This is a genomic window from Nonomuraea marmarensis (assembly GCF_043197025.1).
Taxonomy (GTDB): Bacteria; Actinomycetota; Actinomycetes; order Streptosporangiales; family Streptosporangiaceae; genus Nonomuraea; species Nonomuraea marmarensis.
The window spans coordinates 1-49,687 of sequence record NZ_JBICRM010000034.1 but is presented as its reverse complement, the minus strand read 5'-3'; the positions used below and the strand labels follow the sequence as shown (position 1 = coordinate 49,687).

Genomic DNA, 49,687 nt, shown 5'->3' with positions numbered 1-49,687 from the left:
GCAGAAGATCTTGCTGCCGGTGACGGAGCAGCGGGCGAGCAGCTGGTCCCAGAACGCTTCAGGGATCAGCGTCGCCTCGTCGACGTACGCGCCCGCGCAGGTGAGACCCCGCAGACGGGATTCCGAGCGGACGTCGTTCGCGGAGATGATCTCGACACGGCGGCCGAGGATGTTCGCAGTCGGAGCGCCGCGCGTGTAGAAGATGCGCCGCGCCACCGGCCCGGTCAGCGACGGGTCCATGAGCGGCTCGAACACGTTACGGGCGATCGTGTCGCTCGTTTTGCCGACGACCACCAGGTGGCCGCCGCGCGGCGCCTGCGCCACGAAGATCAAGAACCGCAGCAGGGAGGCGATCGTTTTCCCGCTTCGTACGCTGCCCGTCCAGCAGTTGATCCGCGCCGTGGACTCCGCGATGCTGCGCTCCTGCGCAGGTGACAGCGTGACAACCGCCAGGCTCACTGGCTGTCCTCGCCGGCCTCGATGGCGTCGACGACCTCGACCGTCACCTCGTCCGGTGCGTTCCGGGCCTGCAGGCTCGCGAACAGGTTGCCGAGGAGCGACGCCACGTCGCTGTTCTCCGACCCGTTGCGGTTGATCAGGTCCAGGCCCAGCAGTGCGCAGCGGCGGGCGATCAGCTTCTCGGCCTGGTCGACGGCCTTCACATCGCCGCCAAGCGCCTTGGCCCAGACGCTCGCCATGAGCCGGTCCAGCCGGTCGATCTCGATCTGCAGCAGGTGCTCGGACGCGATGTGCTCGGCCTTGGCGGCCTTCTGCATCGAGCGGGTGATGTCCTTGATGACGGCGGCCGACGACGAGTAGCCGAGGTTTTCAGCGATGATCGTGGGGCTGATGCCCGCGATCCGCATCTGCACCGCCTTGGCGCGCCGTTCCGCGACGACGGTGGCCGACGCTCGCTTCTTGCTGGAAACCATGAGGGGACCCCCGTCCGAGGAACAACAGGTTGGAAGGAATGAGCGCGGGTCAGCTGTCGGTGCCGCGCCAGACGTGGAGGACGAGCTGACCGCCCTTCACCACCGGCCCGAGCCGCATGTCAGGGCCGACCAGGTGCGCAGCGTCGTCGTCCACCAGCACCCCGGCGTCGGTCATCGCGCCGTCGACCGCAGCCTTCGCGGACGGGTACCAGTTGCCCGGGTCACGCCTACGCCGGTCGGTTGGCCGCAGCTCCCCAACGACGTACACCCGCTCCAGCTGGGGCAGGCCGACCGCCTTGGACGCGGTGTGGCCAGCGCGGCGTAGCAGCTTCGTGAGCCGGGCCTTGACCATCGGGTGGAGCCGCTGATTGCTGTTCAGCAACTCCATGCCGGGCGGCAACTCGATCGTCCAGTGCGGGGGTGGGCGCTCGTCGAACCACATCGCGTCACCCCCCGTCTCGTTACTGGGCTGAGGCGAACGCCCCGATCACCGCCCACGAATGCCAGCGGAACAGCACTTCCGGGGCGTGCCAGCCCGCCTCTGTCATGGCCTGCATCGTCGTCTGCTGCGGGTACGGCCGTAGCACGCCGCGCAGCGCGCGGGCCTTCGCCCGGATCGCCGCGTCCGTGATGCCGCGCTCCGCCTTGTAGTCGTGCGCCACGTCGATGCCGATCTCCGCCCACCGGGAATCGATCGGGCGGATCTTCTCCGCGACGATCAGCGCGCCGCTCTCAGCCGAGCACGCCCGCGCGAGCCGTAGCGCGTCCACGCGTTCCGGCTGCGGCAGGAACTGCAGCGTGAACAGGCACAACGTCAGGTCCGCGTCCTCGTGCACCAGCGGCCCATCCTGGACGCGGGTCGCGCTCAGGATGATGTCGTGCTCGCCGCCGATCTCCTTCATCTCGATCGCGGCCTGGGTGAGCATCGCGGGCTGCTCGTCATACAGCGCGAACCGGATGCCCCGGTTCGGGTGCCGTTGCAGGATGCGCCGCGCCGACGCGCCCGTCGACGCGCCGAGGTCCGCGACCAGGCCGCCGGCCGGGACCAGCCAGTCGGTCGTCTCGGCGACGAGGTCCTGAATCACGTCGTAGTGCGGCACGCTGGCGCGTACGTGGTCGTCGAACACGTCGACCACGTCGGGCGTGAACTGCCAGCCGCCCGTGTCGAACTGCTCGGCGATGTCGGTGTCGTCGTTGCTCATGCTCTGCTCCTGACGACGCGCTGGTACTCGGCCCGGTAGAAGCGGGCCGGGTCCGGCAGCACGCTCGTGATCGCCGTCTTCAACCCGAGGCCGTCCTGGAACGCCACCTTCGGCCTACGCACCACGGACTCGGGCAGCAGCCCGGCATAGGCACGCTGGAGCACGGCCTTCGGGTGGGCTTTGCCGTCCGCCACGGCGTGCTGCTGCAGAGACAGCGCCAGGTCGACCACGTCCGGGTCGCAGAACGGCAACCGGCCCTCGACGCCGTACGCCATGAACGTCTTGTTCACCCTCGGGAAGTTCTTCCTCGCCTGAGCGGCCATCAGGTCGCGCCGGTAGATGTGCCAGTCGGTGTTCTTCAGGGCGTGGTAGGCGAACCCGTACGACGCCCACAGCTCGTCGGACCCCTCACCGGAGTAGGTGACCTTGAAGCCGTCCGAGCGGATCCGCTCGGCGAGCAGCAGACACGCCCAACCGATCTCCACCTGCGCCTTGTACGGCATCTCGATGACCTGGACCACGCGGGCCAGATCGTCCGCAGTCGGCGCCGGAATGTCGACCTCGACCAGCTTGATTCCGAGATGCTGGGCGACTTCGCGCGCGCACCGCAGGTCCCGCGACTTCGGGTCCATGCGGGCGGTGTAGGCGACCAGGCCAGGCACATGCTGGGCCAGTTCGTACGTGATGGCGGCCGAGTCGATCCCGCCGGACAGAAGCGCGCACACCGGCACGTCGGCGATGAGCCGCCGCTGCACGGCCTGCCCGAGCGTGGCCTTCAACCTGGTCGACGACTGCGCCAGGGTGTAGCCCGCCGGCGTGCACCGCTGGGTGTGGAACCTCGACCAGGAGGCGCGGCCACCGTGGATCGTCCCCCACTGCCCGGCCGGGACATCCGCGATCAGATGGGAAGCCATGGGGCGGCCCACCGCGGCGAACGCCTTCAGCTCCGACGCGGCCATGACCGGCTGCGCCAGATGCAGATGCAGCGGGATCTCGCCGTGCCGGTCCCGGGCGACGTGGAGCACGCCGGGGCGCCGCTCGTTCACCCACGCCACCGCGAACATGCCGTTCACCAGCGGCAGAGCCCGGTCAGGGCCGAGCACGGCGAGCGCGGCGGCCAGGACCTCCGTGTCGCCAGTCGTCTTCCACACGCGGCCCGGGTCGCGCTCCTCCACGGCCTGGCGCAGCTCAGCGGCGTTGTAAATCTCGCCGTTGTACGCGATCGTGACCGGCCCGTCCCGGAACGGCTGATCCGACCGGGAGTCGAGGTCCTGGACCGCGAGACGGGTGTGTCCGAGGTGCACGCCGGCCACCGTTGCCGTCCTGGCCGCGTCCGGCCCGCGATGCGTGAGCGCGGCCACGGCCGGGGCGAGGTCGAGTTTGCCGAGACCGGCGACGATGCCGCACATCAGATCCTCCCCGCGTCACGCAGGGGGACGAGCAGCTCGTCGCGGACGGTCGCGGCGATCCGCGCCATCATCACGGGCGGCACGGCCCGGCCGATGCGTTCCCACCGCCTGTAGTAGTTGCCGGTGAGCACGAAGTCGTCCGGGAAGCCGCCCATTCTGCGCAGCTCCGCCAGGGTCGGGTATCGCGGGTGGTCGGGGTGGGTGAGGGCCGCGGTGCCCGTCGTGCCTGCCCTGGCGACGATGGTCGGGGACGGCTGGTCGAAGCTCAGCCGCTTGAGACTCAGCCGCGTCGGGTGTCCCTGGCCTGGGCGGATCTCCCGCCACAGCCTTTCGACGGAGTAGCCGCGCAAGCTCAGCTGCTGCCCGGTCTCCGGGTCGGTCTGCAGGTCGTCGAACGCGCCGGGCAGATCGTGGACCGCGTCGCGCACCGTGTACCGGTACGGCAGCGGCGTCGGGTGGGCGGGATCCATGCCGAGGTCTTCGCGGACGCCGACGAAGATGAGTCGCCGCCTGGCCTGCGGCACGCCGAGCCACTGCGCGTCGAGCAGCTTCGCGCTGACCCGGTAGCCGGCCTTCCGCAGCGCGGCGAGGATCTCCTTGAAGTAGCCCTTCGCGGTGCCCTGCACCAGGCCCGCGACGTTCTCAGCGATGAACGTTCGCGGCTGCAGGTCGCCCAGGAGCCGGGTGAACTCGAAGAACAGGTCGTCGACCCGCTGCCGGGTGTCGCTGTACTGCTTGACGATGCCCCACCCGGCTTCTCGCTTGCCTGAGGTGGAGAACGCGGCGCATGGTGGGGAGCCGTCCATCAGGTCGATCTCACCCGCCTTGAGTCCGGTCGACTCAAGGACGTCGGCGGCGGTGACCTCGCGAATGTCGCGGGTGTCGAGCACGGTGTACGGGGCGGCGTTGGCCCGGTACGTCTCGGCGGCCGCGGGGATGAACTCGCTGGCCCACAGCATGCGGAACCCGGCCATGCGGTAGCCGAGCGACGAACCCCCGCAGCCGGAGAACGTCGAAATCCCGTTGAAGCCGTTCCACGGGACCGCCCGGACCTCGGCCATGCTCGGCACCCGGTATGGCGGCTTGGTCATCGGGGCTTACCACTCCACGTGTACGCGCAGCGCGGGCACTGGTAGTCGGTGCTGATGTCGTCGTCGAACGACTGGAAGTCCTCCGGCGACGGGCCATCCGCAGCGTCGTCGGCCCCGCCGTCGTCGCCGTACTCGTCGTGCACCCCTGCTGCGACGTGCGCGTCCACCGCGAGAGCTTCCTCGAGGTCGGCCAGCTCGTCCGAGGAGTAGCCCGTGGCCGCGAGCAGGTCCGCGTCCGCCTTCTGAATGTCGAGCAGGGACTGAGCCAGCACGTCTTCGTACCAGCCGCCCTTCTCACCGGTCCGGTTGTGAGCGATCAGGTACGCCTCGGCGTCCGCGTCGGACCGTGATGACCAGCCGCGGACGATCGGCGCGAGCCACGTGCCGTCCTCGGCCAGCTGCACACCCTCCGGAGGGCTCGCCCCTTCGGCGGCCATCGTCGTCAGGACCTCTTTGCGGCCGTGGCCGACGACGAGCCGGCCGGTGCGTTCGTCGATCTCCCCGGCGACGACGCAGCCGAACGTTTCGATCGAGGCGCGGATTCCGGCCAGGTCGTGGTCTTTGGCGTTCCTCGTCGCGGACGGGATGTCCGGCAGTGGCATGTACTCGATGTAGCGCTGCATCACCCCTCCGTCCTGGCCGCGGGGAAGGCGCGGACGATCGCGTGGAACAGGTGGTCCTTGACCCGCTCGGCGTCGGGCAGGTCGCCGTACGGCACCAGGCACGGGTGTGTCTTCGCTGCTTCGTCCTTGACCGGGCCGTACGTCCAGCCGCCCGCGCGCTTCACCTCGCACCACGACTCGTGGAGCTCCTGCGGCGTCGCACCGGACAGGGCGGCCTCGACGCCCTTAATCGCGGACTCCCGCTGCCAGGCGGGCGCGTCCGCCCAGTGCGGTGACGGCGCCGGGTCACCCGCCGCGATCTGCAGGACGCGGTTCGCCTCGTGGCACACGCGGGCGATCGTGGTCGCATACACCTTCATGCTGGGGTCCTCCGGGGCGTGGGGGTCGTCGTCGGGGAACTGCTCGATCACAGCCGCAGCCTCACGGAGAACTGCGGCGAGGAGGCTGCGGAACTCGGGGACGTCCAGGGCCAGGTTCGTCACGCCGGGGTCGCCGGTGGCCTCCGCCTTGAGCGGCAGGTCGAACGTGGCGAGGGTGGTCTCCTGGGCGCCGACGCGCAGGGCCAGGACGGCGGGGAGAGAGCTGATCGTGAGGGCCATCACGCGACGACCGGTTCGCAGGCGAGCAGCTGGCGGCCGCGCTTCTCGTACCAAGCGGTGAGCGCGCCGTCGACGACCTCGTGAATCTCGGCCGCCACGTCGTCGTAGCTCACGTCTTCGGGCAGGTGGTCGCTGTCGTTGATGGACGCGGTGAAGGACCAGCGGGTCATGGTGGCGCTCATCGGGTGTCGCCCCCCTCCGCGGCCTCCGGCTGGTAGCCGTACGCGGCGCGCTGCTCGCTCATCACCATGGCGGCCATCGCGCAGGCGAAGACGTCCCAGGAGTGCGTCTCCACGGCCAGGTCAGGCACCTGCACGGATGCCGACACCGTGCCGCCCTTGCACGGGCGGGTGACGATCGGTGTGGCGGACTCCCACTCGACCGACCAGTGGTATTTCGCGGCCCACTTGGCGCGCGGCCTGCCCAGCCGTACCCGCTTGAGCCTGAGCTGCACCTGGTGGCTGTCGCCCTCGGGCATCTTGATCCAACCCATGACGGGCCCGGCGGCGGCCTCGTGGCTGTACCGCTTGTGGCCGAAGACCTTCTCCACCAGGTCGAGGTTGACGCGGCCGTGCATCCACCACGGGTCGTCGCGTGACCAGGAGTTGCGGCGCGCCCACAGCTGCGTGCGGATCGCCCAGTCGTCGAACGACAGGCTGATCACCCGCGACTCGTAGCCCTCCGGGATCAGGCGGCGCTGCAACCAGGTGCCGAACCGTTCGGTGTGCAGGTAGAGGGCGCCCAGCGGGTTGATTCGCAGGTGCGCGGCCAGGGTGTGCTCGCTACCGGCGTTGCCGACCTTCACCTCGACGGAGAACCCGCCGAACGTCCGGCCGAGCAGTAGCTGCCCGCCGATCGTCCCGGTCGGCTTGTCCGGCCACGGGCCGGGCAGCCTGTGGCCGGCGCGGACGCGGGCCATGGCCTTCCGGATTTCCTCGGTGGTGAGGACGTACCGCTCCGGCTTGTCGATCTCGCCGTCGTAGCGTACGCCGATGGGCCATTCGTCTGGGTCGAGGTTGCCCTGCGGGTCGGGGCGGACTCCGCACCGGTCGCACGTCACCCAGCGCGCGGCGCGCAGGGTGGCCCCGATCGGGCCGTGCCCGTCGACGACCGGCTTGTGTCCGAAGAGACGGCACCACAGCATGAGCCGGGGCGCGTCGTTGAGCCAGAAGCTGCGGTCGGCCAGGCGGCCGGGCTGTCGGCGGCCTTCCTGCTCTGCGTTGTCGGAGGTGTGCCAGTACATGAGGGGGCCTCCAGGAGGCAGAGGGGTGGAGGACCCGACCCCGGCTCGTTTTCCGCGCCTCCCCCGTGCGGGCGCAGGGCCGTGCCGGGGCCGGGTGGTCATGGGGAAGGCCCCGTCCCATCTTGGGGATCGGGGCCTTCCGGCTTCTGCGCGTCTCAGAGCGCGACAGACAAGATCGACTCTGCGGGGATCTGGAGCCATGCGGGATGTCGCGAACGTTGGACACGCGCGGGCTCAGAGACGCGTACGAGCTAACATGCAAGCACTTTGGCATGCGTGTTCTACTCTGGCCCGCAGCATATGCACTGTTGTCAAGTCACCGCAAGCCGGACCCGCCGAAAAGCTGACGTCAGACGAGTACCGGCACGTCCTCCCCGCAAGTCACTCGGCCGCACCTGCGGCAGACTCCGGCTCGGCTACGGTTTCAGCGCGATCACCGGGCGTGAAATCTAGACTTGTTCTATGTTCGGACAACCCGAGGCTGCGCGAGATCCGTCCTTGGATCCAGTGGCAGCAGCTTCCTTCTGGAGAGCACTGGCAGTAAGCGTCAAGCAACCGCTTGGGAACCCCACCCTCGCGCTGCTCCATCACATGATGGCTGTCGATAAGCGCATGACGGCTGTCGACGAGTTCATTGATCTAGCCGACCCCCGAATGCCAATTGTTGATGGGCAACATCGGTGGGGGGTGCTATTTGACCTCTTCAACCGGCAACAACGCAGGAGCATCCATGGCGCCTGGAAGGCGCATGGCTCTCCGCGGCTGATTGACCTCGGGGGCCCGGGGGCGGGAAAGACTTTCGCCAGGCTAGCCGCGCACGATTCTTCGATTAGCCAGCCAACGCTCGAACGCCTCCACCCTGAGCATCTCCGCGTTGGCGTGCAGGCAGAGCGCCCGATAGGTGGCGTCCCCGGCGACGAAGGCACAGGTTCAGCTGACCATCACCTCGCAGGCCAGGCCGTTGAAGCGTTGCCTGGGGTCTACACACTCGCGCAGGAGGCCATTCGACGGTCGAGATCGGCCGAGTTTCACCGCCTCAGTGCTGATAGATCCGCCGAGCTCATGTTCTGGGCGATCGTGGCATGGGTCTTCAGACTACTGACTCTGGCTCGCGCACGACGCACTTCGGTAGTGACAACGTCCACGCTTCTGGCGCAGCGTTCACGCCGGCGCCGACGTCGACGCCGCTTCTCGGGCGTCGTGCTGTCGAACCCTCTTCCTCCCACGACGTCCGCTCGCCGCCCCAAGGGGGCGGCCGATGGACGCCTTCCTCGGGTTCCTCGTCGGGATGTTCGTCAACGAAGCGGGCGAACTCGCCCTCTGGGCATCGCGTAAGCTCGTTCTCCTTGCTGCCCTGGCTGTTCACCGTGACCCTGAACGCCGCCGTGGCTACACGGTCCAGCTGAACGAGACCCTAGCGCTCGTTCCGGGGAAAGCCACCTGCCTCCCCGCCGCCCTCCTCATCGTCGGGGTGGTCCTCGTCGGTGTCGCCTGGCGAAGCCGAACGAAGGCCAGGATCTTCACCTTCCTCTTCACCAAGTTGCGGATGCTTCGCCATGCCCTCGCTCGCCTCCGACGGGAGGTGATACGTCTCCGATTCCGGCGGCATCTTCGTCGGTGAGTGTGGCGGCCTGGCTTGGGACTGCATCGCACCACCATCGCCAGGCCACCGCTGGCCTTACCTGTGGTCAGCCCTTCTCACATCCCGATCCCCGCCGTAGCGTTGTCCGCCCACTGGTCGACGATCCGCAAATACTCGTGCAGCGCAGCCGAGTTCGGCGCCCATCCGCCCTGCACGGCGATCGTCTTGTAGTCGTGCCCGGCCTCCCGCGCCGCCGTGGCCAGGCCGGCGCGCATGCTGTGCCCGGTGACGCCCACCAGGCCCACCGCCTCGGCCGCGTCCGCGACGGCGATCCCGATGCCCTGCCCGGAGATCGGGCCCATCATCTTGTGCCGGTTGAAGCGCATGAACCCAGGCCCGTCCGGGTCGAGGTCCGCGGCCGCCGCCCACGCCAGCCAGGCGCGCTGCGCACACGTCCACTCGTTCTCACCCTTCTTGATCGCAGGCGATCGGGCGCCGGTCTTGCCGTACCGGCTGTGCACCAGCAGGCCCTTCTCCGTCACGACCACATCCCGCGCGAGGAGGTTCGCCAGCTCCGACCGACGCGCCGCCATGCCGAAGCCGACCGTGAGGATAGCCCGGTCCCGCAACCCCTTCAGCGTGTCCGGCAACGCCTTCGACATCATGCGGAGCTGCATCATCGTCAACGCGGGGGCCTTACCGCGGCCGCGCTGCTCGCCCTCCTCGGCCAGCATGCGGGCGAGGACGTCGATCGCTTTCTTCGCCTTCTTCGGCCCGTCCGGGTGCACGGCGACCCCGCGCTCACGCAGGCACACCGCCGCGCCGTACATGTTCCGCTGGATCGTCGCCGGTGCCGCACCTCCCTTGCCGCGCCAGATCACGAACCCGAGGAACGCGCCCGGCGTGCCGGCCTCCAGTGGGATGCCCACCTCGGCGACGTACCGTTCCCACACCGTCCAGTCGCTGGCGTAGCTTCGCAGCGTGTTCTCCGAGCGGGGCTCGAACTCGTCGGCCGCCTGGTCGAGCTCGGCGAGCCTTGCCCATCGCGCGGCATCCTCGGAGGGCACCAGCTCGCCGCCGCCGTAGAGCTCCAATTCGGTCATGCCGGCCTCTCCTCCTGGCCCTCGATGTCGTCCTCGGCGGGTGCTTCTGGGTCAATGCCGAGCGCCAGCATCCGGAAGCGCATCTTCTCGTCGCAGGTGGGCTCGCCCGACAGGTCGCCGAGGAACTTCGCCCGCTGGTCCAGCCCTGCGGCGCCTATCCTGGTCGCCCCTCAGCGCTGAGTGGAGGTCTGGCTCGCGTCACGCCGGTAGGCGTAGTGAATGAGCCCTTTGTTAAACTTGCCCACCTTGTCGTATAGCGCGCGAGCCGGGGCGTCTTCCAACGTGTTCCAGTAGAGGCCTGGGAAGCCATGCTCCTTGGCGTCCCGCGCCACCCACTCGATCACTGCCGTCGCGATACCCTGCCGCCGGACTTCCGCGTCCACGAACAAGTCCGCCAGATAGCATCTCCCGGCGTACCAGACACTGGCGTGGAACAGGTAGTGCGCGATGCCGACCATCTTGCCGTCCAGCTGGGCGGCAATTCCGCGTATCTGCTCGTCGTCGAGCAGGCGCCGCCAGGTCCGTTCATAGTCGTCGTCGCTGCGTTCAACCTCAAAGTAGGTGTCTTTACCACGGGCCAGCACTTCCCAGCAGCTGCGGTCGGATTCGGTCAGGAAGCTGATCTTCACCATGATGCAATCCCGTCGCTCATGCTAGCTCTTCCGCTTGCGTGCTCTTGAGTCGGTTGACGCCCGGCGTGGGTGCATCGGGCGGCGTCGAGGGCGCGTGACTACTCCGTTACATGGAGTCGCAATCAAGCTCCCTCGGAGATCATTCTAACTCATGATAAGTGACGTTATCGTGAGTTGAGCCTCGTGATCTGACTAACAATTTTCCTCGCGCACACCTCGTGCACACGGTCCAATATCCATATGACCGCATCTCCGAAGAAGCCCCACCTCCTCGACAGGATCCTGCTCCAGGCGCCAAACCTGGGCCGCAATCTGCACAGGTGGAGCGACACTTTCGACACCTGGATATGGAGACGCCCAAGGCGAGTCATCACATTCGCCATCGCCGTTGCTCTTGCAACAACAATCACGCCCGCTCTGATCTGGTCTTCCACCTCAGCGGCGCCCCCCACGCCCATGCTGATACTGGCGTCATTTGCCCTATTCGCCATCCCGCTAACAGTAAGTGCACTTCTCGCTACACGGAGCACCTTCGTGAGACAGCAGGTAGACCAGGCGCCGGACCCCGCAGCGGCCATACAACAACGCATCGAAGCCGTCAACAAGGCGTTCGCCGAGGCCAGCGACCTCATGACTGATCTCCAACGCGATCTGGCAGCTCAGCAAGCGGCGCGCAAGGCCTTGCTCGAACAAGCGAGAGACCAACAGGACTTACTTGAACTCAATCAGGAGCAGGCCGAGAAAATCCAACGCATCCTAGAACGAGGGAGCAGAAGATCGGAACGCACACAGCGGCACCGAGAGCGCTGGATCTTCCTCTGGGGCCTGCTGCTCTCCATCCCCATCGGGGTTGGAGTCAACTACCTCAGCCCGCTGATCTTCGGAACGTAGCTCATCACCGATGCCCAGAAGAGGCACATTATTGAGCAGGACGACGCGGGTCGAGGTACCACGTATCGTCGGCAGCCTGCCGCCACTGCTTAGAAAGCCTCACGAGATTCTTGAACGACTCCTCCATGGGAGGCCGCACCACTGGCCTCTCTCCCGACCGATCTACAACCACGTCGGGAGGCACACCCCACCCAAGTTTCCCCAGATGCCAGCCCCATTCTGCCGCCCTCTTCACCAACTCATCTACCTCCGCTGGTTCCAAAGACTCGGCATGCGGCAAGCGCTCCTCGACGCTCTCGCGGGCCTGCTCCACCTCCGCCAGCTCCACCGCCATCCCCGCAGCCTCCACACGCTTCGCCCGACCCATCGCCGCAGCCAAAGGACGGCGCAACACCCACACCGCCACCACCACAGCCACAGGCCAGGCGAGAGAACCCACGAGAGACGCCACCAGCTGGAAACCCGACATGCCAAGCCATCGCAGCAGCAAGACGCGGCGTTACCGTGGAACGGGCATGCCCGCTTGGCCGCGACGAAAAGCGCGCAAGCCACTCATGTTGTGCCAGGGCCGTGCTGGCCAACGCTCTCCTCGTACCAGACCTGATACAGGTACCGCTGCACCAGAGCGTCAAGATTCGCCGACCCGACGCCCATGAAGTGCATCCGGCGCTGAGCGTCAAGTAGGAGAGTCGAACGCTCGCGCGACGACAGGCCCTGCCCCTGCGTAGCGCGCTCGATCATTTGGGCGATCTCGCGCCGTTTCTGCCGTGCTTCATCAGCCTCCCGTTGCGTCGCCACGTCAACGGCCGTCTCAGCATCCTCGGGGGAAGGCTCCAACGCCTCCCGAGCGGCCACATTCAGCTCAGCGCCAAGAAAGTTGAGGCTGAGGTTCTGGAAGCGGAAATCGAGAAGCTTGGTCAGGGGCTCTTTGAACATCCGGACCAAGTAGTAGATCGCGAATACAACAACCGCCGGCCACACCAACGCCTCGACAAGCTTTACGACGGAATCCATGACCATCATGGTGTCACCCCAACTGGCCTGGAGTCCTGCCCTTCGCCGTAACGCGATCCACAGGGAAATCGTTACGCAGACTGCCCTTCCCCCGACACCCCGCGCGGCACCGACAGCCGCGGCCCAGGCCGCCCCCGGCGACCACGCATGGCGAGCTCCACCTCCAACAACTCCCGCACGCACACCAGGCCCCCGGCCTCCCCCCGCCGACGAGCCCGCGGCAACCCAGTCGAGGCGTCCACCACCAGACACCGCAGACGGCCAGCAGACACCCACCGGCCCACCGTCGACCGATCCACACCAGCCCTACGCGCAGCCACCCCGAAATCCACCCACACACCACCAACCATGCACCAGACACCAGACACCCAGACGCCAAGGCCCAAGGAGCAGGGAGCAGGGAGCAGTGCGGCAACCCGACGCACACCGCACCACCCCCCCGGGGGGCTGGCGGGGGGTGGGGGGCGCGCGCTGGCTTGGGGAACGGAAGAACCCCGCACGCTGGCTGCGTACGGGGTTCTGAGGCGCGCGTGTGGCTAGATGTCCCTGGTCAACGCGTCGCACAGCGCGTCAAGCTCGCGCCGGATGGTCGCATCGCTCTCGGCGATGATGGCGCGGAGCCGCTTGACCTCGCGACGGGCAGCACCCGCGTAAGGCGAGTTAGGCGTGGCGTTGCTGTTCCTGCGGGCCTCGCTGACGTCCTGCAACGCGTGCGCGGCGGCGTGCGCCTCCACGAGCGGCGCGGCGATGCCCTCGTGCCAGAAGATGACCGCGTTGTGCACGGCGTCGCAGTGGTCACCGTCGAAGTGCATCGTGGCCTTCCTGGGCTCCCCGCTGTAGGCGACCAGGCAGATCACCGGGACGTACAGCTCCGCCATGAGGAGGACGTACAGCTCCGCCGCCTCTTCAATCAGGCCGTTCGTGGGGGTCGTGTTGTACCGCATGAGGTCGCCTTTCCGGCTCTGGGTTGGTTGGGAGGGAAGCCGGGCCGCGCGGGTACGCGGCCCGGCTTGGTGCTACTTGCTAGCGGTGGCCTGCTGCTGGGCCTCGAAGGCGGCGAGCATCGCCGTCTGCGCGGTCACGTCCAGCCCGTGCGACTCGGCGACCTTGATGGCGGCCTTGAGGTCCTTGATGGTGTTGTCCATCAGCTCACCGGCCGCCTTCTTTTCCGCCGCCTTGCGGGCGGCGTCACGCTGGGCTTTGATGCGGTCCATGGCGTCGGGGATCACGGCGGTGATCCACTTGGTGAGGTCGGAGACGGTGACGCCAGCGGTCTGCGCGAGCGGGTGCTCCGCGTCCCTGACCGCGAGCAGGAACATGCCGTACTGGCGCAGGGTGGTGTACCGCTTGACGGCCTTGCCCGTGCCCTGCGTGTAGATGTACGAAGCCGGGTAGCCGTCGATCTCGGGAGCCTCAATCAGCTCCTCAGAGATGACCACGTCACCGGCCAGCTGCTCGTTCTGGTGCAGGGCCATGAGGGTGGCGATGCTGGGGCGCATCCCGCCGACGAAGGACCAGAAGGAGGCGGTGCCGCGCGCGGAGCCGCCCTTCGGGGTCTCGGCGCGGGTCAGCCACGCGTACACCGGCAGCAGCTGGGTGGCCTGCTCGGCGGTGAGCTTGACCTCGGCGGGGGTGGCGGTGGCGGTCGTGTTCTCAGACATGATCAGTCCTTCGGGTTGGTTGAGGTGTTCTTACGCGAGCTCTTTTGCTTGCGTGATTGGCCGTGGCCGGACTTCCGCTTGACCAGCCATACTGCCGTGCCCGCCGCGCCGACGGCGATGATGCCGAGGGCGCCGAGGGCAAGACCTGCCGGGCCGTCCATGGCCGCCGGGTCAGCGGTCAGGGTGACGGTGGGCACCGGGGGTGCGGGGACGCATGCAACGCCGGGGAGCGGCGGGGTTGCGCATGCGGCGACCGGCATCTTTACACTCGCGTCGGGCTCGACCGCCGTGCCCCCCGGGGGCGTGGGTACGGGCACCGCGGGAAGCGGGTTCGTCGTGACGAACACCGTGGACGGCGACGGGGTGACCGTGGTCACGGCCGGTTCGGGCGTGACGGTCCGAACGGACGGCTCGGGCGTCACGGTCTTGACCGACACCGAGGGTTCGGGCGTGACCGTCCGCACCGACGCCGCCGGGGTGGCGGTGACGGTGACGGGCGGCGGCGTGACGAACACAGTGGTCGTCACGGGCACGGGGTTAGGCGGCTCCGCCGTCACGGTGGGCGGCGGCGACACTGGCCCGAGGGCGTAACCCCAGGCCAGGGACGGGGCGAATGCCGCGCACATGAGCGCCGCGCCGCTCGCGGCCACCGCTCCCCTGCGCGCTTTCGAGTAGTTCATGAGATCATCATATAGGTCGTTCGGGATTCGTGACAACCCTTTGGAGGTGCCGAACCTCAGAGATTTTCCGAGTCTCCGACGTTGTGGCCTGGCCGAACGCCCTTTTGCGCCCTGCCTTGCTGCTGCCCTTGTGTCGCCTTTCCCCTTGTGTGGCGCTATGTGGCCCGTAGAGCGTCGTTGATCATGCTCCGTGTCTCTCAGGACGGATCCGACATGCTAGCGCTTCAGCTTGCGTCTGAGCGCGTTCTAGGGGGGTCCTGGTCGTGTTCTCGCGTGCTGCTTTCGTAGTGGCTGAAAACCATCAGCGACGAGTAGGAGGAGCCGGGGCCGTGTGTGGAGCTGCAGGTCTTGCAGTGGTCGAGGTCTCCGGCCTTGGTCCATCCGAAGGCGGCGGATGCGGTGCTGCGGGCGTCGTTGATGCTGGTGGGTTCGGTGATGCCGCACAGGTTTGCGCAGTGGTCGGTGTCGCAGGCGAGGACGATCATGCGAATGCTCATGTAGGTGATCACGTGTCGTCCTTGGTGTGGCGTCGGTCGATGATGCGTTGGGCGTGGGCTCGATGGGCGGCGTACTGCTCGGGGGTGAGCCGCTGCTGCTGGGATGCGATCTTGATGACGGCGTCTCGGACGCGGAGGCGGTCGCTGGGGTCGTCCCTCGCGGCGAGGAACGCTTGGAGGACGAGGTGGCCGTTCCAGGGGCAGCTGACGAGTTCGCGGAGGACCTGGTCGAGGTCCCAGTCTGCGCGCATTTGGACGAGGAGCGCGGCGAGGGGGCCGTATGCGTGGCGGAGGGTGGGCTTGTTCTCGTGCTGGGTCTGGGGCATGGGGTGGGGTCCTCCTGCTTGCGTGAGTGCTTGCGTGAGCTGATGGTCTTCTGAGTCGCGCGATCTTGTTCCCTTCCACCTCAGCCACGTACGGGGGGATCCATTAAGGGATATAGAGAAGGGAAAGCTAGTAGGGATAGGGGCCCCCGCTAGAACGTGACCTAACGGAGGGTTTGGTTACGGTCTGAGCGTGACCACGGGCCACGCTGTGGCCGTAACCAAACTCCCCCCGATTCCATGATCATTTAAAGGTTATCCACAGGCTTCAACGACCGGTTTGGCTGCGGTCTGAGCGTGACCTATCTTTCGGCGCTGGCGGGAGTTCCACCGACGCCGGCAACGGAGGCAGGCGGTAGTCCACCGCGTGCCCCCGCCGCGCGAACACCGGCCGCCCGAGAGAGTCCGTGTCGATCTGAACCCGGACCTCGATCCCCCGAGCCGCGAGCCGCTGCAATGCCTCGCTCAGGCCCCGCGTGCCGAGCCCGGTCCGTATCAGCAACGTCTCCGTCAACGTGATCTTCGTGCCGTCTTCTCTGCGGTCCCCGCGATGCCACAGCATGCGGCGCGTCGTCTTGTTCGCCCGCTCCGCAATGATGAACAGCACACACCGGTCCGAAGCTGGCATCCCCTGCGCGGCAGGCGTTCCAAGCCACGAAGCCACCTCCCCGACCAGGCTTTCGGCCACCACTCCCCCTGTCGTGCATCATCGTCCTTGAGGGAAGGGCGGTCATATCAGGTCACACCGGTCGTCCTCGGCCTCAACACCGTAGTGCCAGCCTCGACGGCGGCTCTCGTCATCTGCCATGTGCTCTCCTCCATGTGGTCACCGGCCCGCGCGCGGAGCCCGGCCGGTCAAGTCGTACATCTTGCGTTTCGCGGGGTCCGACAGGGTGTCGTACGCCTCCGTCACCCTTTTGAACCGTTCGGCCGCCTGCGGGTCGTGGTTGACGTCCGGGTGCAGCTGCCGGGCGAGCCGCCGGTACGCCCTCTTGATGTCGTCCTGGGTCGCGGCCCGGTCGACGCCGAGCACCGCGTAGTACGTCTCGCCCGCCGCCGGCCTCGCCCTCGGTGGGCGCGGCGGCCGCGGTGGTGGTCTCCGCGCTGGTGGTTTGCACGTCGCGACGTGCGGCATCATCAGCCGCTCCCACGGCGCCAACGGGTTGTCCTTGGTGACGCGACGCGACCGGAGAACCCCGGCCACGTCGCGCCACACCGCGGTGTTCCCGTCCGGGTCCGGGGCGAGGTCGACCGGGAACGGCGCGCCGCTCTCGGCCTTCGTCATCCGGACCAGCTGGCCGCACGGCGGCTTGACGCCGAACCCCTTGCAGCGGCGGATGTCAGCCTTGGAGAACACGGCGCTCCCCCGACTCAGTCACCTCAGCCAAGGCCTCAAGACGGCAGGCGTGATGCTTGGCCGACGCGTGGCAGTCCGGGCACAGCAGCTCCCCGTCCGCCGCGCACTGGACGTGGAACTGGCACACGGGAGTGTGGCCCATGTGCTCGTGGACGCACGCCATGAGCAGCACCATCACCGCCTGCCGGGTGCAAGGCTCGTCGTCCGGCAGGTCGACGATGACGCACGTCTGTTCGAGGGGCACCGCGTTACTCCTGCTCAGCCAATGTCGCCGTCCGGCACGCCCGGCACAGCATCAGCACCAGGAGGATCGGGCCCTCCGTCACGGCGCTGCCGCCCACGTCGTCGCAGGTGGCGGCGCACCGGTCACACGTCGAGAACGACTCAGCTTCGTCGAAGTACGAGAGGAAGCACGCCATGCACCGCATGACACCCATCTGCCGTGGCGTGCCGAACACCGGCTGAGGACTCTGCAGATGCCCGCACCCTTGACGGCGTCGCAGGTAGGCGGCCATGAAGTCCGCCGCCACGCTGTTCACCCACCCGCGCGGCTCAATCACCGGGCCAGTGATAGGGGCGAAGACGGCGGAAACTATGCGTTCCGCGTGCTCTGCCGCCGCCAATATCTGGTCATCCAAAGGGTGCGCGCTCATACCGCCGACTCCTCCCACACGTTCAGGCCCCGGAACTTGGCGTATGCGGCGGTGCCGGCCGCGCCGCGCGATGCCGGGTGCAGGTGTGCCAGCATCGCTTTCGCGCCAACCGCCGCCAGGGTGCGTTCCACGATCGCGCCGTTCCGGTACGGCCCGGCGGACTTGTCCAACTCGGGGATATGCCACGGCGCGGGCAGGCACTCCACGACCACGCCCGGCGCGCTCATCGCCCAGTCGTAGGCGTGCATGTCGCCCCCGCCCGGGGTGCGCTTCTCCGGGTCGAACCCGACGATCAGCCGCATCGGGCCGACCTCGCCGCGCAGGCGCGTCAGGTCCGCCTGCACCTTTTCGCGGGACGCGTGACGCCACCCGGTGTAGCCGAGGGTGAACCAGTCCGGTTCGCACCAGGCCCGCATCTCCTTGTAGAAGCGGAGCATCACCAGGCCCGCCGCCCCGTCGCTGAGCCCGGAACCAGACGGAGCCTGCTGCAGGATGACGGTCAGGTGGTCCTGCTGCTCAACGCTGACCCTCGGCCGCTGGAAAGACGCCATCAGCTGCCACCCGTCCCGCGGCCGCCGAACCCGCCACGCGAGATGACCTTGCCCGAGCGGGTGGTGATCGTCGCGTTCGTCGGCCGCACGGTGGTGCCGCCGCGCACGTATCCGCGGCTGCTGCCGCCGCCGTAGATGTAGACGAAGGTGCCGTGCGAGTCGTCGCAGTAGCGGTCGTCCACGACACGGTGTGAGCCGTCCGCCTGTGCGGCCTGTTCGACGCAGTCGGCGGTCACCTGCTCGTCGGTGCCGCCGCACGCGGTCAGGACGAGCGACGCGATGGCGGCCACCGCGCCCAGCTCGATCGTTCTCGACCTCTTCATGCGTCGGCCACGGTGACGTTATCGATGACCGTCAGGGTGACTGGCTTGGCCTCAGCCTTCTCCCACACCGTGCGGCCGTTCTCGTCGCGGACGATCTCGCCATGCTCGTCGCGCTTCACCTGGTGGTTGGTGCGGTAGAAGTCGCGGGAGCTGCGGCCGGTCGGCTGCACCTTGACCCGGGTCTCGCGCTCCTCGCCCTCGTGATCGGGGTTGGCGGCGTCGTACCGCATCCACCCCCGATAAGTGCGTCTGTCGTAGACGGCCTCATAGATGTCGAGGACCTCGCCCTCCTGTATTTCGCAGGACCGGCCTGACATGCGCGGATAGAAGATCAGCGTGCCGACCGTGTACGGGTTGCCCCGCCAGTCGGTGAGCGTCATCGGCTGCTGCTCGGTCATCGGGTTCCCTCCGGGTGGTCGTTGAGGACTTTGGCCAGCTTCCGCATGGCCTGCGCGGTCGCGGTTTCGCGCCGCCGCGTCACCTCGTCGTCGAGGTAGCGGGCGAACTCGTCGGCGTGGGCCTGGACGAGGCGGGCGTGCGCGGCGTCGTGCGCCTCGTCGGACAGGCGTGCCGCGCCGGCCGCGAACGGCAGGTGCAGGGGGCACACCGCGCGGCGCCGCCCGCTGACGGAACTGCCGGAGCGGGCGAGGTGGTACGACGTGAACCGGACGAGGACGACGGCGACGGGCGGCCCGCACGGCACACCTTCCGCTTTGCGGGTGACGGCGCAGGCGGTGTCGTCGCCTTCGCGCCAGCGCCGCAGCCACGTGCTGCGGTGCCGGTACTGTCCGCTCTGGTCCTCGACGAGCTCGAACCCGTCGCCGGGGTGGTCCGGGGTCCGGCTACGCATCGGTGCCTCGCAGAGGGTTCCGGACGTCGCCCGGCAGCAGCTCGTCGAGCGCCGCGCCCCACGCGGTGAACCGGACGGCGCGGTCGTCGAGGTAGTACTTTGCGGGCAGCTTCCGGTTGGTGACGAGCAGCACGCCACGCTGATTCCAGAAGCGGAGTCCCTGGTCGTCGTGCGCGCAGTCGAAGCTGTAGTTCTCCAGCCACGGGATGACCTGCTGCGGGTCGCGTGCAGTGTGGATGAACACGGCGTAGTGCTCCATGAGTGCGCGCAGCCCGTCCAGAGCGCCCGCGATAGGGCCGTCGTAGATGGATCCGTCAGCCCAGCCCAAGGCGTATGCGTGAACGACCCCATCAAAGTCCACGGCCAGTGTTCCGCCCATCCCAGTTCACCGCCTCGTCGACGATGATCAGGCTCGGCCGGGCGCCCTGGAACTGCCGGTTCCTCTTCGCTGCCGTGTGCGGGCCGTAGTGCCAGTAGTCGCCGCACTTGTACGCCCGCAGGTTCTGGCCCGGGTGGATCTGCCGAGCCGCGACCTTCGCCATCCGCTTGTTGCGGTATCGGAGACTGCCGCACTCCTTGCAGTAGCCGAAGTGTCGGTCTGCGTCGATGGGCCTGCACGCCTGCGCTTTCCCTTTCACTGCGCTCCTTCTTCCGCTAGCTCTTCTGCTTGCATGTTCGTTGCGCCGTGCCGTACGAGACCCCGCTGCAGCGCTATTAGGGTCACGCCGAGACGTTCCGCGATCAGCGTCGCCTCGGCCTCGTTATGGAGCGACAGCCCCTCATGCTTGGAGATGAACAGGGCGTCTTCCACGAGCGCCTGCCTGTTCCTCGCCAGGGTGGAGCCCTCCAGTGTGCCGTGCTTCCGGAGCCGTTGCAGACACGCGTCACAGTGGGTCCGGCCCGGCTTCACCGGGCGGGGCATGCGCCGAACGCGCACGGCACCGCGGACCAGTCCGGCCGGGCGTCCGGGTCGTCGATGTCGACGGACTCCCACGCGGCCGGCGGCGCCCACCTGGCGCGTTGGGCGCGTGCCTTGGCCCGACTGGCGGCGAGATCGGTGGGCGGGGCCAGCTCGCGCAGGTCCGCGTAGACGACGTTGATCTCATGCGCGAGGCTTGCCGTGATCCGCCGCCCCTGCATGACGCGGGTGATGTTGGCCCAGGTGTCTCCTCGCCGCATCGCGACTCGGCGGCCGATCTCCTCGCCCGTCCAGCCCATCGCGGTGAGCGCCTGGACGCGGCGCCGTGATCCGATCGAGTCCAGCAGCACGTACCCGTTGATGGGGGTCACCGCGAGGATCTTCTCTTCGGTGGTCGGCATGACGGTCCTTTGGCCGTGGAGGAGGATGTTCCAGATGGACGTGCCGGTGATGCCGGAGTCTTCGGCGATCTCGCGGACGCTCATGGTGCGGCGCAGGAGTTGCAGATGCTGGCGGACGCGGGTGGCGTCCACTCGCGTCTTGATGCCGAGACTGTGCGCCTTCCGCTGCTTGGTCGCCGCGGTCACGCGGCGGGCCTGGTCAACTGCCATCGACATCGCCCCCCGGGGCGGGCCTGGTGTCGATGTCCTCGATCCACGCCATGATGGCTGCGGCGGCCTGGACGAGGCCCTGACGCATCGCTGGCAGCTCGTCGGCGGCCATCGCCCCGTACACCTGCTGGAGCAGGATCGACTGCCAGGTCTTCGTCTCGGGGTCGTCGTTGATCTGCCGCTCGGCGTGGGCGAGCATCGCCGGGAACTCGAACTCGACCGGCTTGAAGCTGGCACGGTCGCGGTGCTGCTGCTGGCCGTACTTGGCGTGCTGGCTCATCCGCTCCGCCAGCACCTCGCGAGTGATGAAGGCCCGCACTCTGGCGTTGGCCAGGAAGTCGCCGCCCGGCATCACATGCCTCCCGTGGACGCCAGGGGGATGCCGAGGACCATCGCGCGGACGCTGGCCAGGTCCGCCTTGGTGACGCCGTAGCCCTCCACGACGGCCACGACATCATCGCTGCACACGACCTGGTGTCTCGGCATCTGCTGCTCCTTCTTCTTGTGCTTGACAACCCGCTTGCCGGCGATCCTGCGGGGCTTCTTCTTCTTGCCGTTGCGGTACGGGGTGGGCTGCTCGTTCTCCATGGAGCCGCTCATGTGGTTGTTCCTTCCGTGTCAAAACCGGGGAGTGCGTCTTGAAGGCCGCCGGGGACAGCGACCGGGGGCACGCGTTTGGGCATCGGCCGGCACGCCCGGTCGGCCAGCCACACGGCGATGGGGGCGAGGAGTTGGCGGCGCTGGTCGAAGATGATTCCGCCGTTGAGCCAGCCGTCCGGGAAAGTGCGGCCGCGCTGCTCGGGGTAGTCGGTGTCCTCCTGGCACGGGCACAGGTCGTACAGGTCGCCGTACTGGCGGGTCGTCCGATCAGCGAAGCTCTTCGACCAGGCGTTTCGCCGGATCCAGCCCGCGTTGATCGGCGACATGGGGAGCGTGCCCGCGCAGTCGCATCGGCAGGCCCACCGGCAGATTCGGTCGGCCAGCCACACCTGCGCGACGGTCGTCGCCTGCGGTGCGCCGTCGATTGTGACGTGCGCGTATGGTTCCTTGAAGCACGCGGGGAGGGTGCCGGTCTTGTCCGCGATCATCCCCTCGTCGGACTGGCGCGGGATGGCGTTGCACCGCTCGTGCACGCCGCGGTGGCACGAGTAGCAGACGTCGCGCTGGCACTCGCACCGGGTGTACGTGCCCGGCCGGACTTCGTACTCCACGCGGCGCATGCCGTCCGTCCAGACGTGCTCGCGGATCCAGGCCGCGTCGTCCTCGGTCATCTCGGCCGTCATGACGTTGCCGTCTTCTTGGCCTGGTAGGCGGCCCGCTGGCGCGCGTTCTCGCACCTCTTGCAGATCGACGCCCGGCCGTGCTTGCCGCGTTTCTTGGGGTTGAACTCGGGCAGCGGCTTCCACTCGCCGCACCTCGTGCATGCGCGTCGCGCATTGACCAGGCGGCCGTTGAGGTGTTCAGCCCGCGTCTGCCCGGCCACGACCAGGTCCGGCAGCTGGTTCTTCCGTTTCGCCGCAGCGTCCGCGGCGCACCTGACCCGCACAGGGCAGGCCGCGCACACCTTCCGCTGCTTGTCGACGTCGTCGGGCTTCTTCGACGCGAACAGCTTCCCGAGGTCGCCGCACGCGGCATCCCGGTGCCAGTCCGGCACGGTCCCGATCGCAACGAGGAGCGTCACTCGTCAGTCGCCTCCTCCCGCTCGAAGGAGGCGCGCCGGGCGAGGAACGCCGCCCGCGCCTGGTCCAAGCTCCGCTGGTACTGGCGCGCCTGGATGACGCTGCGCAGCTCGTGCAGAGCGCCCTCAGCGACGAACGCCATGGTGAACGCCACACTGACAGCGCCGACGAAGGCGAGCACGTAAGCCGCTGGCGGCCACGCGTAGCTCAACGCCCCGAGGGCGACCGTGAGGACGAACCACGCGATCAGGCCGAACTGTATTTTCACCGTCTCTCCAATCTCATTTGCACGTGGTGAGGGGGTGCGCTGATCAGGCGCCCGCCGTGATCAGCGCACCCCCTCACCGGCTTACCTACGGCCGACCTGTAGGTACCTGACCGGGCCGGGGTTGTCCTGCTGAACGATGCGGTCGTCTTGGCCTTGGGCGCTGGCCAGGCCCCAGAAGAGGAGTGCGAGGGTCGCCAGGCCGAGCAGCACGCCAACGAGAACGTAGATCAGCACCTTCATCCGGCCACGTCCTCGGCGGCGGTGCCGGCCTCGGCCTCTCGCCCGAGCAGCTGGGCGAACGTCCACGCGCCGACCAGCGTCGTCGACCGGAGGCCGCGGCAGCCTGCGCACCGCTCCAGCACGGCGGTCTGTTCCGGCCCGAACGGCGCCATCTTCAGGTTCGAGACGGCCACCGGTGCCCACCGGCACTGATGGCGGCGGGACGCGCTGGACGCCAAGTAGCTGAACACGATGACCCCGCCGAGAACGGCGATGACGGCGCCGACGATGACGGCCGTGTCGGGTGCTCCGGTCACTGCGCAACTCCCACCCTGCAGTAAGCGCAAGCAGTACCGCCGTCGACAGGAGCGGCGGGGCCGCCCTCCTGGTCTCCCAGGAGAGCAGCCACCACCTCGACGGTGAGGTACGCCCGGTGCGGATCAAGCACATGCTGGAGGTCGTTGATCGTCGGCAGCTCGTGGTCGTCCTGGCCGACCTGCCACACGATCGTGTCGTTGACGTCCTTGGCGTACGCGGTGAACGTCCGCCGCCTGGCGTCCCACGCCGCGAAGACCCGCAGCGTGCCCCACCCTCGGAACATGTGGTGCATCAGTTCTTAGCCGCCTTCTGCGTCTGCTGGATCAGGCCGAGGAAGCCCTGACCGACGCTGAACTTCGGCTTCCACTTCTCCGGCACGTCGACCTCGTCGCCGGTGCTGGGGTTCCGCGCGGTGCGGGCCTCGTGGTGGACCAGGGAGAAGCTGCCGAAGTTGACGAACTGCACCTTGTTGCCCTTGGCGACCTCCTGCTCGATCGCGAAGATCGTCGCCTTGACGGCCTTCGTCGCGTCCTTCGCCTCGAGGCCCGTCGCGTCCGCGACGATCGCGGCGATGTCGCTGAGGTTGCGGTTGTTGTCGCTCATCTGTCCTTCTTTCGTGGTGGTGCTTGGGTCACTGGCCCGGCGCCGGGGCCGGGGCCCGGGTGGTGGGCGGGTTGAAGCTGGCCGTGCTCGGCATGGGCGCGCGGCCGTCGTGGACGAGTTGCAGCGCGTTGGCCTTTCCGGCCGGGGGCTCCTGCGGGGGGTTGACGACGGCGATGCCGTGGCCCGCGCAGTTCGGGCAGCCGTTCCCTTGGCAGGTCTGGCAGGGCGGGTTGTCGACCCGGTAGCAGGGCGCCTCCTGCCGGTGCACGGTGTACGGCGCGGACGTGTCGCCGCACATGCACTGCTTGGGTGCGGCGGCCCGGGGCTGCGCAGCGGGGGCCTGGGGTAGCGGAGCCGGGGCCGAGGTGTGAGCGGCGGCCAGCCTGCGCTGCTCCTCCTGGTTCTCCAGCCAAGCGATGCGGGCCATCACGTCGCGGTAGGCGTGCTCAGCAGTGGCCGCGATCTTGTGGTAGATGGCGGCGTTCTCCTTGAGCTCGGCCAGGTTGGTGGTCGACGTCGGCAGCCGGTATGCGCCGATCGACAGCGCCGCCTCCAGCTCGTATCGGACGTAGCCGATGCGGTCGGGGCTGAGATGGTCGGACTCCACATAGAGGGGTCGCATCAGTTCTCCTTGAGTGGGTTGGGAGGGGAAGCCCCGGCCTTGGGCACCGGCCGGGGGCAGGGGGATCAGTTCGTGGCCTGCGGGGCGCGGGCTTCCTGAATCTGGGCGAGCATGGCGTCGTAGGTGTCGAAGTCGCCGCTGGCGGCCTCCAGGACATCGATCGCGTCCTGCACCTGCTGCGGGGTCGGCGGGGCGGACATGTCCACGTTGGCGCCGGTGATGATGCTGATGTCCCGCATGACCTCATCGCGGTCCTGGATGCCGAGCTGGCCGAACAGGTTCAGCATGTGGGTGCGGCGCGCGGCCGGGTCCTGCTGCTGGGGCTGCTGCGCGGCGGCCTGCTTGGGCTTGCTGGGGTGGGTGATCGGCATGCTCTTGAGCCGCTTCATCACCAGGTCGGCCTCACTCTCGGTGAGGTCCGCTGTCGACTCGACGGGCCGCTTGACGGTCTCGGTCAGCCATGCCGCCTTGGCGGCCTTGTTTGCGGCTGTGCTGCCCTTGCCGGTGTGCGGGGTGATGCCGCGCTCGCCGATCGCGATGTTCATCGGAGTCAGGCGTTCCTTCGCCACCGGAGGGTCGTCGACGACGTCGGCGTCCTCGATCTCGTCGTCCGGCGGCACCACGACGTTCTCAGCGCTGCGGCCAGCGGGCGGCTGCACGGTCGGGGCCTGCTCGGAGCGCGGCGGCTCGGCGGGCTGGATCGTCTTGAGGAACGCCTCCAGCTCCTCAGCTGTCGCCTCCTCAATCTTCCGGCCGCGGCTGAAGTCGGTGAACGCGCCATGCAGCACGTCCATGTCGCCACCCTCCCAGGCGGTGACAACGTCCTTCCACGCCTCGGCCAGCCGGTCGATCTCCCTGGCGCGTTTGGCCGCTTCCGCCTCGATCTTCGCGCCGCTGGTCATCCACACGTCGCGGTCCGCTCGGGCCTGCCGCCACACCTGCTTCACGGTCTCGCGGGTCTGCGCGGCGCCGATCATCGCGATGTAGTCCAGCTGGTCAGGCTGGCCCGACTCGATCGCGAGACGGTCCTCCGACGCCCCAGCGCCCAGCTCCGCGTGCTCGGACCCGGCCGCCATAATGCGCGACGCCGCCTGGAAGGCGGTCATGCCCCGGATCGCGATCTCGACCTTGGTGTAGTGCTTGACCTTGCCCTTCTCCCGGCCCGTACGGGGGACAAGCCAGATGCTGACCGGGACCGCCACCTTGGTGCCGAACATGCCCTGGACCATGTCGACGAAGCCGGGCAGCTCCGCTCCGGCGTTCGCGCCGTGGGTCTCCAGCAGGAACGTCCCGATGTCCTCGATCCGGGGGATCCAGAGATTCAGGCGGGTGTGCAGCTTGCACGCCTGCTGCTGCGGCGCGTTCTCCCAGAACCTCGGCCCCCACTGCGCCTTGCAGACGCACGGCCGGTTCAGGTTCGCGACGGTCTCGCCGTCGCAGCGGGCCTGCTTGCCGCCCCTGGACCACTTCTCGTACGCCTGGTCGAGGGGGTCACGGCCGGGCGGGATGATCGCTTCGAGGGAAGTCAGCTCGGGGTTCATCAGCCGCCACTGCATCCCGCCGTCGCCCTGCGGCTTGAACTGCTCGACGTCGCCGCCGTAGATGTCGGCCAGCTGCCGGATGAAGTGCTCGAACTCCGAGGTCGGGATGAAGAACTCCGACGCCTTCGGCCTGCCCTCGAACGTGCCGAGACGGATCCGGCCGATCGTGCGGAGCCGGTGCTGCAGGTCCTTAATACGGCCGCCCATCAGGCTGCCTCCTCCACAGTCTCGTCGTCGAGGGTCAGCGCTTCGCCGATGACGTTCTTGGCGAGGCCGGTGTTGAACTCCGCGACACGGCGGATGGACTGGAACACCTCGTACATGTCGTCGCCGCACCTGGCCGGGTAGAGGTTGTAGCCTTCCGGGCGCAGGTGCAGGATCATGCCCACGTCGTGCCGGGGCGGCAGCGGGATTCGTTCGCCGTCGCGCAGCCACCCCCACGGGGCCTTGCGGTACGCGCTCATCTGCAGGCCGGCTTCCGGGTAGACGCCGTGGACGTTGCCGTCGTACGTCTGGCCGTTGAGGGTGCCGCCCGTCTTGGTGTCGCCGGGGAAGATGGTGTCCGGGGGGACGCGAAGCTTCCGCGCGAGCCGCCGGGACCGGAACAGGTAGTCCAAGGTGCCCGCGTACTCGTCTTCGTAGTGGGCGACGACCATCTCCGACGCCTCGAAGTCGATCTCCCACTCGTCGACCCACCGGTTGAAGTGCTCGAGGTACGGGCTCAGCGTCGGGTTGGCCAGCAGCCGCACCGGGGCGGGCTCGCCCAGGATCTTGCACTCGACCAGCTTGTGGACCGCAGAGCCGACGTCGGCCCGCTCGTCCTTGCGGCGGTTGGGTTCCTGCTTGAGCCACTTGATGAACTCGGCCCGGCCCTCCTCGGTGCGGGAGGCGGCGAGCATGTCGATCACGTTGTCCATCGCGGTCTCGGCGGTGACCTTGGCCGCCCAGAAGACGAGCGCCTCGTGCGCGGACCCCTGGTTGAGGATCGTCGTCACCGACCGCAGCATCGCCCCGGTCACGTGGTCCTTGTAGAACCCGGCCTTGCTACGGCGCGGGATGCGGGCGGTCAGGATCGGAGCTCCGGAGCCGGTGCACGGCAGCACGTCGCCCTTGTTCGCCTTGTGCTTGCGGATCGTGCCGCCCTTGTTGACCTTCTGCAGGTTCTTGCACTCCCCCGGGCAGAGGTAGACCTCGGGGAACGCCGCCAGGTCCTCGGGCTCGGGCCACTCGTCGGCGCCATCGGCCAGGCCCTCGGCCAGGTCCTCGGCGGCGGCTGCTGCGAGTCTGCTCACGTGCTGGTCTCCATTTCGTACATGGCCTGCACGTACGGGTGCACCTGCTGGCCGCCGGGCCACGGGACCTTCCGGGGCTCGTCCGCCTCGACGCTGGCGATCACGCAGCACGCGACGCTGATCAGGTCGTCGGCGTGCAGGCCCGCGTACGCGGGCGAGCAGCCGTCTTCGAGGAGCAGGCCGACGAGGAGCTTGCGCAGCGGCCCGAACGCCGGGCAGGTCAGGTGCCGCGCGGCGTGCATGGCCACGAGGGCGTACTTCCGGTCGAACGGCAGGTCCGGGCCCTTCGGCGGGCCCGTGTTACTGCTAGCAAGAGTGCTTGCATCAACGCTCATGGTCGTGGGGTCTCCTATGTGTGTGCTGGTGGGTTGGTTACGGGACGGTTTGGGTGGACCGTCTACGCCGGGGGGGTGTGTCGACGCCGTCGACCAGGGCGAGCGTGGCTTCCGCCGCGGTGATGCGAGCGGTGAGGGTTGCCAGCTCGTCGTTCGCTTCCTGTATGGCCTGCTGCGTTTCGGCGAGTTGCTGCTCGGCGGCCGTGAGCTGCCGGGGGATGAAGCCCTGCAGCAGGTACTCGGCCAGCAGCGGGCGCGGGATGCGATACCCGCGCCGTCCGGTGCGGATGTAGCCGAGCCGGTTGTCCTGCAGGAGGTAGAGGACGGCACGGTCGGTCACTCCGAGGACCTTCGCGACCTGCCCGACTTGGAGCATCTGCTCACCGTCCGGTGCGGCGGCGTCGATGAGGTCGCCGACGATCTGCTCCGGCGTCGTTGCCGTGTTTGCGCTGGTCATTGGCACCTCCCGAGTGGTTTGTGATCTTCGTTTTGAAGATCAACGAGCTTCGGAAACGACACTACTCGGTTGTTCGCGAAAAGCAAGCTACTTCGCGAAATTTCGCGAAATGAAAGAAGTTACGTAGCGTGACGGATCTTTCGCGAAAGGTGCGCACGTTCGCGCAGCAGCTGATACGGTGGCGCCGTGCAGCAAAAACAGAAGACCGCCGCAAGAACCGAAGGAGGCAGGCACATGCCGCAGTCGTCACCGCAAGACGAAACCCCCGTCCTCCCGCCCGACGCCGCCCTCATCCAGCGACTCCGCACCGACCGAGGACTCGAAGGACCCCTGAGCGTCGCCAAGTGTGCCGAGATGCTGGGCACCTACACCACCAAGCCGTTCAGCGACCGCTCCTGGTCCGCCTACGAGCAGGGCAAGAGGCCCATCCCTGACCGGGAGTTCGTCCTCATGGCCCTCGTCGTCGGCGCAACCCCGGACGACGTGAAGGCGGCCGGCCGCGCCAAGGCCAACGCGCTCCTACGTCAGGAGATCGACCGGCGCCGCTCACCTGCTGTGAGCGGCGCATCCAGGACAACGACCGAGCGGATCGACCAGGCCATCGCAGAAATCCAGGCGCTGCCCTTCGCCCCGGAGACGCGGGAGGCGATGGTCGCCGTGCTCCTGCAGCAGGTAAACACCCTGCTCGATCTCCACAAGCAGCAGGTGCAGATCATGCGGCACGAAACGCCGTGACGTTACGGATGACGGCGTCGTTATATTACGGACGCCAAAAACTCAGTAAATCCGGATGGATTACCTGACAACCAAACCCATGCGGAACGCGTCGTAGCCCGATAAGCAGGCACTTTGCACACCATCACGGACGGCACGTGTCTGCATGGCCGACATTAGCCATGACAAGTTTTGGTCATGATTTTCCCTAGACGGGTGGCATTCCGAAGCTTTACTACTAATAGTCATCCCGTTCCACAGCCGTCAGCGGACCCTACGGCCCGCCGCAGTTGGAACGGTTCAGCAAAGCCAAACCGTCTTGGAGCACCTTCATGCCTACGTTCAACCGTCTGCGTCTGCCCGCCGCCGCCCTCGCCCTGGCGCTGCTCCTGTCCAGAGCCACGGCCGCCTACGCCGAGACCCCGACCGAACCGACTGACATTCCGACCGCCGTGCAGACCGCCCCCACCCCGACCAGCACGCCGACCAGCCCCGGCGTCACCAAGACCGTGACCACGTCCACCCAGACGGTCACCAATCCTGACGGCAGCAAAGTGATCACCAAGACCAACATCGTCACCACTGTCACCGTCACCACCGTCCCGGCGCCGGACTCGACGGACTCCCCCGCAGTCACCCCGCCGCTGGACTCGTCCAACACCACAGGTGGCATGTAACAGAGCGACACCCAACCAACCCAAGCCGAGGCGGTTCCCCAAGGATCTCCTCAACCTGCCCGACCCCCCGAGGACACCTCTCGTGCCATTCCTTAGGGACAGCGATGAGCTGCGCCTATACAAGTATCTGATCGACAACGGACCCACTCCTGCAGAGAACCTGCACAACGTCGCACAGGACCCAGAACAAACTCTGGACTGGTTACGCGAACGAGGGTTCGTGATCGGGGACCCGCCCCGCGCTCGCCGCCCACGCCACGCGCTGAACCCGGCCGTAGCTGAGGCGGCCTACACCCTGGACCGCCTGACGCAGCTCATGCAGGATCTCGACCAGCGTTACGAGGCCAGCGGGCACTACAGGAGCGCGGACGAAACCGTGTCCATCCTGACGAGCCGCGAAGAGGTCACCAGCGTCTTCGACGTGCTGCAGAGCACTGTCAGGGCCGACTGGATGCAGCTCATCACGGGACCGTTCTTCCCTCTGGCCCCTCCCCTACCTCCCGAGCGGAGCACCGTCCCCCTCGTCGACCTCAATGTCCGGAGGCGAGTGGTGTACGAGAAAGAGGTCATGTCCAACCCGGCCGTCATGGAGGGTCTGCGCACCACCCTGCGCTGGGGAGGGGCGCAAATCCGGTTCACCGAACGGCTGCCGACGAAGTTACTCATCGTGGACAGCGCCGTAGCGCTGACGCCGCATCAGGAGCGGGGCGGCGAGCTGCCCATGCTGATGATCAAGTCGGCCCCGCTCATCGCAGGCCAGATCGCCCGCTTCGAGGAGGAATGGGAGAGGGCGATCCCGTACAACGTAGACCTCTCCCAAGCACCCAAAGAGCTGGACGTGCAGGACCGCAAGATTCTGCAGCAGGTCGTCGCCGGGGAAACCGACAAGGTGATCGCCCGCGTATGTGAGTGCTCCCCGCGGACCGTGGGCCGCTCCATTCAGCGGATGCGCCAGCTGGCAGGCGTGGCCACCCGAGGGCAGCTCATTCACTACGCAACGAAGAACTGGCTGTAGCCGTAACCCACCGTCACTACTGGGGGATTTCCTATGCTGCACACCGATCGCGCCTTGGTAATATCCGTGACCGTCACCGTGCTCGCCTGGATCGCGGCGGGGGCCGCCACCGGCTGGGTCACCCTCAACCCGTTCCTGTCCTATCCCGCGATCTACCTGCTGTGGCTGCACAGCTTCGCGATCGTGGTGACCATGAGCACCGTGATGCTGGTCGCGCTGCGGGCCTTCCAACGCCTGGTCGGCGACACCAAGCGGGCGTACGCGCTCGGGTTGGAGCACGGCATCGACATCCGGGGCTCGATCGCGATCCCCCGCCACGAAGACCTCGGCGATTCCGCGCCGTCGGCCTCTGAAACGCAGAAAGCTCCGGCGGCGGCCGGAGCTTCCCAGTGACAGTTCGACGGGGAGATCTACTCTTCCTGCGTGAGGTCCGACACGACTTTCAAGAGGGTGTAGAGAGTGAAGCCCTCTCCCTGGGGGTCGGCCTCCTTGGTGATCTCCACCATGCGGCGGCGGGTCACCAGGGACTTCTTGTCGCTGGCAGGCACCCCTTCGGGCCGACCCGCCGCGGCGACGAGGGCTTCGTTGAACTTCTCGGTCGCCTCACCGATCGCCTGGTAGTAGGCGTGGGCCGCCTCGAGGAGGGCCTTCTCAGCGGCGGCTCTCTGATCGGCCGGGGGGAGCCGCCCGGGGTTCGGGTTATTCATGAACATCATTCTGCCATACCTCGTTTCGTTTTCGCGCCGACCTTGCGAGATTGGCGGCGTCTACCCACCAGCTCGGCCACGTGCTCCTCGTACTCCTCCCAGGTCCACAAGCTGCCGCACCCGCCCACGTCCTCACGCGCGTCACACTCGATGTACCGCTCCCCCGCCACCCGGAACAGCGCCCGCTTGCCGCACGCCCGGCACGGCCCGACGAGATCCTGCACGTGAACAGCCCACGGCGCGAGCCCATGCGCCCACCGGCGCAACGCCCCAACCTCGCCGATCATGTCGTCAATCCATGGCTGGCCGGTCGCCCAGTCCAGATGCCGCAGCAGCCACGCCGACAACTCGTCGACGTCCGCCCGCTGGGGGTAGACCAGGCCACGTTGCTCAGCGATCAGCCACGCCCAGTTCTTCAACGTCGACGGGATCGACGGCGGGCCGATCTGGTCGTCATCGTCGCCGTGGATCGGCGTCGCCCCCTCGTGCAGCATCGACAGCACATCGAGCCGCGGCGGCGTGCCGGCCTCCTGAGAGCCGGACACCTTGTCCCCGCCGCCCTGGCCCGGCGTTTTGTGCTGCTCCAGCCACCGCGTGAGCAGCGGGGTGATCTCCGTGTCGCGTCGCAGCCTGGTCGTGCAGGTTGCGCAGATGAGGCGCCCGTTCGCTGCCTGGCGGGGTTCACCCCGTCCGCAGCGAGGGCCGATGCACAGCGGGTTCGTGTCGGTCTCGGGCAACGCTGTCCTCCAAAGTCCAAGAGGGGCAGCGAGCCGTACCGCTATTGCAAGCAATACGGCTCGCATCATCGGACTACGGTACGTCCTCCCTGGTAGCGGCGCCGTTCGCCTCGGCCATCGCCTCGTACGACTCGTACAGCTGCGGCCAGTTGTCTCCCCGGTCCAGCGCCTCCATGGGCAGCCTGCCGTCCATCACCGCGAGCCTCACGCCCATGTGATTGTGGCCCTCTACCGCGAGCCAGCCTGCGCACGCCAGGTCCTCGCCCGTGCCCGGGCTACCAGCGTGACATCCGAACATCGGGGTGCCCGGCAGCGGCGGGATACCGGCCGCGTCCGGCCGGCACGTGGAGTGCAGCTGCTCGTACCGCTCGGCGGGGAACTTCCCGGGCTCGGCCGTGACCTGCCAGGGGCATTCTCGACATGGGTACTTGCGGTGGGGCATGTCGCTCATTCTTCGTCCTCTCGCATGATCTGGATGAGGTTGATGACCTCTTGGCACTGGTGCTCCAGCGCGTGTCGCTCCCCGGGCGTCATCTCGGCCAGGAGCGCGCGGGCGTGGTCGACGTCCCGCTCGGCCATGGCCAGCAGGACCTCTGTCTCCGCGTACGGCGTGCCGTACTTCTTGTCTTCGACGCTCACGCTGTCGCCTTCCTCTTGGCCGGGCGCGGCTTGGCCACCGCCACCTGACCTTCCACGCAGAAGCACGCCAGGAAGCCGCCGTCGTACTCCTCCGCGAGGCGAAGGGTGTAGCGGACACGGTCGTACTGACACACCAGATCCACCTCGAGGTCGGGGTCTGCGGCAAACTCCATGCGACGGTCGCAGCACGGCAGCTCGGTCTCCACGTGGTCGGAGCCCTCTTCCTGCCTCGTGTGCCGCTGCACGATCATCCCGGCTTCGAGCCGATCCACGGCCACGGGCCTGCTCGCCGAGATGACCAAAGGCGGCGGCGCCGCCGGTGCGGCCACCGTGTTCCGCTTCACCACGTTGTACCTTCTGGTGTCCAGCGCCACGAGCAGCCGGTCAGCCATGCGCAGCCGGTCGTCCTCGCTGGTCGACGGCCCCAGCAGGTCGTCAGCGCCCAGCTCGTCGGCCAGCACGTGCCCCGCCTCGGACCACGTCGAGGCGCCCATCACACGACCCCGTACTTGTCGTCAATCTGGTCCCAGACCTTGACGCCGAGCTCGACCACGGCCTCGGGGTCGTCGAAGAAGTCCAGCGCCCAGTTCAGCGGGTTCGGCTCGTCCTGGGCCACGGCGCAGGCCGCTGCGGCGAGCTTGACCAGCTCGCGCACCTGGTCGTCGGTGAGACCCAGATGGGTCAGGTCGACACTCACAGGGAGTTCCTTTCGGCGACGGTGAGGGGGAACCGGGCGGCGAGCGTCCGGATGATTTCGAGGGCGACGCGCCGGTCTTCGGCCTCGTCGTGGTCCTCGATGTAGCCGTAGGTCTTCCGGCCTTTGTCGGCGTCGAAGTCGTAGTCGTGGTACTCGACGTCGAACAGCTCCGGCCGGTTGGGCATGTGGTCCTGCCAGTCGTCGCCGTAGTGGGCGGCGTCCTTCCGCACCTCGTCCAGGACCTCGCGAACCTCGACCCACGCCCTGGCCAGGGCGATCGGGTTCTCGTACTCGCCGTTGATCGTGGTGGCCTGTATGTAGGCCCGCTCGGACAGCGCGCCAAGCCGGGCGCACAGCAGGCCGGCCACCTCGGCGATCTCGTCGCGGGTAATGTAGCCGTGCGCGCTCATCGGCCCTCAACCGCCTTCAGGTGCTGCTCCAGCCTGGCGACCTGGATGCGAAGCGCGTCGATCATCTCGAACAGCTCGTGGACCCTGACCGCCATATCGGAGTTCGCGCTGTCGGCGTTGACCCGGTGGCGCGCCACGGCGTCCGACAGCATGTCCACGTCGTGCCGTACGTCGTCGGCGGCCCGCTGCGCGTCACGGGCGGCCGAGCAGTCCAGTCCGTAGCCGTAGCTCATGCCTGTACTCCTTCTTGGGCTTGTACGAAGCGGGCGTTGTCTGGGTAGCGGTGCCGCCACTCGGGCGGCACGGTTCCCTGGTGCCAGAGGTTCCGCGTCGTGGCCGTCCGGCCGTCGTGGAACGCGATGTCGAAGCGGCGGCCCCCGTGTCCACGGAAACCGCCGGTGTTGCCGCAGATCGCGTAGTGCTCGCCGTCGACCACGACCCTCGCGGCCGGGTCGACGGCCCCCTCCAGGTAGCCGCCGGGCCCCCAGAAGACCAGGACGTCCGTGGGCTCCTCCTCGCCGGGCATCACCTACGAACTCCCTGCGTGATGGCGTCGCGCACGTCCCGCACGCAGCGGGCGTCGCCGAGAGCGGTGTGCTTGGTCGCCGGATCCTGCGTGACGCCGACGATCTCCCACGCCAGCACGTTCGTGGCGCCGTCGAGCCAATCGTGCACGTACGGGGCGACCTCGGCCGCGAACGCCTCGTCCACCTTGCCGTCGTAGGCGGACAGACGGCCGTAGACGTAGCCGGTCAGCGTGGCCCGGATGTCCTCCATCCGGTGCGACGCCGTGAACGCCTGCCCGTTCGCGTGCAGGAACGCGCGCAGGAAGTCCCGGTCGTGGCGGGGGTTGTTCGCCACGATCGTCGCGCCGTCGAGGTGCCGGGCGAGCTGGAGCGCCATCTTGTCCGCCGTCACGTTCTCCATGACCGTGCCCTCGGCGGCGTCGGCGAACTCCGTCCCGCACATCAGCTGCACGCCTACGCCGACCGGCAGGTGAGAGACAAGGCTCCTGTCGTAGTACTTGTTGATCTGCAATGCCTTGGGGTCGGCGGTGGTGAGATCGGGCCTCACCTGCCACCAGAACTCCAGGTCCCCCATGTCAGGGAAGTCGGTGTCGCGGATGATCAGCGCGGCCTCCCAGAGGTGGCCGAACTCGGTGTCGAGGTGGGTCGACTCCGTGTCGAGAATCGCGTACTTCATGGGTGTCCTTCCTGCAGGTGTTACAGCCCGGCGAACAGGTCGAGCTGTCGGGGTTCGACGGCTTCCTCGGCCTGGCGGGCGAGGTCGCGCGGATGGGTTCAGGTGTCTTGCCGACGTCGCGGCAGTAGCTCACGCAGGTCCGGGTTGAGGGGTGGGCGGGTGGCCCGGCCGCGCGCCGGGCCACCCTGAGGTGTCAGTCGTGCGGGTGGATGTCCTGCACGGGTATTACTTGCCAGCCTTTCCGCTTGCGTCAGTGGGCTGGTCCTGGGTCCAGTCCGTCCAGCCGGTGCCGTCCATGCCGATCCAGTCGGGGTTGACGACACGCATGCCGTTGCAGGCGATCCCGACGATGTAGCCGACGTTCTGGTGCGCGGTGTCGTCCTCGGCGGGCTGGACGCCGCAGACCGGGCAGGTGATAGTCAGCCACGTCACGATCGACGTGGGGCACTCCTCGATGCCGATGGCCAGGTTGGCGAGGTAACCGGCGTCGTCGACGAAGAACGTCTGGTCGTCGAGGACTTCCCGGTCGCAGGCGCTGAAGAAGTTGTTCTCCAAGTCGTCGACCCACCGGTCCTCGTGGGAGGCGATGTAGGAGGACAGCTCCTGCGGGGTCACTCCGACGTGGACCTCGAACTCCGTCTCCCAGTCGTAGGTGACCAGCTCCTCGACCCGGATCCGGACCTTGCGGGTCTCGCGGGGCAGGGCCTCCTCCACCTCGTACGGCGGGATCGGCATGTAGCAGCGGCGGTCCGTGACGGTGGTGTGGTCCCACAGGTCGGGGCGGCCGTCCTTGGCCTGGTTGCGGATGGGGCCGCTGCACGTGGTGCAGGTCGATTCCGTGTTCTCGATGTTCACGGTTCTCCTTCGTGGGTTGGGATGAAGGGGCGGGCGCTGGGTGGCGCCCGCCCCGAGGGGTTAAGCGTTGAGGGCGCGCTGGCCGCCGGATCCGACGCGGGTGCCGCCGAGGTCGGCGCGGTCGCCTGCTTCGCGGCCGGCGTAGTAGGCGGCCGTGTCTCCGACCTTCCGCGCCTTGATGTTGCCGGTGTTGGGGGTCATGCGGTCGAAGTAGTCGTCGACGGCGGCCTTGCGGTCGCGCAGGACGAGGTCGGTGGAGCGGCCTTCGACGTGTGCGGCCGAGGAGGTGGCTGCCTTGTTGGCCTCGCGGAGCTTCTCGCCGACGCGGCTGGCGAACCCGGCCATGAAGCTCTTGCGGGCGGTGCTGAGGGTCTTGCGCCCGGTGGGGGTGACGCGGGCGACTTCGTTGAGCATCTGCAGCGACACAGGGAGGCGTAGAGCATCGCGACGACCTCGAGGTCGCTCTGGTGGCCGGAGACCATCAGGTAGGTCTTGCCGGAGAGCTTCCACTGCAGGACGCGGCAGTTCTTGGCGCTGGTGATGGCGGTGAGGAGGGAGACGTGCTCGGCCTGGTGGGTCTTGTCGACGACGAGGGGGAAGCTGCTGAGTTCGTCGGTGATTTGTCCGGCGGCGGCGAGGTGGGCGCGTTCGATGCCGTACTTGGCCATGAGCTTGTATGCGCGCTCGCGGTAGGTTTCGGCTTCTTCGGGGCCGGTGTTGGGGTGTTCGGCGACGGAGAGGAGCTTGCGGATGAGGTCGAGCTTCTTCTCGGGGGCGGCGGTCACGTGCCTGCCTTTCTGGGTTGGTGCTTGCCGTTTTGCTTGCGTGAGTTGGGTTTGCTCACGTTCGCTTACGTTTGGATCTTGGCCATTCTTGCACGTTCGTTCCGAATTCGCAACGACCCCTAAAACGTGCTGAAACGTCCCCTGAGCGGCCATGACGCGCGGAACGATCAACCACCCGCGAACCATGATCAACAACGCTTACGCTGGCTCTGAGCGTCACGCGTGCACGCTTTCCGCGTTACGCCGGAGGGCGTTCGCGCGCATCCGCCGCCCCCCACGGCCACCCAAAACGCAAGCAACGTCACTTGCAGAAAGAACCGAAGCACGGAAAGGTGGAAGGCGACACCACACCCGCCCGCCAAGGAGACACCGCCACCCATGGCCCGCTCAACCACCGCCACCGCCGCCCGCAAGGCACTGGTCAAGCAAGCGGAACAGCAAGCGGGATCTCGCGTGCGCACCAAAAGCCGCCAGGACAAACCCACCCTCGCCGTCCGCATCAGCTACCACACCAACGAACGCCTCACCCCCGCCAACGAAAAGACCGGCCTCGGCGTCTCCGGCATCGTCGAAGCCGCCCTCGTCGACTACCTCGACTTCCTCGGCATCCCCGCCGACGCAGAACCGCCCCGCAACCCAGACGGCAGCCGGCCCAAGCGGGAACGCACCGACAAAAAACGCACCCGCCGGACGAAAGAAGAGATCGACGAGGTCAGCATCGGTCCACGCATCACCCGCCAAACCGACAACCGGCTCACCATCGCCTGCCTGGACACCGGCACCGGCCCGCAGGACATCCTCGAAACCGCCCTCAAGGCATGGCTGCGCAAGCAAGGCATCCCGCTCTACCCGCAGACACCCGGCGCCTGACGACCGCAGGCTGAGCGGATTGAGGCGGCCGAGCTGGCGGGGGTTGCGGCCGGCGGGCCGGGCTGGCAGGCTCGCGGCCATGATCAGACACGGTGACACGGGCGGTTGGACGGCGAGCGTGGGCGGCGGCGTCCGCCACATGGGCGGCATGCGGCACATGGGCGGCTGGTAGCCCTTACAGCACGAAGGGCCCGAACCCGACAGAGGGGGTTCGGGCCCTCCCGTGGTTACGGCTGCGGGTTGCGGCCGAACCAGCCGAGCAGGCCCCACAGCGTGACTCCACCGGCGGCAAGGCCGGTGAGGAGCGCGGCAGGCCATGTTGAGCCGTCCGCGAGCATGAGGGCGGCGGCGATGGCGATGGCGGCGATGGCCGCGAGAACGATCAGGATCACACGTTCGGATGACATGTGGTCGGTTCCACCAATCTGTGAGCGGACACAATACGGCTAGGGCAGCGACCAGGCAGTGTGTTCGCCCTGGTCCCAAGTCGCCTATGGCTCCGTGTGCCTGTCTCTCTGGGGCGCCTCTCCTTCTCCCAAATGACGCTCTCGGTGGAACGGGGCTCATCGTACGAGAAAGCCCGAACCCATGTGGCGGATTCGGGCTTATGCGCCTGCCGGTGTCTACATGGTGGAGGTGGCGCGGGCGCGGCGGGCGCATGCGCGCCTTGCGCAGCTCGTTGCCGGGCTCCTCCCACGTATTCAGCGCGCCGTCCGGCTCAAGCATGAGGCGGTGCTAGCCCTTTTGCTTGCACCTCCTCCATTTCAGATGCGCTTGGAGCGCTTGATCAGCAGCTGCGCCTCAGCGTCGGTCAGCCGCCCGCGCTCGGGGACGCACCCGTGCTCGCACGGCATGCCCTCAGTCGCGCCCCACAGACGGCAGATCAGCGGACGCACCCGATACGCCTGGCAGGCCGTCGCCACCGAGGGCCGCGCACGGCTCAGCCTCAGTCACCGAGCTGCGCCTCTCCCGGAGCAGGGCCGCGGCCGACGTCGCCAGGGGGAACCCGCCTCGGCCATGCGCTGAGCCTCACGCTTACCTGCGGCGATCGTCGTGCAGTGCTCCTGACACAGGCCCTTGCAGCCCGCGTCCGGGACCTTCGCGGAGCAGGACGTCTTGCCGGTCCGTCCAGTCGCTCACAGCGCCGCCTTCGCGACCTGCTCCAGGGCCTCGCGCAGCCGGTCCAGGGGGACGCCACGCTCCCCGCCAGGACCCAGGCGGGCGATGATTTCCGCGCTGTCCAGCTGCTCGATGCGGGCCACCTCGTCCACCGGTTCGACCAGCGCGGCACGGCCGCCCATGACCGCCCACGTGGCAGCCACCTCGCCCTCCCCCTCGTCCGTGACGGCCTGGGCGTGCAGCTTGAGGAACGGGAACGCCGCGGCGATGGTCTCCCACTCGGCGGTCAGCTGCTCCACTGTCGGCCACTTGCCGACGTTGTACGTGGAGCAGCCGATCCGCCCGTCCCAGTCGCACCAGCCCTTCGGGCCGCCGATCCACGGCGACGCGATACGCGCGTTGTCCAGGTACTCCAGCTGCAGGACGCCCATCCGCTTACGCCATGCTGTCTTCGCAGCCCAACTGGCCTTTAACGCCTCGATTTCCCTACTGGAGGGCTCGACCGGCATGCCGTACTCGGCGGCCAGGCTCGTCACCGCGGCCTTCCATGCCTGGTCGTTGGAGGTCATGTACCAGTCGTCGGTGCGGATCAGGATCTCGTTGGCCTGCTCGCGCGTCACCGGCTCGCCAGCGACGAGGAGACGCGGCCACTTCGTCAGGTCGGTCATCAGGGGAACTCCAGATCAAGGGTCGGTTGTGGATCATTGTTCCGCTGCTTCTTGGCTTGGTAGTACGTGGCGGCCAGGTCGTAGCCGCCGCCCGGCGCCTTGCCGGGCATGTGCCGGGAGAACCGGGAGTCGGACCGTATGGTGACGATCGGCCCGCCGGCCTCCAGCCAGCCGGGCGGGTAGGCGCGTCTTATCTCGGCCAGCCACCGCTCGTAGTTCGTCTTCGGCTGTTGCACGGCGGGCAGGTCACGCCACCCGGGCCACGTGTGGTCGTGGGCGTCCTCCACGGCCTTGCTCTCGCTGGCGGTCTCGGGGCCTTCCCAGTCGCAGCCGAGACACCCGCCCCGGTAGAGCTGATGCCATTTCGGTTCGTCGACCACGCGGAAGAGCACAGTCGGTCGGTGCTCTGGCGCGGTCGACGTAACCGCGGGGTCGACTCTGCTTGTTCTGGCCCCGGGGTGCGTGATGTAGATCCGCCACATGCCGCGCTGCTGGTCGGCGGGTGCCTGGTCCACGGCGGCTTCGCGAGCGACGGCCCCGCGCGGCTCATTGCCCATCGGGCTGCCCCTGCTCGGCGAGCGACCACAGGGTCACCTTCACGGAGCTGCTGTAGTCGCCATCCTTGCGGGTGCCAATCTCGCGCCGTACCAGGCCGTCCCGTTCCAGGCTCTTCAGGGCGCTTTCAACGCGGCCGTAATTGGTCTCATCTAGCAGCAGCCCGACAGCTCGGGCGAGCATGTACGCGCTGGTCCGTAGATGCGGGTACCTGCGCAGGTGCTCCAACACCTGCGGCTTGACCTCGGGGTACAGGATCACTCGCCGGTCGACGTCGCCTTCCAGCTCCCGCAGATACCGCTGGATGGTCCGCTCGTGGACGCCGAGACGGTCACCGATCACGGCCGAGCTGGTGACGCCAAGGTCCAGGAGTTGCGCGGTTTGCTCTTTCCGCGCGGCTCGCTCCTTCCGTGCTCTCAGAGCTACCATCCCCGCCCACTCTCCAGGTCGTCGTCGGCGCGCACGCTGACGGACTCGTCGCCGGCCGCCGCCGCCATGACGGCTTCGACCGCCCCATCGACCGGCTGCAGGTGGGCCGCGGGCGGCTCCCAGTCGGGGCGGGTGGCAACCATGGCCAGGTACAGCCAGTCCGGCAGCTTGGCCCACGACTCTGGGTGGAGTCCGTGGCGCCGTTCGGTCACGGTCATCAGGCCGACCGAGCCGTCTGCTTTCCGGTTGGGTCCGCTCAGCTCGTACAGGCTCAGGTCCCAGCCGCCCTCGGGGGTCCACACCCACCGGTAGATGGCATCGCGGGGGAAGAAGTCGCGCTGGCCCGGCCGGATGATGGGCTCGGCGGCGGCGAACTCGTCTTCGACGGTCACCGTGACCTTCTTCCGGGTGACCGTCGTCCAGCCTTGCGTGGCCCGGGCCGTATCGGCGGCCGGCGGCGGGTCGAACAGGGTGTCGCTGTCCACGGTTGGTGTCCTTTCAGAGCAGGGCGAGTTGATCGGGCACGGGGCGCCGCGTCGCCCGCAGCAGCGGTGGAGGCTTGAGCCACGACGCCAGGTCGTAGCCGCCGTCCCACGGGTCGAGCTGGTCCGGGTTCGGAGGAGGGGGCGGGTCGAACAGGCCGGGCGGCTGGTCGTCGCCCTTGAGCAGCGCGTCGCACCAGCCGAGGACTGTCGGCAGGCCCCGGTCGGGGCCTGCGCGTTGCAGGTACGTGCCGTCGACGGAGCGGGCCCAGTCGACCAACCGGTAGCGCAGCAGGGAGTTGACCCGACCGACGTGCGTCCAGAGGCCGATCGAGTTGGCGACGATGCCGAGGTTCGCCGCGGCGTCCGACAGCTTCCACTCGGTGCTGCCGCCGATGAACAGGCAGTCGAAGTCGTCCCAGTCCCAGCCTGGGCAGAACTCCATGTAGTCCTGCGCGACCAGGGCGGCCGGGAGACCCATGGCGCGGATCTCCTTGAGCATCGGCCGTGACCGCGCCACGGTGGCGAACGCGTCGCCCACCTCGTCGGGCGCGGTCACGAACAGGCACCGGTCGGCGTACGGGACGAACCGCTCCAGGTACTTCAGGTACTTCCGGTTGCCGGGGTATCTGCCGCCGTACACCGCGTTGTCCACGCCGAACAGGCCCACGTCGGGCAGCCGGTTGCCGCTGGCGGGGTTGAGGATCGCCCCCAGCCGGCCAGCGGCGATCTCTGCCCGGATTGACGGGGTCGACGGCGGGGCGAGGTACAGCGGCGCGTACATCAGCAGCCCACCGCCAGCGCGAGGAGGATGATCTTGATTTCGGCGAGGGATCCGACGCCGATGTTCCGGATGTCGAGCAGGTTGTCATCGGTTCGCGCGGCCAGGTCGCCGAGCGTGTAGATGCGTTCCCGCAGGAGGCAGTTCATGGCGCGGGTCGACAGGCCGGGCATGACGTCGCGGATGTCACTGTCAAGGGGCAGGCCGGTTCGCTCGATGAGCTCGGCGAGGGTGGCTTCCGGTGGGCCGGCGAGCTGTTCCACGATCTGGTCGCGCCAGGCGCGGACCTGTGCGCCGTACTCGGCCGCCTCCTGGTGCTGGGAGCACATGCCGGGGTCGGCCGTGTCGCAGTCGAAGCAGTCGCCCAGCCAGGGGCGTTCCTCGGCCTGGTCGGCGTAGTCGCCGAGCCGATCGCAGATGTGGTCCCAGATCTCGCTCGTCAGGGTGGCGGTCAACATCTGGTTCGGGTCGGTAGGCATGCCGGGGTCCTTCAAGGTCAGGGGGTTGGTGATCGCTGGGGCAGGTGTCGTCACGCGTCCGTGTCGCCTCGGCAGATGCGGCACCACCGGTCGCGGGGCGCGAGGGAGCTGCAGTCGTAGCGGTGGGTGCCGTGGCTGACCAGCAGGTGGTGTTGGAAGGCGTTGATCGCGCCGCCCTGGTACAGGCCGGTCAGGTACGGGCTTTCGAGCGCGGACGTGTGCGGCAGGAGGCAGAAGACGTAGGCGTTGCCGATGGCCTGCCACCGAGCCCCGACGCCGACCGTGATCCCGGCGACGCGGACCTCCACGGACGTGCTGTCGATGGACACGTCGATGCCGTCGACGGGCTCGTGCTGGCTCACCATGTGGCCCGCGCACGGGTCGGGGCGCTGGCGGGGCCAGCCCACCCGCGTGTTGATTGCGTCGAGAGCTTCGACCACCGTCTCGGGGACGGCGTTGAGGACGCTGTTCCAGGTCATGCGGATCTCCTTCGAAGGGGGCGAGGGGCCAGCCGTACTGCAAGCAATACGGCTGGCATCAAAGTCAGTCCGAGACGCCGAGCATGGTGACCAGGGCGTGCACCTGCCGCGTGGCCTGGGCGATCGCGAAGCGGCTCATCACCTCGTGGTGGTGGTCCAGCACGCCTTGGCGGAACTCGATCGCCGGGGTGACGGTGTCGCCAGTCACGAGGGTGTCGCCGCAGAAGATCAGGACGTTCGGCCCGAGCCCCCAGACGATGGCGTTCACGGCCGAGCACGCCGTGGCGATCGGGTCCAGCTCCGCCATGTGCCACCCGAAGTTGGCGGGGTTCATGCCCTGCAGGCGCATCGCGAGCGATACGGCGCGGAACATGCCGCCCGTGCCGGCCGCCGGTTCGGCGAACCAGGCGCCCGGCTCGTAGTCGTCGGGCGTGATCAGGAGGCGGGCCATCATGTCGGCAAGCTCAGGCGGGGTGTGGATCTCGGCGAGCGCCCCCCGGGCTCCTTCGGACCGTAGGTTGGTGAGGAGGGTGCCGAGCATGTCGACGTCGCTCCGCATCGCCGGGTCGTCGTCGCCGGTGATGTTGAACAGGCCGCCTGTGATGGCAGTGTGCGTGACGGCGTGGATGGCGTCGACCACCTTCGCGGGCAGGTCCTCGTCTTCGTCCATTAGCCAGCTATGGATGGGGTAGGCGCAGGCAACGAAGTACGGCTGCCGCATCCACAGCGTCGCCCAGACGTGGCGGTGGAACTTCACCAGCTCGGCCTTGTCGAGGGACAGGACGAACTCCGCGACGTCCGTCCCGTCTACTGCGGTGCGTCGCAGCAGGACCAGGGTGGCGACGATGCCCATCGGGATGGCGATGCCGTCGCCAGCGTGCTGCCGGTGCCACGCTTCCGCGATCCGCTCGGCGAGGCTCGTCGGCGCGATGCGGTCGATGCGGGCTCGCTGCTGGCGCGGCGAGCGGAGGACGTTCGTCGCCTCGACCACCGGCTCCGGCTCGGGCGGGGTTTGTACGGCGGCCGCGAGGCCGGACAGGTGGATGGTCTCCTCCGGCGCGGGAAGGGTCGGCGCCGGGTCTTCGGGCTCGGTCGCGAACAGGTCGAGCTGGTCCAGATCTTTCGGGGGGCGCCGCTTCTTGGCCATCAGGATCTCCGTGGGTCGGTTGGGTGGGGGCGGCGGTGGGTGGCCGCCGCCCCACGGGCTGAGCTGGGGTCAGATGCTGGCCGGGTCTTCCGCGGTGCGGCACAGGTCCTTGTGCAGGTAGGCGATTTGGAACTGGTCGGCCTTGCCCTCGATCGCTGCGGCGCGGGCCTTCACCGCCAGCAGAGAGGCCGGGTCGTTCTTGTCGATGAGGCCGAGCTCCACGTCGTCCGGCAGCGGGTTGCCGGGCCGGGCGACCTGCAGGAACCACTTTCGCCAATCGCACCGCACGTATTGGGTTCAGATGGCATCATTGCGAACGTAGGGCCTGATATTGAGCCCATCCCCTCACAAAGGGTCGATGGGTTCCGAGGGCATGGAGTTCGCAGGGATGACGACTCCGACATCAGGCTCGATCACCAACCAACGGTTATGTCCGTGTGGGATCGAGTTGTCGTCGCACCTGTCACCTCTGCGCGCGCGACTTCTTTGATCTCGTTTCGCGAATCGAGACGAAGTACATGACGCCCATCAAAGCCCTACTAGTCACGATCGCCGTACTGATCGGCATCATCCTTGCCCAACTCGCGGGCTACCTCGCCCGAGCGGGTGGCACTCAGGCTCCCGCCGCTCTCAGCCGCGCCGGGATCGCGTTCGCTGGAACAGTAACTCTGACTCTATTGATCATGTCGAGTCTGGGGGTGCTGTGATACCCCGCGGACTCTAGCGACTGTCGCCGCAGTCGCAGCTGGTGACGTACGCCTCCACCTTCCGCACGATGGTCTGCGGCGTGATCTCCACGAGCAGCACGGCGTCGTCCGCGTGCCAGGGTTTGGCCAGCTGGTCGAGCGGACCGGCCGCGTAGTGGCGGCCGTGCATCCATTCGCCGTACCAGGTGGGGTTGCCGATGAGGGGGGGCGCGTTAGCGACGGCCAGGCCCTGCGTGCGGATGGTGTGGTCGTGCTCGCCCCAGCCTGGCGTTCCGGCGAGGACATACCGCTTCGCCAGGGTGATCTCTGTGGTGGTCACTGCTGTGGTCCCTTCGGGCAGTCGTAAAGGAGGTGGTCGTCCATGAGGGCGTCGAGCGCATTGATGACGCTCTCGCCGTAGCCGGGTTGGTGGCCGCTGGCCTGCTCCCTGCACAGGGGGCAGGTGACCGCGATCGTGAAGTTCTTCCAGTCGTGGAAGTAGCCGTGCTGGCGGGCCTGCCGGGCGATCTGCGCGCGGCCGGTCTTCGTGTTCGGGTTGGGGTTGGGGTTGGGGGTCACTCGTCGTCCTCGGCGGACTCGTCGTCCAGGTCCTGCGCTTCATCGGCCGCAGCCTCGAGGAAGCACAAATCGAAACCGCCCTCGTCGCGGAGGATCTCGTCGAGCAGCTCGGCGACTTCCTCCCGCGTCGGCACCGGGCCGGGCACCGGCACGTACACCGCGCACGAGCCGGGGCAGGTGTCTCCCGGCGCGGCGCCGCAGTGCCCGCAGGGCTTCTTCGCCGGGACGGTGTCGCGGACGTCGAACACCCGCTCGCCGGTCCAGCCGGACCACTTGCCCTCGACGGTCTCCTCGGTCTCGCCGGTGTCCGGGTCCTCGGTTTCGACGATCTTGTTGCCCTTGCGGCGCGCCAGGACGCACATCGGCTTCGCCTCAGGCAGGACCGCCCGGCCCTCCCGGGCCCAGAAGAACGCCGAGTTGACGCGGGTCGCGGCGGGGTTCTGCGCCATCATGCCGAGCGTGTTGCCGAGGGTGCGGTGATCCATGACGCGGCTCGCGTACACCCGGAAGGCGTCGATCAGGTCGGACCGCTGGGCCAGGAGCGCCGCTGCGCCCTCCCTCCCGGAGATCGCGGCCCTCTTGTCGGCGTGCTTGCGCGCCTTCCACTCCTCGCGCTGCTCAGGGGTGAAGTCGGCGCGGGGACGCTTCCTCTTGGTGGTCTTGCGGGTCGTGGTTCCCATGGGTTGGGTGGCCTTTCTCGCTTGCGTTTGTGCTTGCAGGATGGTGCTGGCCCCGGGTCGGGCCAGGGTTGTGCCGAGGCCGGCGGGGTGCCGGTCGACCGGAGATGGTTGGTCAGGAAGCGGCGGCAGCGGAGACGGTGCCGTCGTAGTCGGCCGCCCACTCGCGCATCCGCGCGACGAACTGCTCCCAGGTGCGGTCGCCGTCCCGGTCGCGGGAGAAGTGCCCGAAACCCGCCGTTCGGCCGCCCTGGTCGAGCTTCACGATCTGCTGAGCCCAGCCGTGCGGCGTGGCCCAGCAGTGGAACAAGGTCTTGCCGTCGTTGCACGGGATGTACTCCACCTTCGTGTCGTCGCCCATCAGGTGGAACTCCTTGAACGCGGCCACCGCGGCGTCGATGGCGGCCGTGGGCCTCTCGCCCTCGAACCGGCCGAAGCCGGGAATCTCGGCCTCGTATCGGCCCTTGCCGAAGGTCCTCACGTGCAGCAGGTCGGACAGTTTGGCCATGGGTTGGCTCCTATTGGTGGGGGGTTGCCTGACGCCAGCAATACTGCTCGCGTCAGGCGCGGGCGGGTTACAGGTAGTTGTCGATCCAGGCCAGGCCCGCGTTGTCCAGCACGTACTGGGCGCGGGTCACGGTCACATACGCGAGCATCGCGTCCTCGCGGCGGATCATACCGGGGCTCCCGTCGTCCTTCGGCTTGGGCTCGGAGAAGTCGTCGGCGACCTTCACGTGATGCCACTCGCGGCCCTTGGCCTTATGCGCCGTCGACAACACCAGGTCGGCGCGGTCCTCACTCGTCAGGCGGCCCACGATGTCGAGCACCACGTCAGCGCCGTGGGAGTCGATCAGCTTCACAAACGGCGCCAGGTCAGACCCGGCCTCCTCGTTCTCGCAGTAATCCTGAACCTCTCCCCAAGTCTTGAAGGCGTACAACTCCGGGTGAGAGCAGCCCGCACCGGCCTTGAGCTGGATTGCTGCCTCGGCCAGGGCGGCGATGCTCTTGCCGCCGCCGACCAGCGCGACGCGGCTGCCGTTCTTCATCGCGTCCATCGCAGCGGCGATCGTCGCGGCGTTGGTACGGCACAGCAGCGCGTCAGGCTCGGCCAGGGCGTCGATGCGAGAATTGATTTGCTCGAACCCGCGCAGCCGCAGCGGCGCGTCCAGGTACTCCAGCCACTTGTTCGCCTCCTCGGCCACAGCTGGGCCGAATCTGAAGCTCTGGGAGAGGGTGAGCCGCACACCGTCGAAGCCAGCCATGGCGTCAGACGAGCCTCTCCAGCCATAGATGGCTTGGCTTTGGTCTCCCACCAGGACCTTCTGCGCGTTCCGCTGGCCCTCGACGATCGCGGTCACAGGTGGATTGGCGTCCTGCGCCTCATCCATCAGCACGTAGTCGTACGGCAGTTGCGGGCCGGACATGGAGTAGATCTTGAGATAAACGTCGTGCGAGAAAGGCAGTTTGCCGTCCACCCTGGTCAGGTCTTCCCACGCCTTCATGGCGAGCAGCGGAATCTCCGCAGCAAGGACCCGCATCGTCTCGGGGTCGTCGAAGCCGGGGATACGCGGGACCGACTGCAGGAGGATGTTGGTGTGCGCGCTGTGGCAGAACTTCGCAACGGTGCTCATCACGATCCGCGCCACCACGGCGGGCGGGATGATTCCTCCGGGGACGTACAGCGGGGAGTTGATCCGGAGCAGCTTGGCGATCTGCAGGCTCGGCATCCGCGGGGCGCGCAGCCTGCGGGCGTACAGCTTGCCGACGGCTCCGTAGGCAAGGCCGTGCGCGGTCTTGCAGATCACGTCCTTCGGGAACGACTTCTCGGCGTCCTCCTTGATCGCCCGGTTGTAGGCGATGTACAGGCCGCGTCGTCCGGGGGTCGCGGCGGCGGCCATCTTCAACGTGCTCGTGTTGTGCGTCGGGATGCAGCCGGTCGTCAGGTACAGGTGATCCGGCGCGGTCACGCTGATGCACACCGCTTCGCCAGGCTCGACCGGCGTGATGGAGCGGATCGCCCGGAACGGTATAACGCGCGCATCGTCGCACCAGCCAGCAGCCTTGCGCTCCAGCCAGAACGGCACGAGATGCGCGGGAAGCTTGATCCGCATCCGGTACGCCAGCTTGTGCGTCGTCGGTTTCTCGACCAGCGTCGCCGTTCCGCCGAGGGACTGCACCAGCCAGCGGACGTCTTCCGCGAGGCGGGAGCTTGTGGTGACGAACTCGGCTGAGTCGCCGTTGCTGCGGTGCCCGTCAGAGTCGAGGAGACCGCGCAGCAGTTCCAGGCGCTGGTCTGCCGAGGCGAAGGCGTAGACCTGCGGGACGAACTTCTCGTGGCTCATCACGCCCCGCAGGCCGAGGCCCTTGAGGGCTTCCACGAGCGGGTTCCAGAAGCCGCGGTGGCCGGGCTTGGTCGTCCGACGCGCGCTGAGGCGGTAGTCGATCGGGCGCGTCGGGTTGGGGGTGGCTGTGACTCCCATCGGCTCAACGAGGGCACGGACGCGGTCGATGATCGGCGCGTCAGCCGTGGAGATCACCAGCGTTCCCTTGCCCAGCATGCCGTCGCCGAGCAGCAGCCCAAGGAGCCACGGGTCAAGCGGAAGCTCTGCCTCGGGAAGCTTCACCGGCTCGGGCATCGGCAGGAACCACCGGGCGCCGTTGCCAGCCGGCCGGGTGAGCCCGCGCTCAAGGATCTGGGCCGTGGTCAGGACCTCGCCCGGCGTGCCACGGTCGCGCCTCTTGTGGTGCTGCACGAGCCACCGGTGCTCGGCGTCCGCGATCACCGTGTTGCCGTCTGAGAGCCGGATGGCGTACAGCGGTCGCACGCCCTGGGGGTAGACGCCGGAGACGTCGTAGGTCAGCCCGTCACGCCCAATGATGGGGTCTCCGACTGCGAGTTCGGCGATCGGTCGCCACCCGGTGGGGGTGAGTACCGGCTGGTCGGCGCGCAGGGCCTTGCCCGCTCCCGCACCGGCCTCGACGACGAGGTTCTTGTCGCCGGGAGTGAAGGCGTCGACGATCGCGGTCTGCTCAAGGGTGGGCTTCGGTGCCATGTCGGTTCTCCTTGGGGGACGCCTTAGCGCTAGCTGTAGTGCTATCAATAAGGCCGGGTTGGGTTGGTGGAGGTGGGCCCGGCGGTGGGTGGCCGCCAGAGGCCGGGGGTCGTGCTGGGTCAGCCGGTCTGGTTGGCGAGCATTGCGTCGCGCAGCGTGGTGCCGTGGGTCATGGCGTGGTGGATCGCTTCCAGCGCCATGCCGCGCGGCCAGTCGAACTCCCGCATCAGGGCGGCGAGGTTTTCCATGAGCTGGTCGGTGACGCTGTCGTACTGGTCGGGCAGGATGCGCCGGTCCTTAGCGGCGGCGAGTCGGCGCAGCACGCTGAGCATGGTCTCGGCGATCTCGGCGGTGGTGGGGGGTTCCGCCTCGGGTGCGGGGATGGCCATGCTTGCCTTTCTGCTTGCATCAGTGGGCCGGGGCGGCTCCGGTGGGGGTTCAGGTGCGGCGGTGGGGTGCCGCCGCCTCCGGTGTTCCGCCGCATTTCCGCAGGTCAAGTTGTGTTTTGCTGAGATCATCTTGCCATAGAGTCGTCGCGTTTGCAAAACGACCCATTGACGATGGGAAACGCGCGTTTCAGAGCGCGCGTGAGCGCTTCCAGGAGCCCTCACGCCAATCACATGGAGACGCTCCGACTCTGGAATAGTGTCCGGATGCGCGTGAAGGTGGGCTAACGATCCATCCCGCCCTCCACCGACTCAGACAAGCCAGGTGGCCGCCCCTCCGGCACCATCCCGATTCCGGCTGCTGGCGTCCATTCATTATGGAAAATGCCCAGGCACAAGGGCACATCAGGCCAGGCTTGCACCTCTGTCGCCGCCCCGCTGCCGCTCCGTAGTGGGCCCACGGCAGTCGGGATGGTGACCCTTTGCGCCGCATCAGGGTGAAACACTCGCCGTACTTACGGTAGAACTAGACGATGCAATCGTGGTTGGAACGTTTGGTAGCTACAGCCAAGGACGAAGGCTGGGCCACTGACCGCGCTTCCCTGCTGAAGGTACAGACGACAGCTGCCATCTTGGGCTGGACCGAAGTACTGTCAACGGCCAAGTGCGTGTCGCCGCTGGTGGCCATGTAGAAGTCCCCGCCTCTTCGTAGTTGACTACTTCTTGATCAGGCGTGCTGGTGTCCTGGTTCGTGCCTGTTTCATCCGGAAGGACTCGC

Annotated in this window: 81 protein-coding genes and 2 pseudogenes (1 of these 83 cut by a window edge); 8 read left to right on the top strand and 75 right to left on the bottom strand. The window is 67.9% G+C overall.

Annotated features, from left to right (window positions below):
- The 10 genes in view from ACFLIM_RS39140 to ACFLIM_RS39095 are tightly spaced (at most 49 nt apart) and all read right to left on the bottom strand, a layout consistent with a single transcriptional unit that may run on beyond the window.
- Positions 1 to 459: the beginning of a PBSX family phage terminase large subunit gene (locus ACFLIM_RS39140; RefSeq protein WP_393173789.1), read on the bottom strand. It extends 837 nt beyond the left edge of the window; the window shows 459 of its 1,296 coding nt (coding positions 1-459); it begins with the start codon at positions 457 to 459; the stop codon falls past the left edge of the window.
- Entirely contained in the window at positions 456 to 932 is a 477-nt protein-coding gene (locus tag ACFLIM_RS39135; protein ID WP_393173787.1) for a hypothetical protein, read from the bottom strand. The genes ACFLIM_RS39140 and ACFLIM_RS39135 overlap by 4 nt, the downstream gene beginning before the upstream one ends.
- Positions 933 to 981: 49 nt before the next feature.
- The gene (locus tag ACFLIM_RS39130) at positions 982 to 1,374 is read right to left on the bottom strand and encodes a hypothetical protein (RefSeq protein ID WP_393173785.1); all 393 of its coding nucleotides are present in this window, start codon (positions 1,372 to 1,374) and stop codon (positions 982 to 984) included.
- Positions 1,375 to 1,393: 19 nt separating this feature from the next.
- On the bottom strand, positions 1,394 to 2,134 hold the full coding sequence (locus tag ACFLIM_RS39125) for a hypothetical protein (protein WP_393173783.1): 741 nt from the start codon (positions 2,132 to 2,134) through the stop codon (positions 1,394 to 1,396).
- Positions 2,131 to 3,543, bottom strand: coding sequence for an asparagine synthetase B family protein (locus tag ACFLIM_RS39120; protein ID WP_393173781.1), 1,413 nt, complete (start codon positions 3,541 to 3,543; stop codon positions 2,131 to 2,133). Before ACFLIM_RS39120 ends, ACFLIM_RS39125 begins: the two co-directional genes overlap by 4 nt.
- Positions 3,543 to 4,634, bottom strand: a complete 1,092-nt coding sequence (locus ACFLIM_RS39115; protein WP_393173779.1) for a DNA cytosine methyltransferase — start codon at positions 4,632 to 4,634, stop codon at positions 3,543 to 3,545. Before ACFLIM_RS39115 ends, ACFLIM_RS39120 begins: the two co-directional genes overlap by 1 nt.
- A complete protein-coding gene (locus ACFLIM_RS39110; protein ID WP_393173777.1) occupies positions 4,631 to 5,257 on the bottom strand; it encodes a hypothetical protein in 627 nt (208 codons plus the stop codon). The genes ACFLIM_RS39115 and ACFLIM_RS39110 overlap by 4 nt, the downstream gene beginning before the upstream one ends.
- Positions 5,257 to 5,856 (bottom strand): RyR domain-containing protein, encoded by a 600-nt coding sequence (locus tag ACFLIM_RS39105; RefSeq protein WP_393173775.1) that lies wholly within the window; start codon positions 5,854 to 5,856, stop codon positions 5,257 to 5,259. Before ACFLIM_RS39105 ends, ACFLIM_RS39110 begins: the two co-directional genes overlap by 1 nt.
- Positions 5,856 to 6,038: a hypothetical protein gene (locus ACFLIM_RS39100; RefSeq protein WP_393173773.1), complete on the bottom strand. Its 183-nt coding sequence runs from the start codon at positions 6,036 to 6,038 to the stop codon at positions 5,856 to 5,858. Before ACFLIM_RS39100 ends, ACFLIM_RS39105 begins: the two co-directional genes overlap by 1 nt.
- Positions 6,035 to 7,099, bottom strand: a complete 1,065-nt coding sequence (locus ACFLIM_RS39095; RefSeq protein WP_393173771.1) for a hypothetical protein — start codon at positions 7,097 to 7,099, stop codon at positions 6,035 to 6,037. The genes ACFLIM_RS39100 and ACFLIM_RS39095 overlap by 4 nt, the downstream gene beginning before the upstream one ends.
- Before the next feature lie 1,258 nt (positions 7,100 to 8,357).
- Between ACFLIM_RS39095 and ACFLIM_RS39090 the strand changes: the two genes are divergently transcribed.
- Positions 8,358 to 8,720 carry a hypothetical protein gene (locus tag ACFLIM_RS39090; RefSeq protein WP_393173769.1) on the top strand — a complete coding sequence of 121 codons (363 nt, stop codon included), beginning with the start codon at positions 8,358 to 8,360 and terminating at the stop codon, positions 8,718 to 8,720.
- A gap of 77 nt (positions 8,721 to 8,797) precedes the next feature.
- On the opposite strand, the gene ACFLIM_RS39085 is transcribed toward ACFLIM_RS39090, so the two are convergent.
- Together ACFLIM_RS39085 and ACFLIM_RS39080 are read right to left on the bottom strand one after the other, a co-directional pair.
- Entirely contained in the window at positions 8,798 to 9,784 is a 987-nt protein-coding gene (locus tag ACFLIM_RS39085; protein WP_393173767.1) for a tyrosine-type recombinase/integrase, read from the bottom strand.
- A gap of 170 nt (positions 9,785 to 9,954) precedes the next feature.
- Complete coding sequence (locus tag ACFLIM_RS39080) at positions 9,955 to 10,416, bottom strand: GNAT family N-acetyltransferase (protein WP_393173765.1); 462 nt, start codon at positions 10,414 to 10,416, stop codon at positions 9,955 to 9,957.
- 534 nt (positions 10,417 to 10,950) lie between these two features.
- Here ACFLIM_RS39080 and ACFLIM_RS39075 point away from each other — a divergent pair.
- Positions 10,951 to 11,307: a hypothetical protein gene (locus tag ACFLIM_RS39075; protein ID WP_393173763.1), complete on the top strand. Its 357-nt coding sequence runs from the start codon at positions 10,951 to 10,953 to the stop codon at positions 11,305 to 11,307.
- 28 nt (positions 11,308 to 11,335) lie between these two features.
- Here ACFLIM_RS39075 and ACFLIM_RS39070 read toward each other — a convergent pair whose 3' ends face one another.
- The 33 genes and pseudogenes from ACFLIM_RS39070 to ACFLIM_RS38910 form a co-directional block, all read right to left on the bottom strand.
- Positions 11,336 to 11,641 (bottom strand): hypothetical protein, encoded by a 306-nt coding sequence (locus ACFLIM_RS39070; RefSeq protein WP_393173761.1) that lies wholly within the window; start codon positions 11,639 to 11,641, stop codon positions 11,336 to 11,338.
- A gap of 218 nt (positions 11,642 to 11,859) precedes the next feature.
- A complete protein-coding gene (locus ACFLIM_RS39065; protein WP_393173759.1) occupies positions 11,860 to 12,321 on the bottom strand; it encodes a hypothetical protein in 462 nt (153 codons plus the stop codon).
- A 536-nt stretch (positions 12,322 to 12,857) separates the two neighbouring features.
- Positions 12,858 to 13,265: a hypothetical protein gene (locus ACFLIM_RS39060; protein WP_393173757.1), complete on the bottom strand. Its 408-nt coding sequence runs from the start codon at positions 13,263 to 13,265 to the stop codon at positions 12,858 to 12,860.
- 72 nt (positions 13,266 to 13,337) lie between these two features.
- Positions 13,338 to 13,982: a hypothetical protein gene (locus tag ACFLIM_RS39055; RefSeq protein ID WP_393173755.1), complete on the bottom strand. Its 645-nt coding sequence runs from the start codon at positions 13,980 to 13,982 to the stop codon at positions 13,338 to 13,340.
- Between the two features lie 2 nt (positions 13,983 to 13,984).
- Positions 13,985 to 14,662 carry a hypothetical protein gene (locus ACFLIM_RS39050; protein WP_393173753.1) on the bottom strand — a complete coding sequence of 226 codons (678 nt, stop codon included), beginning with the start codon at positions 14,660 to 14,662 and terminating at the stop codon, positions 13,985 to 13,987.
- 224 nt (positions 14,663 to 14,886) lie between these two features.
- The gene (locus ACFLIM_RS39045) at positions 14,887 to 15,171 is read right to left on the bottom strand and encodes a hypothetical protein (protein ID WP_393173751.1); all 285 of its coding nucleotides are present in this window, start codon (positions 15,169 to 15,171) and stop codon (positions 14,887 to 14,889) included.
- Positions 15,168 to 15,485 (bottom strand): hypothetical protein, encoded by a 318-nt coding sequence (locus tag ACFLIM_RS39040; RefSeq protein WP_393173749.1) that lies wholly within the window; start codon positions 15,483 to 15,485, stop codon positions 15,168 to 15,170. The genes ACFLIM_RS39045 and ACFLIM_RS39040 overlap by 4 nt, the downstream gene beginning before the upstream one ends.
- Positions 15,486 to 15,750: 265 nt before the next feature.
- The gene (locus ACFLIM_RS39035; RefSeq protein WP_393173747.1) at positions 15,751 to 16,170 is read right to left on the bottom strand and encodes a hypothetical protein; all 420 of its coding nucleotides are present in this window, start codon (positions 16,168 to 16,170) and stop codon (positions 15,751 to 15,753) included.
- 168 nt (positions 16,171 to 16,338) lie between these two features.
- Positions 16,339 to 16,515, bottom strand: a pseudogene (locus ACFLIM_RS39030) (DnaJ domain-containing protein); the annotation flags it as partial.
- A gap of 307 nt (positions 16,516 to 16,822) precedes the next feature.
- On the bottom strand, positions 16,823 to 17,083 hold the full coding sequence (locus ACFLIM_RS39025; protein ID WP_393173745.1) for a hypothetical protein: 261 nt from the start codon (positions 17,081 to 17,083) through the stop codon (positions 16,823 to 16,825).
- 4 nt (positions 17,084 to 17,087) lie between these two features.
- A complete protein-coding gene (locus tag ACFLIM_RS39020; protein WP_393173743.1) occupies positions 17,088 to 17,399 on the bottom strand; it encodes a hypothetical protein in 312 nt (103 codons plus the stop codon).
- Between the two features lie 89 nt (positions 17,400 to 17,488).
- Positions 17,489 to 18,043, bottom strand: a complete 555-nt coding sequence (locus ACFLIM_RS39015; RefSeq protein WP_393173741.1) for a hypothetical protein — start codon at positions 18,041 to 18,043, stop codon at positions 17,489 to 17,491.
- The gene (locus tag ACFLIM_RS39010; RefSeq protein WP_393173739.1) at positions 18,043 to 18,366 is read right to left on the bottom strand and encodes a hypothetical protein; all 324 of its coding nucleotides are present in this window, start codon (positions 18,364 to 18,366) and stop codon (positions 18,043 to 18,045) included. Before ACFLIM_RS39010 ends, ACFLIM_RS39015 begins: the two co-directional genes overlap by 1 nt.
- A complete protein-coding gene (locus tag ACFLIM_RS39005) occupies positions 18,363 to 18,764 on the bottom strand; it encodes a hypothetical protein (RefSeq protein ID WP_393173737.1) in 402 nt (133 codons plus the stop codon). The genes ACFLIM_RS39010 and ACFLIM_RS39005 overlap by 4 nt, the downstream gene beginning before the upstream one ends.
- The gene (locus tag ACFLIM_RS39000) at positions 18,761 to 19,216 is read right to left on the bottom strand and encodes a hypothetical protein (RefSeq protein ID WP_393173735.1); all 456 of its coding nucleotides are present in this window, start codon (positions 19,214 to 19,216) and stop codon (positions 18,761 to 18,763) included. Before ACFLIM_RS39000 ends, ACFLIM_RS39005 begins: the two co-directional genes overlap by 4 nt.
- Positions 19,209 to 19,544 (bottom strand): hypothetical protein, encoded by a 336-nt coding sequence (locus ACFLIM_RS38995; RefSeq protein WP_393173733.1) that lies wholly within the window; start codon positions 19,542 to 19,544, stop codon positions 19,209 to 19,211. Before ACFLIM_RS38995 ends, ACFLIM_RS39000 begins: the two co-directional genes overlap by 8 nt.
- A 22-nt stretch (positions 19,545 to 19,566) precedes the next feature.
- Positions 19,567 to 19,854, bottom strand: coding sequence for a hypothetical protein (locus tag ACFLIM_RS38990; protein WP_393173731.1), 288 nt, complete (start codon positions 19,852 to 19,854; stop codon positions 19,567 to 19,569).
- Entirely contained in the window at positions 19,851 to 20,027 is a 177-nt protein-coding gene (locus tag ACFLIM_RS38985; protein ID WP_393173729.1) for a hypothetical protein, read from the bottom strand. Before ACFLIM_RS38985 ends, ACFLIM_RS38990 begins: the two co-directional genes overlap by 4 nt.
- A 95-nt stretch (positions 20,028 to 20,122) precedes the next feature.
- Positions 20,123 to 20,746: a hypothetical protein gene (locus ACFLIM_RS38980; RefSeq protein ID WP_393173727.1), complete on the bottom strand. Its 624-nt coding sequence runs from the start codon at positions 20,744 to 20,746 to the stop codon at positions 20,123 to 20,125.
- Complete coding sequence (locus ACFLIM_RS38975) at positions 20,736 to 21,098, bottom strand: hypothetical protein (protein WP_393173725.1); 363 nt, start codon at positions 21,096 to 21,098, stop codon at positions 20,736 to 20,738. Before ACFLIM_RS38975 ends, ACFLIM_RS38980 begins: the two co-directional genes overlap by 11 nt.
- The gene (locus tag ACFLIM_RS38970) at positions 21,098 to 21,346 is read right to left on the bottom strand and encodes a hypothetical protein (protein ID WP_393173723.1); all 249 of its coding nucleotides are present in this window, start codon (positions 21,344 to 21,346) and stop codon (positions 21,098 to 21,100) included. Before ACFLIM_RS38970 ends, ACFLIM_RS38975 begins: the two co-directional genes overlap by 1 nt.
- A complete protein-coding gene (locus ACFLIM_RS38965) occupies positions 21,343 to 22,029 on the bottom strand; it encodes a DUF6248 family natural product biosynthesis protein (protein ID WP_393173721.1) in 687 nt (228 codons plus the stop codon). The genes ACFLIM_RS38970 and ACFLIM_RS38965 overlap by 4 nt, the downstream gene beginning before the upstream one ends.
- Entirely contained in the window at positions 22,026 to 22,427 is a 402-nt protein-coding gene (locus ACFLIM_RS38960; protein WP_393173719.1) for a WhiB family transcriptional regulator, read from the bottom strand. Before ACFLIM_RS38960 ends, ACFLIM_RS38965 begins: the two co-directional genes overlap by 4 nt.
- Positions 22,424 to 22,693 carry a hypothetical protein gene (locus ACFLIM_RS38955; RefSeq protein WP_393173717.1) on the bottom strand — a complete coding sequence of 90 codons (270 nt, stop codon included), beginning with the start codon at positions 22,691 to 22,693 and terminating at the stop codon, positions 22,424 to 22,426. The genes ACFLIM_RS38960 and ACFLIM_RS38955 overlap by 4 nt, the downstream gene beginning before the upstream one ends.
- Before the next feature lie 81 nt (positions 22,694 to 22,774).
- Positions 22,775 to 22,933 (bottom strand): hypothetical protein, encoded by a 159-nt coding sequence (locus ACFLIM_RS38950; protein ID WP_393173715.1) that lies wholly within the window; start codon positions 22,931 to 22,933, stop codon positions 22,775 to 22,777.
- Positions 22,930 to 23,229, bottom strand: a complete 300-nt coding sequence (locus ACFLIM_RS38945; RefSeq protein ID WP_393173713.1) for a hypothetical protein — start codon at positions 23,227 to 23,229, stop codon at positions 22,930 to 22,932. The genes ACFLIM_RS38950 and ACFLIM_RS38945 overlap by 4 nt, the downstream gene beginning before the upstream one ends.
- A complete protein-coding gene (locus ACFLIM_RS38940) occupies positions 23,226 to 23,513 on the bottom strand; it encodes a hypothetical protein (RefSeq protein ID WP_393173711.1) in 288 nt (95 codons plus the stop codon). The genes ACFLIM_RS38945 and ACFLIM_RS38940 overlap by 4 nt, the downstream gene beginning before the upstream one ends.
- 8 nt (positions 23,514 to 23,521) lie before the next feature.
- A complete protein-coding gene (locus ACFLIM_RS38935) occupies positions 23,522 to 23,833 on the bottom strand; it encodes an HU family DNA-binding protein (RefSeq protein WP_393173709.1) in 312 nt (103 codons plus the stop codon).
- Between the two features lie 28 nt (positions 23,834 to 23,861).
- Positions 23,862 to 24,455: a hypothetical protein gene (locus tag ACFLIM_RS38930; RefSeq protein ID WP_393173707.1), complete on the bottom strand. Its 594-nt coding sequence runs from the start codon at positions 24,453 to 24,455 to the stop codon at positions 23,862 to 23,864.
- A 65-nt stretch (positions 24,456 to 24,520) separates the two neighbouring features.
- Positions 24,521 to 26,203 carry a recombination directionality factor gene (locus ACFLIM_RS38925; RefSeq protein ID WP_393173705.1) on the bottom strand — a complete coding sequence of 561 codons (1,683 nt, stop codon included), beginning with the start codon at positions 26,201 to 26,203 and terminating at the stop codon, positions 24,521 to 24,523.
- A complete protein-coding gene (locus tag ACFLIM_RS38920) occupies positions 26,203 to 27,288 on the bottom strand; it encodes a hypothetical protein (RefSeq protein WP_393173703.1) in 1,086 nt (361 codons plus the stop codon). Before ACFLIM_RS38920 ends, ACFLIM_RS38925 begins: the two co-directional genes overlap by 1 nt.
- A complete protein-coding gene (locus tag ACFLIM_RS38915; RefSeq protein WP_393173701.1) occupies positions 27,285 to 27,623 on the bottom strand; it encodes a hypothetical protein in 339 nt (112 codons plus the stop codon). Before ACFLIM_RS38915 ends, ACFLIM_RS38920 begins: the two co-directional genes overlap by 4 nt.
- 37 nt (positions 27,624 to 27,660) lie before the next feature.
- Positions 27,661 to 28,080, bottom strand: a complete 420-nt coding sequence (locus ACFLIM_RS38910) for an excisionase family DNA-binding protein (protein WP_393173699.1) — start codon at positions 28,078 to 28,080, stop codon at positions 27,661 to 27,663.
- A gap of 234 nt (positions 28,081 to 28,314) precedes the next feature.
- Here ACFLIM_RS38910 and ACFLIM_RS38905 point away from each other — a divergent pair, with 234 nt between their 5' ends.
- The 4 genes from ACFLIM_RS38905 (at position 28,315) to ACFLIM_RS38890 (ending at position 30,879) form a co-directional block, all read left to right on the top strand.
- A complete protein-coding gene (locus ACFLIM_RS38905; protein ID WP_393173697.1) occupies positions 28,315 to 28,815 on the top strand; it encodes a hypothetical protein in 501 nt (166 codons plus the stop codon).
- A 311-nt stretch (positions 28,816 to 29,126) separates the two neighbouring features.
- A complete protein-coding gene (locus tag ACFLIM_RS38900) occupies positions 29,127 to 29,471 on the top strand; it encodes a hypothetical protein (protein ID WP_393173695.1) in 345 nt (114 codons plus the stop codon).
- Positions 29,472 to 29,691: 220 nt separating this feature from the next.
- Entirely contained in the window at positions 29,692 to 30,486 is a 795-nt protein-coding gene (locus ACFLIM_RS38895) for a LuxR C-terminal-related transcriptional regulator (RefSeq protein ID WP_393173693.1), read from the top strand.
- Between the two features lie 33 nt (positions 30,487 to 30,519).
- Positions 30,520 to 30,879 carry a hypothetical protein gene (locus ACFLIM_RS38890; RefSeq protein ID WP_393173691.1) on the top strand — a complete coding sequence of 120 codons (360 nt, stop codon included), beginning with the start codon at positions 30,520 to 30,522 and terminating at the stop codon, positions 30,877 to 30,879.
- A 17-nt stretch (positions 30,880 to 30,896) separates the two neighbouring features.
- Here ACFLIM_RS38890 and ACFLIM_RS38885 read toward each other — a convergent pair whose 3' ends face one another.
- The 10 genes from ACFLIM_RS38885 to ACFLIM_RS38840 form a co-directional block, all read right to left on the bottom strand.
- Positions 30,897 to 31,193, bottom strand: coding sequence for a hypothetical protein (locus ACFLIM_RS38885; protein WP_393173689.1), 297 nt, complete (start codon positions 31,191 to 31,193; stop codon positions 30,897 to 30,899).
- A gap of 5 nt (positions 31,194 to 31,198) precedes the next feature.
- Positions 31,199 to 31,930: a hypothetical protein gene (locus ACFLIM_RS38880; RefSeq protein ID WP_393173687.1), complete on the bottom strand. Its 732-nt coding sequence runs from the start codon at positions 31,928 to 31,930 to the stop codon at positions 31,199 to 31,201.
- Between the two features lie 73 nt (positions 31,931 to 32,003).
- A complete protein-coding gene (locus ACFLIM_RS38875; protein WP_393173685.1) occupies positions 32,004 to 32,381 on the bottom strand; it encodes a DUF6283 family protein in 378 nt (125 codons plus the stop codon).
- A complete protein-coding gene (locus ACFLIM_RS38870) occupies positions 32,378 to 32,569 on the bottom strand; it encodes a hypothetical protein (protein ID WP_393173683.1) in 192 nt (63 codons plus the stop codon). The genes ACFLIM_RS38875 and ACFLIM_RS38870 overlap by 4 nt, the downstream gene beginning before the upstream one ends.
- Positions 32,566 to 33,063 carry a hypothetical protein gene (locus ACFLIM_RS38865; protein ID WP_393173681.1) on the bottom strand — a complete coding sequence of 166 codons (498 nt, stop codon included), beginning with the start codon at positions 33,061 to 33,063 and terminating at the stop codon, positions 32,566 to 32,568. Before ACFLIM_RS38865 ends, ACFLIM_RS38870 begins: the two co-directional genes overlap by 4 nt.
- A complete protein-coding gene (locus ACFLIM_RS38860) occupies positions 33,063 to 33,266 on the bottom strand; it encodes a hypothetical protein (RefSeq protein ID WP_393173679.1) in 204 nt (67 codons plus the stop codon). The genes ACFLIM_RS38865 and ACFLIM_RS38860 overlap by 1 nt, the downstream gene beginning before the upstream one ends.
- On the bottom strand, positions 33,263 to 33,676 hold the full coding sequence (locus ACFLIM_RS38855) for a hypothetical protein (RefSeq protein ID WP_393173677.1): 414 nt from the start codon (positions 33,674 to 33,676) through the stop codon (positions 33,263 to 33,265). The genes ACFLIM_RS38860 and ACFLIM_RS38855 overlap by 4 nt, the downstream gene beginning before the upstream one ends.
- Positions 33,673 to 33,909, bottom strand: coding sequence for a hypothetical protein (locus ACFLIM_RS38850; protein ID WP_393173675.1), 237 nt, complete (start codon positions 33,907 to 33,909; stop codon positions 33,673 to 33,675). Before ACFLIM_RS38850 ends, ACFLIM_RS38855 begins: the two co-directional genes overlap by 4 nt.
- Positions 33,906 to 34,205, bottom strand: a complete 300-nt coding sequence (locus ACFLIM_RS38845) for a hypothetical protein (protein ID WP_393173673.1) — start codon at positions 34,203 to 34,205, stop codon at positions 33,906 to 33,908. The genes ACFLIM_RS38850 and ACFLIM_RS38845 overlap by 4 nt, the downstream gene beginning before the upstream one ends.
- Complete coding sequence (locus tag ACFLIM_RS38840) at positions 34,202 to 34,879, bottom strand: hypothetical protein (RefSeq protein WP_393173671.1); 678 nt, start codon at positions 34,877 to 34,879, stop codon at positions 34,202 to 34,204. Before ACFLIM_RS38840 ends, ACFLIM_RS38845 begins: the two co-directional genes overlap by 4 nt.
- A 2-nt stretch (positions 34,880 to 34,881) precedes the next feature.
- Between ACFLIM_RS38840 and ACFLIM_RS38835 the strand changes: the two genes are divergently transcribed.
- Entirely contained in the window at positions 34,882 to 35,007 is a 126-nt protein-coding gene (locus ACFLIM_RS38835; RefSeq protein ID WP_393173669.1) for a hypothetical protein, read from the top strand.
- Positions 35,008 to 35,104: 97 nt separating this feature from the next.
- Here the strand turns inward: ACFLIM_RS38835 and ACFLIM_RS38830 are convergent, their stop codons facing one another.
- The 3 genes and pseudogenes from ACFLIM_RS38830 to ACFLIM_RS38820 all read right to left on the bottom strand — a co-directional run.
- Entirely contained in the window at positions 35,105 to 35,734 is a 630-nt protein-coding gene (locus ACFLIM_RS38830; RefSeq protein ID WP_393173667.1) for a hypothetical protein, read from the bottom strand.
- A 60-nt stretch (positions 35,735 to 35,794) separates the two neighbouring features.
- Positions 35,795 to 36,160, bottom strand: a complete 366-nt coding sequence (locus tag ACFLIM_RS38825; RefSeq protein ID WP_393173917.1) for a hypothetical protein — start codon at positions 36,158 to 36,160, stop codon at positions 35,795 to 35,797.
- Positions 36,161 to 36,432: 272 nt separating this feature from the next.
- Positions 36,433 to 36,672: pseudogene (locus tag ACFLIM_RS38820) on the bottom strand (hypothetical protein); the annotation flags it as partial.
- A gap of 225 nt (positions 36,673 to 36,897) precedes the next feature.
- On the opposite strand from ACFLIM_RS38820, the gene ACFLIM_RS38815 reads away from it, so the two are divergent.
- Positions 36,898 to 37,389, top strand: a complete 492-nt coding sequence (locus ACFLIM_RS38815) for a hypothetical protein (protein ID WP_393173665.1) — start codon at positions 36,898 to 36,900, stop codon at positions 37,387 to 37,389.
- Positions 37,390 to 37,616: 227 nt separating this feature from the next.
- Here the strand turns inward: ACFLIM_RS38815 and ACFLIM_RS38810 are convergent, their stop codons facing one another.
- The 17 genes from ACFLIM_RS38810 to ACFLIM_RS38730 all read right to left on the bottom strand — a co-directional run bounded on the left by ACFLIM_RS38810 (position 37,617) and on the right by ACFLIM_RS38730 (position 48,912).
- On the bottom strand, positions 37,617 to 37,796 hold the full coding sequence (locus tag ACFLIM_RS38810; protein ID WP_393173663.1) for a hypothetical protein: 180 nt from the start codon (positions 37,794 to 37,796) through the stop codon (positions 37,617 to 37,619).
- A gap of 357 nt (positions 37,797 to 38,153) precedes the next feature.
- On the bottom strand, positions 38,154 to 38,285 hold the full coding sequence (locus tag ACFLIM_RS38805; protein ID WP_393173661.1) for a hypothetical protein: 132 nt from the start codon (positions 38,283 to 38,285) through the stop codon (positions 38,154 to 38,156).
- A gap of 240 nt (positions 38,286 to 38,525) precedes the next feature.
- On the bottom strand, positions 38,526 to 39,176 hold the full coding sequence (locus ACFLIM_RS38800) for a hypothetical protein (RefSeq protein WP_393173659.1): 651 nt from the start codon (positions 39,174 to 39,176) through the stop codon (positions 38,526 to 38,528).
- Entirely contained in the window at positions 39,176 to 39,733 is a 558-nt protein-coding gene (locus tag ACFLIM_RS38795) for a DUF6349 family protein (RefSeq protein ID WP_393173657.1), read from the bottom strand. The genes ACFLIM_RS38800 and ACFLIM_RS38795 overlap by 1 nt, the downstream gene beginning before the upstream one ends.
- Positions 39,723 to 40,073 carry a hypothetical protein gene (locus tag ACFLIM_RS38790; protein ID WP_393173655.1) on the bottom strand — a complete coding sequence of 117 codons (351 nt, stop codon included), beginning with the start codon at positions 40,071 to 40,073 and terminating at the stop codon, positions 39,723 to 39,725. Before ACFLIM_RS38790 ends, ACFLIM_RS38795 begins: the two co-directional genes overlap by 11 nt.
- An 80-nt stretch (positions 40,074 to 40,153) precedes the next feature.
- On the bottom strand, positions 40,154 to 40,645 hold the full coding sequence (locus tag ACFLIM_RS38785; protein WP_393173653.1) for a hypothetical protein: 492 nt from the start codon (positions 40,643 to 40,645) through the stop codon (positions 40,154 to 40,156).
- A 13-nt stretch (positions 40,646 to 40,658) separates the two neighbouring features.
- Positions 40,659 to 41,426, bottom strand: a complete 768-nt coding sequence (locus ACFLIM_RS38780) for a hypothetical protein (protein WP_393173651.1) — start codon at positions 41,424 to 41,426, stop codon at positions 40,659 to 40,661.
- A complete protein-coding gene (locus ACFLIM_RS38775; RefSeq protein ID WP_393173649.1) occupies positions 41,426 to 41,902 on the bottom strand; it encodes a DNA-directed RNA polymerase subunit alpha C-terminal domain-containing protein in 477 nt (158 codons plus the stop codon). Before ACFLIM_RS38775 ends, ACFLIM_RS38780 begins: the two co-directional genes overlap by 1 nt.
- A 50-nt stretch (positions 41,903 to 41,952) precedes the next feature.
- Positions 41,953 to 42,381 carry a hypothetical protein gene (locus ACFLIM_RS38770; protein ID WP_393173647.1) on the bottom strand — a complete coding sequence of 143 codons (429 nt, stop codon included), beginning with the start codon at positions 42,379 to 42,381 and terminating at the stop codon, positions 41,953 to 41,955.
- 64 nt (positions 42,382 to 42,445) lie between these two features.
- A complete protein-coding gene (locus ACFLIM_RS38765) occupies positions 42,446 to 43,528 on the bottom strand; it encodes an N-6 DNA methylase (RefSeq protein WP_393173645.1) in 1,083 nt (360 codons plus the stop codon).
- A gap of 69 nt (positions 43,529 to 43,597) precedes the next feature.
- Entirely contained in the window at positions 43,598 to 43,816 is a 219-nt protein-coding gene (locus ACFLIM_RS38760) for a hypothetical protein (protein ID WP_393173643.1), read from the bottom strand.
- A gap of 432 nt (positions 43,817 to 44,248) precedes the next feature.
- On the bottom strand, positions 44,249 to 44,554 hold the full coding sequence (locus tag ACFLIM_RS38755) for a hypothetical protein (protein ID WP_393173641.1): 306 nt from the start codon (positions 44,552 to 44,554) through the stop codon (positions 44,249 to 44,251).
- Complete coding sequence (locus ACFLIM_RS38750; protein WP_393173639.1) at positions 44,551 to 44,793, bottom strand: hypothetical protein; 243 nt, start codon at positions 44,791 to 44,793, stop codon at positions 44,551 to 44,553. Before ACFLIM_RS38750 ends, ACFLIM_RS38755 begins: the two co-directional genes overlap by 4 nt.
- Complete coding sequence (locus ACFLIM_RS38745) at positions 44,790 to 45,473, bottom strand: hypothetical protein (RefSeq protein WP_393173637.1); 684 nt, start codon at positions 45,471 to 45,473, stop codon at positions 44,790 to 44,792. Before ACFLIM_RS38745 ends, ACFLIM_RS38750 begins: the two co-directional genes overlap by 4 nt.
- A gap of 112 nt (positions 45,474 to 45,585) precedes the next feature.
- Complete coding sequence (locus ACFLIM_RS38740) at positions 45,586 to 45,978, bottom strand: hypothetical protein (RefSeq protein WP_393173635.1); 393 nt, start codon at positions 45,976 to 45,978, stop codon at positions 45,586 to 45,588.
- 67 nt (positions 45,979 to 46,045) lie between these two features.
- Positions 46,046 to 48,523 (bottom strand): UvrD-helicase domain-containing protein, encoded by a 2,478-nt coding sequence (locus tag ACFLIM_RS38735; protein ID WP_393173633.1) that lies wholly within the window; start codon positions 48,521 to 48,523, stop codon positions 46,046 to 46,048.
- A 119-nt stretch (positions 48,524 to 48,642) separates the two neighbouring features.
- On the bottom strand, positions 48,643 to 48,912 hold the full coding sequence (locus ACFLIM_RS38730) for a hypothetical protein (protein WP_393173631.1): 270 nt from the start codon (positions 48,910 to 48,912) through the stop codon (positions 48,643 to 48,645).
- Positions 48,913 to 49,687 lie beyond the last annotated feature (775 nt).

Excerpts from the sequence above, each read along its gene's own strand:
- ACFLIM_RS38810 (WP_393173663.1), bottom strand. The coding sequence starts at position 37,796 with ATGTCATCCGAACGTGTGATCCTGATCGTTCTCGCGGCCATCGCCGCC.
- ACFLIM_RS39125 (WP_393173783.1), bottom strand. The coding sequence starts at position 2,134 with ATGAGCAACGACGACACCGACATCGCCGAGCAGTTCGACACGGGCGGC.
- ACFLIM_RS38730 (WP_393173631.1), bottom strand. The coding sequence starts at position 48,912 with ATGGCCATCCCCGCACCCGAGGCGGAACCCCCCACCACCGCCGAGATC.
- ACFLIM_RS38930 (WP_393173707.1), bottom strand. The coding sequence starts at position 24,455 with ATGCGACCCCTCTATGTGGAGTCCGACCATCTCAGCCCCGACCGCATC.
- ACFLIM_RS38840 (WP_393173671.1), bottom strand. The coding sequence starts at position 34,879 with ATGAAGTACGCGATTCTCGACACGGAGTCGACCCACCTCGACACCGAG.
- ACFLIM_RS38765 (WP_393173645.1), bottom strand. The coding sequence starts at position 43,528 with ATGGCCAAGAAGCGGCGCCCCCCGAAAGATCTGGACCAGCTCGACCTG.
- ACFLIM_RS38935 (WP_393173709.1), bottom strand. The coding sequence starts at position 23,833 with ATGAGCGACAACAACCGCAACCTCAGCGACATCGCCGCGATCGTCGCG.
- ACFLIM_RS39105 (WP_393173775.1), bottom strand. The coding sequence starts at position 5,856 with ATGGCCCTCACGATCAGCTCTCTCCCCGCCGTCCTGGCCCTGCGCGTC.
- ACFLIM_RS38875 (WP_393173685.1), bottom strand. The coding sequence starts at position 32,381 with ATGAGCGACATGCCCCACCGCAAGTACCCATGTCGAGAATGCCCCTGG.
- ACFLIM_RS38975 (WP_393173725.1), bottom strand. The coding sequence starts at position 21,098 with ATGCCGGGCGGCGACTTCCTGGCCAACGCCAGAGTGCGGGCCTTCATC.
- ACFLIM_RS38770 (WP_393173647.1), bottom strand. The coding sequence starts at position 42,381 with ATGACCTGGAACAGCGTCCTCAACGCCGTCCCCGAGACGGTGGTCGAA.
- ACFLIM_RS38900 (WP_393173695.1), top strand. The coding sequence starts at position 29,127 with ATGCCTACGTTCAACCGTCTGCGTCTGCCCGCCGCCGCCCTCGCCCTG.
- ACFLIM_RS38965 (WP_393173721.1), bottom strand. The coding sequence starts at position 22,029 with ATGACGGCCGAGATGACCGAGGACGACGCGGCCTGGATCCGCGAGCAC.
- ACFLIM_RS39110 (WP_393173777.1), bottom strand. The coding sequence starts at position 5,257 with ATGCAGCGCTACATCGAGTACATGCCACTGCCGGACATCCCGTCCGCG.
- ACFLIM_RS38855 (WP_393173677.1), bottom strand. The coding sequence starts at position 33,676 with ATGAGCGCGCACGGCTACATTACCCGCGACGAGATCGCCGAGGTGGCC.
- ACFLIM_RS38850 (WP_393173675.1), bottom strand. The coding sequence starts at position 33,909 with ATGAGCTACGGCTACGGACTGGACTGCTCGGCCGCCCGTGACGCGCAG.
- ACFLIM_RS38915 (WP_393173701.1), bottom strand. The coding sequence starts at position 27,623 with ATGAGCGTTGATGCAAGCACTCTTGCTAGCAGTAACACGGGCCCGCCG.
- ACFLIM_RS38800 (WP_393173659.1), bottom strand. The coding sequence starts at position 39,176 with ATGACCGACCTGACGAAGTGGCCGCGTCTCCTCGTCGCTGGCGAGCCG.
- ACFLIM_RS38795 (WP_393173657.1), bottom strand. The coding sequence starts at position 39,733 with ATGGGCAATGAGCCGCGCGGGGCCGTCGCTCGCGAAGCCGCCGTGGAC.
- ACFLIM_RS38910 (WP_393173699.1), bottom strand. The coding sequence starts at position 28,080 with ATGACCAGCGCAAACACGGCAACGACGCCGGAGCAGATCGTCGGCGAC.
- ACFLIM_RS39010 (WP_393173739.1), bottom strand. The coding sequence starts at position 18,366 with ATGAAGAGGTCGAGAACGATCGAGCTGGGCGCGGTGGCCGCCATCGCG.
- ACFLIM_RS38745 (WP_393173637.1), bottom strand. The coding sequence starts at position 45,473 with ATGGGAACCACGACCCGCAAGACCACCAAGAGGAAGCGTCCCCGCGCC.
- ACFLIM_RS38980 (WP_393173727.1), bottom strand. The coding sequence starts at position 20,746 with ATGGCAGTTGACCAGGCCCGCCGCGTGACCGCGGCGACCAAGCAGCGG.
- ACFLIM_RS38970 (WP_393173723.1), bottom strand. The coding sequence starts at position 21,346 with ATGAGCGGCTCCATGGAGAACGAGCAGCCCACCCCGTACCGCAACGGC.
- ACFLIM_RS39040 (WP_393173749.1), bottom strand. The coding sequence starts at position 15,485 with ATGCCCCAGACCCAGCACGAGAACAAGCCCACCCTCCGCCACGCATAC.
- ACFLIM_RS39120 (WP_393173781.1), bottom strand. The coding sequence starts at position 3,543 with ATGTGCGGCATCGTCGCCGGTCTCGGCAAACTCGACCTCGCCCCGGCC.
- ACFLIM_RS39050 (WP_393173753.1), bottom strand. The coding sequence starts at position 14,662 with ATGAACTACTCGAAAGCGCGCAGGGGAGCGGTGGCCGCGAGCGGCGCG.
- ACFLIM_RS39085 (WP_393173767.1), bottom strand. The coding sequence starts at position 9,784 with ATGACCGAATTGGAGCTCTACGGCGGCGGCGAGCTGGTGCCCTCCGAG.
- ACFLIM_RS38780 (WP_393173651.1), bottom strand. The coding sequence starts at position 41,426 with ATGTACGCGCCGCTGTACCTCGCCCCGCCGTCGACCCCGTCAATCCGG.
- ACFLIM_RS38865 (WP_393173681.1), bottom strand. The coding sequence starts at position 33,063 with ATGGGCGCCTCGACGTGGTCCGAGGCGGGGCACGTGCTGGCCGACGAG.
- ACFLIM_RS39070 (WP_393173761.1), bottom strand. The coding sequence starts at position 11,641 with ATGGCGGTGGAGCTGGCGGAGGTGGAGCAGGCCCGCGAGAGCGTCGAG.
- ACFLIM_RS38925 (WP_393173705.1), bottom strand. The coding sequence starts at position 26,203 with ATGGGCGGCCGTATTAAGGACCTGCAGCACCGGCTCCGCACGATCGGC.
- ACFLIM_RS38905 (WP_393173697.1), top strand. The coding sequence starts at position 28,315 with ATGCCGCAGTCGTCACCGCAAGACGAAACCCCCGTCCTCCCGCCCGAC.
- ACFLIM_RS39090 (WP_393173769.1), top strand. The coding sequence starts at position 8,358 with ATGGACGCCTTCCTCGGGTTCCTCGTCGGGATGTTCGTCAACGAAGCG.
- ACFLIM_RS38735 (WP_393173633.1), bottom strand. The coding sequence starts at position 48,523 with ATGGCACCGAAGCCCACCCTTGAGCAGACCGCGATCGTCGACGCCTTC.
- ACFLIM_RS39115 (WP_393173779.1), bottom strand. The coding sequence starts at position 4,634 with ATGACCAAGCCGCCATACCGGGTGCCGAGCATGGCCGAGGTCCGGGCG.
- ACFLIM_RS38885 (WP_393173689.1), bottom strand. The coding sequence starts at position 31,193 with ATGAATAACCCGAACCCCGGGCGGCTCCCCCCGGCCGATCAGAGAGCC.
- ACFLIM_RS39095 (WP_393173771.1), bottom strand. The coding sequence starts at position 7,099 with ATGTACTGGCACACCTCCGACAACGCAGAGCAGGAAGGCCGCCGACAG.
- ACFLIM_RS38950 (WP_393173715.1), bottom strand. The coding sequence starts at position 22,933 with ATGAAGGTGCTGATCTACGTTCTCGTTGGCGTGCTGCTCGGCCTGGCG.
- ACFLIM_RS39100 (WP_393173773.1), bottom strand. The coding sequence starts at position 6,038 with ATGAGCGCCACCATGACCCGCTGGTCCTTCACCGCGTCCATCAACGAC.
- ACFLIM_RS39135 (WP_393173787.1), bottom strand. The coding sequence starts at position 932 with ATGGTTTCCAGCAAGAAGCGAGCGTCGGCCACCGTCGTCGCGGAACGG.
- ACFLIM_RS39065 (WP_393173759.1), bottom strand. The coding sequence starts at position 12,321 with ATGGATTCCGTCGTAAAGCTTGTCGAGGCGTTGGTGTGGCCGGCGGTT.
- ACFLIM_RS38815 (WP_393173665.1), top strand. The coding sequence starts at position 36,898 with ATGGCCCGCTCAACCACCGCCACCGCCGCCCGCAAGGCACTGGTCAAG.
- ACFLIM_RS39080 (WP_393173765.1), bottom strand. The coding sequence starts at position 10,416 with ATGGTGAAGATCAGCTTCCTGACCGAATCCGACCGCAGCTGCTGGGAA.
- ACFLIM_RS38890 (WP_393173691.1), top strand. The coding sequence starts at position 30,520 with ATGCTGCACACCGATCGCGCCTTGGTAATATCCGTGACCGTCACCGTG.
- ACFLIM_RS39055 (WP_393173755.1), bottom strand. The coding sequence starts at position 13,982 with ATGTCTGAGAACACGACCGCCACCGCCACCCCCGCCGAGGTCAAGCTC.
- ACFLIM_RS38775 (WP_393173649.1), bottom strand. The coding sequence starts at position 41,902 with ATGCCTACCGACCCGAACCAGATGTTGACCGCCACCCTGACGAGCGAG.
- ACFLIM_RS39130 (WP_393173785.1), bottom strand. The coding sequence starts at position 1,374 with ATGTGGTTCGACGAGCGCCCACCCCCGCACTGGACGATCGAGTTGCCG.
- ACFLIM_RS39015 (WP_393173741.1), bottom strand. The coding sequence starts at position 18,043 with ATGGCGTCTTTCCAGCGGCCGAGGGTCAGCGTTGAGCAGCAGGACCAC.
- ACFLIM_RS38940 (WP_393173711.1), bottom strand. The coding sequence starts at position 23,513 with ATGTTCCGAGGGTGGGGCACGCTGCGGGTCTTCGCGGCGTGGGACGCC.
- ACFLIM_RS39060 (WP_393173757.1), bottom strand. The coding sequence starts at position 13,265 with ATGCGGTACAACACGACCCCCACGAACGGCCTGATTGAAGAGGCGGCG.
- ACFLIM_RS39000 (WP_393173735.1), bottom strand. The coding sequence starts at position 19,216 with ATGCGTAGCCGGACCCCGGACCACCCCGGCGACGGGTTCGAGCTCGTC.
- ACFLIM_RS38740 (WP_393173635.1), bottom strand. The coding sequence starts at position 45,978 with ATGGCCAAACTGTCCGACCTGCTGCACGTGAGGACCTTCGGCAAGGGC.
- ACFLIM_RS39005 (WP_393173737.1), bottom strand. The coding sequence starts at position 18,764 with ATGACCGAGCAGCAGCCGATGACGCTCACCGACTGGCGGGGCAACCCG.